Genomic DNA, 57,671 nt, shown 5'->3' with positions numbered 1-57,671 from the left:
GATACCATCACCCTGATCTTCCGGAAGAGAAACTTTGTCATAGAAATCCTCGTTCATGTATTTTGGTCCGAAGTCACGTAAGGAGTTGGACCATGCGGAAGTATCCAGAGAAGATCCATCGCTTGGAACATCTACATTGTAGGTTCCGTCGCCATTGTCTGTGATCTGGCTTCCGATCGTACCATAGAAGGTCTGTAACGATGCAAGATCGGTGTAAAATTCATCCGCCCATTTCAGCAGGGTGTCAGGATCTTTACAGTCTTTGGAGATCATGAGCTCACGGTCGGAGATATCAAGGTAATTGGTTGCTGCTTCTACATAGTGGTTTCCATCGTAGCCTTCTACTGCCTCAAGGGTCTTAAACTGATTTACGTTCGGGCCAGCCTCAGCATCTGCAGTCCATCCAAAGATAAGACCTACCTGAGAACCTCCATCTGCCTGCTGTTTTGCTGTCTTCATGGAGCCATCCTGTGTGAAGTACTCAGGGTCAACAACACCCTCTTCCCATAACTGACGCATCCATTTTACTGCTTCTTTGTAATTTTCTTCCATCGGCATGAAGACCGGTTTTCCTTCGCCATTCAGTCCCATGTAGTTTCCGTCACGGCTTACCATGGTTCCGAACGGGGAAAGAATGTGGCGCAGATCACCGCTTAACACTCCGCTGCCTGCTGAATTTGTGATACCGATTTCGTTGGTCGGATCCCCATCACCATCAGCATCTTCTGTTGCAAATTTAACCAGAACCTCTTCCAGCTCTTTATAGGTCTTCGGTGTTTCCAGTCCTAAGTTATCCAGCCATTCCTGGTTGATGCACATAACATCGCCGCAAACCTTCGGACGAAGCGGAAGCTTCTTCGGTAAGCTGTAGATTCTGCCGTCACGGCTGGTGCAGACTGCTTTCAGTTCCGGATCAGCCTCAAAGGCTGCTTTCAGGTTCGGCATATCTTTTTCGATCAGATCTGTCAGATCCAGGAATGCCGATTTGTTCTGTGCCATATCTGCCTGTGTTAAGCAGATGGATCCAAGGAATGCATCCGGGAGGTCTCCGGAAGCCAGCAGCAGAGATTTCTGCTCGGACCAGTCACTGTTGTAATAAATCTGCCAGTCGATGTTGATATTCATCTTGTCCTCGATTTCCTTCATAACTCCTTCATGCAGGAAATCGGTCGGCCAGGTATCGGTCCATCTTACCGTTGCAATTTTGTAGGTTGGGCGGTCACTGGTATCTGCTGTATCACCTGCAGAAGATTCTGTCTTGGCAGAACTTGTGGCAGTGCTTCCACTCTTACTTTCCGATCCTCCATTACTTCCGCATCCTGCAAGCAGTCCGGCTGCCATTGCGGCCGAAAGAGCAACGCTCCAGGCCATTTTCGTTTTCTTTCTCATCATCATCATCTCTCCTTTATGATTTTTTTATTTGCAATACTTCTCTCCTGTCCGCAGGATCAGCCTTTCAGTGATCCGAGCATAACACCCTGATTGAAGTATTTCTGCACTAACGGGTACATACACATGATCGGCGCGGAGGAAACCACGATGATCGCGTATTTGATAAGGTCGGCCATCTGCTTTGCCTCAACGGCTGCAGCGCCGGTACTCATGGCACTCATGGTCTGATTGCCGACCAGAATGCTTCGAAGGACAATCTGCAGCGGCTGCAGACTTTCGCTTCGGATATAAATCAATGCATTAAAGTAGGAGTTCCACTGTCCTACTGCTGCCCACAGGGCAATAACAGCGATAACGGCTTTGGAAAGCGGAAGCACAATCTTGAAGAAGAATCCAAGGTATCCACATCCATCCAGCTGCGCCGCCTCCCAGAGATCCTCCGGGATACTGTTGTTGAAGAACGTTCGTCCTACGATGATGTAATACGTTACAACGGAGAACGGAACAACCATAACCCAGAAGGTATCCAGCAGATGAAATCTCTGTACTGCCAGGTAGGTCGGGATCAGACCACCGGTGAAGAACATCGGGATCAGATAAAATGCCGTGAAGAATTTTCTTCCATATAAATGCTTTCTGGAAAGCGCGTAGGAAGCCGGAATATTGACAACAATTGTCACAAGTGTTCCCATAATTACGTAAGCAATCGTGTTACGGTAGCCGGTCCACAGCTTTGCGTAGCTCGCCAGCTGTTTGTAGCCTTTGAAGTTAAGTCCTTTTGGAAGGAACATAATCTGTCCGTTGGATACGGCTGCCGGATCACTGAACGATGCAATGATGATGAAGTACATCGGATACAGGGTGATGATGATCAGAAGCACGCCGATCGTATACAGGATGATATCGAAAACCCAGTCTTCTCTGGATTTCTTTACTTTATTTGTTGATACTGCTTTTGCTTTACTCATATCTTTGCTCTCCATTCCTATGTAGGCTCAAAATTCTGTCAGATCAGCGAGGTATCACTCATTTTACTGGAAATGAAGTTGACTGCCAGAAGAAGAACCAGGTTGATAATGTTGTTGAACAGGCCAATTGCAGCGGAAAGGCTGTACTGGCTGCTCACAAGACCCATCTTATACACATAGGTGGAAATGATCTCACTTGAAGTACTGTTCAGTGTATTCTGCAGCAGGTAAACCTTCTCAAATCCAATGCTCATAACGCTTCCCATTCTCATGATAAACATGATGGTTGCCGTCGGCAGCAGAGCCGGAACGTCGATGTGGATCATTTTGTGCCATTTGTTGGCACCGTCCATTGTTGCCGCTTCATACAGGGTCGGGTCTACAGAGGAAAGTGTTGCGATATAGAGGATACTGTCCCATCCTACATGCTGCCATGCCTCAGACCATACATAAATGTGTGGGAATGCTTTTGCACTTCCCATCAGGTTCGGGAGCTTGAATCCAAGCAGTCCGACCAGCTTTGCGATAATACCTGTACTCGGGGAGAGGAACAGGATCAGCATTCCGGCCATAACAACGGTAGAGATGAAGTGCGGCAGGTAGGTTGATACCTGGAAGAACTTTTTAAATTTCTGTGCCTTCATCTGGTTAACCAGCAGTCCCATGATAACCGGAAGCGGGAATGTTACCGCGATGGTGTAAAGACTGATGATGATTGTATTTTTGATGGTCAGACCAAACTGATAGGAGTTAAAGTACTGTTTGAAGTATTTCAGTCCAGCCCAGCTGCTTCCCATAATTCCATCCGCAGGTGTAAAGTTTTTAAATGCAATCACAATTCCGTACATCGGATAGTACGTAAACAGTGCAAAAATGATAATGGAGGGAAGCATCAGCAAATATAATGGCCTGCTTCTTCTCACTCCCTCTACAAATCCTATGGAGCTTTTCTTTTTGGTTTTACTATGGTTGGCGCTCACATATCATCCCTTCTTTCCTTTAGATTTTTTGTAACGGTTCAGATCTCCATCGCGATTTTTCTTTCATTTCGCATGGCTCTGAAACAGTTACCATTTTTCTTTTTCATGCTCTCGTTTCAACCGATGAACATATTATACAAAAATCAGGGGTGTATTTCTATCATTTTCCGGCAGTCTGTATGTTAAAAAAGAGATGTTTTTTTCACATCTCTTTTTTAAGTAAAACGTTTTTTTGTTATTGACATCGTTTTTTTGTTATTTTTGCCTGCTCCGGTACTCATTTGGCGTACATCCGACCAGCTCCCGGAATGTTTTGCTGAAATAAGAAAAATTTCCATAGCCGACTTCCATCGCAATTTTGCTAATTGGAAGCGATGAACTGCGCAAATACTCCTTTGCCCGCTCAATACGCCGCTCAGCAATATAATTCGGAAGCGACATTCCCGTTGTTTTCATAAAAATTTTGGAAACGTAGTCCTCTGAGAGAAACACTTTTCCTGCAAGCACGGATCTTGAAAGATCCTCGTTCAGATTCTGTTCGATATAGTCCTTTAGCTGCTCCACCACATTGTCACTGCGGGATTCGTTCTTTTTCTGACCTTCCAGCACATCAAACAGATAATCGATAAACGCATGGGCACCTACCACAGAGAGAACCGCCTCTCTCCGTTTCGTTTCATACTCTTCACTGTCAAAAACCTGTCCGAAAACGATATTGCTCTCTTTTAAATAAACATATATATTCTGTATCATTTCTTCAAAAAAACGGCTCGTGAAATCTTTTCGCAGACCGCCGCTTTTCTCACGCTTTTTCAGATATTCCTGCATTTTTTCCCGCACAGCCGCAAGGGAATCGGATCGCTCCATCTCAGCCAGATACGTTTTCCACGGCACTTCCTGGTAATCACGCTCTACGAAGGACCAGCGTGTCTCATACAGAATCCCTGTTTCATCCGGCACTGCATACTGTTCCATCTCTTCAAGCTGATCGCGGCTCTTTGAAATCTCATCCAGTACCGCCGGCTTTCCCATGTACATGCAGAATCTTGCCGGAAACGCACCCGCCAGACAAGTGCGCAGTCCTGCCAGTTCCTCCTGCGTTCCCATCGCACTTCCGTGATTTCGCAACACAACTGCCCATTCCAGATCGCTGACATGTACCACGGTTTCCAGTTTCATTTCTGTTGTTTCCACATATTCCGTCAGAACATTTGTAATCACAAAATTATATAAACTGATCTCTTTTTTATAATGTTCCTTATCCGGAATTTCCAATACCCGCAGCAGAATCAGACGGAAGGTCTCATCCGGAGTACAATATCCTCTCTTTTTTGCCCTTTCAATCCAATACTCCTCCTGCAGACACTGAACCAGAAGATCCTCCCAGAGCTGCTTTTCCTTCTCCCCTGTGCGCTCCTGTTTCTTCTGCTTCTGCTGTTTTTCCTGCACAATCCCGACAATTCTGCGCAGCGCTGTTTCCAGATCCGCATTGGAAATCGGTTTTAACAGATATTCCCTTGATGACAGCTTCAGCGCCATCTGCGCATACGCGAAATTTGCATAGCTGCTCAGGAAGGTACATTCGATATCCAGCTTTTTGTACCGGATCCATTCCAAAAGCTCCAGCCCGTTTCCCTGCGGCATATCAATATCACACAGCAACATTTCAATCGGATACTCTTCCAGCAGCTTCTGCGCCTGGCGGATGTTGTTTGCCGTAAATACCATATCAATTCCAATTCCGCTCCAGTTGACCGTTTCTTCCAGTTTTTCCACCAGAAGCTTATCATCATCTACAATCAGAATACTAATTCCCATAGGTAAGCCCCCAATATATTTTTCTTCTTTTTTTCTGGAAAAAGCCAGCTGACAGACTCTTATTTTTCTGTCAGCTGGCCTGTTTAAAAAACATTATAACCTGTTTATTCTTTTCCGTCAAAGCAATAGGTACACATTTTGCATTTCGGCAGTCCGATCGACTCTACGAGATCGTCCAGACGGTGATACCGGAGGCTTGTGAAGTTCTGGCGGCGGCAGATTTCCTGGCACATGGATTCGTAGCGGTCGCTCTTCGGATCTGCGTACTCTTCCAGCGTCTTCTCTGCATTTTCCCCTTCTTTTTCCAGAATGATCCGTCTCGTGATCAGATCGAGTTCGGATTTGGAACGGGAGAAGTTCAGGAATTTACAACCATACAGAAGCGGCGGGCATGCCGGACGGACATGGACTTCTTTGGCACCGCTCTGATACAGGAACTCAGTCGTCTCGCGGAGCTGGGTACCGCGCACGATGGAATCGTCGATCAGAAGCAGCTTCTTCTGATCAATCAGCGCCTGCACCGGAATCAGCTTCATGCGGGCGATCAGATTTCTCTGCTCCTGATTCGTCGGCATAAAGGAACGCGGCCAGGTCGGGGTGTATTTGATGAACGGTCTTGCAAACGGAACCTTGGACTCATTCGCGTAACCGATCGCATGGGCAATACCGGAATCCGGCACACCTGCAATGAGATCCGGGTGGACATCGCTTCCCGCATCGCGCTTCGCCAGCATCGCTCCGCAGTGGTAACGCATCTCCTCGACGTTGATGCCCTCATACGACGCCGTCGGGTATCCATAGTAAACCCAGAGGAACGAACAGATCTTCATTTCTTCCTGCGGCGGCACAAGCATCTCGACGCTCTCCGGCGTAATAAAGTCGATCTCTCCTGGTCCCAATTCGTGGTAATCGGTGTAGCCCAGGTTCAGATACGCAAAGTTTTCAAACGATGCACAGTAGGCTCCCTCTTTTTTACCGATCACGAGCGGGGTGCGCCCCTTTTTATCACGCGCAGCGTAGATGCCGTCTTTCGTCAGAAGCAGCAGCGTCATGGAGCCGTCCACGACATCCTGCAGATGACGGATGCCCTCTGGAATCGTCTTCTCACTGCAGATCAGGGATGCGGCAAGCTCAGTCGCGTTGATCTGGCCGGTGCTCATCTCCTGGAAATGGGTGCGGCCGTTGCCGTAAACCTCTTTTAAGAGCTGATCCATGTTGTTGATCTTTCCAACAGTTGTGATCGCAAAGCTTCCAAGGTGCGACTGGATCAGAAGCGGCTGCGGCTCGTAGTCGGAGATACAGCCGATGCCGAGATTTCCTTCCATTTCTGCCACGTCGCGCTCGAATTTCGTACGGAACGGGGAATTTTCAATGTTGTGGATGGCGCGCGAAAAGCCATTTGCTCCATAAGTCGCCATACCGCCTCTTCTTGTGCCGAGATGCGAGTGATAGTCTACTCCGTAAAACAGTTCCAGTGTACAGTCTTTTCTTGATGCAACTCCAAAAAAGCCTCCCATTTCTTGTTTACCTCTCTTTATGTATTTTTTTCTCCCTTTGGTGCCATAAAAATGAATCTCCCGGCTGACCGGGACTCTTTGTTTAGTGTAACACGTTTTTCTCCGTACTGTAAAGTATAACTAATAAATTTGATATAAAAAATAATCTACATTAATAAATAAATTTACAGCTTTTTTCACAAAGATTCCCGGATATGCTCAATAAACTTCGTCGCCGCAAGGCTGAACGGCTGCTCCCGCTTCCACGCGAAGACGCTGTTGCTGACGATCGGCGGGGTAAGCGGTCTTCCGACGATTTTCTCTTCTTTCCACAGCTCCGATGCCCCCTGCACCGTAATCTGATAAGCCAGTCCCTTCATCACCATTTTGGCCCCGTTTGTCGGCAGGTTGCTGGTGAACAGAATATTCAGTGACTGATAGTACGCACCGAACCAGTTGGCAATCTCATTCTGCACATTGCGTCTGCGCGGCAGGATCAACGGCAGATTCTTCAAATCCTCCGGGCACACCGCTTCTTTCTGCGTAAGCGGGTCGTCCGCCCGCATCAGAACCTGCTGCAGTTCGCCTTCTTTCAGCCGCACAAACTCATATTTTCCAATGTCGACCGGCTCGAGCAGCAGTGCGATGTCAATGAGTCCGCGGTCCATCTGTTCTTTCACAACATCCGCTGTCCCGGTCAGCAGATCGAACGTCACATTGGGATATTTTTCATGAAACGATTCGATCAGATCCGCCAGCACATTTACGGCTTTCGTCTCACCGCATCCGATCGACACGCGCCCGTCAATCAGCGCTTCCTGCTCCGTCAGCTCCTTCTCTGTTTTATCGATCAGCCCGATGATTTCCTCCGCGCGGCGGCGCAGCAGAATCCCCTCATCCGTCAGGCGGATACGCCGTGTCCCGCGCTCGAATAACGTAACGCCAAGCTTCTCCTCGAGCTGGGATAGCTGGCGGCTCAGCGTCGGCTGTGTGATATGCAGTACCTCCGCGGCACGGCTGATGCTCTCCTCCCGCGCAACCGCAAGAAAATAGCGCAATACTCTGGTTTCCATGTTTTTTCCTCTTTCGTTTTTCTTCTATAACTATACTATATCTCTTTTTCCTTGATCTGAAAAGAAAGTATTGATTCTTTTTGTCGATTATGATACGGTAAAGCTGTTTATGGACGTTAGTTTTGCGTTAAACGTAGCAAACGCTCCATTCTTATGTTATCTTTTTTAAGAGGAGGTTTTTACCATGGTTTCACTTTTGCTGCCCGTTATTTATCTGGCGTTCATTAGCCTTGGACTGCCGGATTCCCTGCTCGGCTCGGCGTGGCCGGTCATGTATCAGGAGCTTGGAACTTCCGTTTCTTCCGCCGGTATCATCTCCATGATCATCGCCGCCGGAACGATCGTGTCGAGCCTCAACAGCGACCGTCTGAATACCCGCTTCGGCACCGGAAAAATCACCGCAGTGAGCGTTCTCACAACGGCAGTTGCACTGTTTGGTTTTTCCATCAGCCACTCTTTTATCGCGCTCTGTCTGTGGGGCATTCCGTACGGACTCGGCGCCGGAAGTGTTGATGCTGCACTGAATAACTATGTTGCACTGCACTACAAAGCCCGCCACATGAGCTGGCTGCACTGCATGTGGGGTGTCGGCTGCAGCACCGGCCCGGTTGTAATGGGATATGCCATCAATCATTCCACCTGGAACAACGGTTATCGTACCATCGCACTGTTTCAGATTGTGCTGACACTCGTTCTTTTTCTCAGTCTTCCACTCTGGCAGAAACCGTCTGCGGATGCTTCCGCCGATGAGACATCTGTTCCGGAACAGAGAAGTTTTTCCCGCCTGATCCGTGTTCCCGGCGTCAAAGAGGTTCTGATCTGCTTTTTCTGCTACTGCGCCGTAGAATCCACCGCCGGCATGTGGGCCGCAAGCTACTGTACCCTGTTCCGCGGCATCGACGCAAAACGCGCGGCAAGCTGGGCGAGTCTGTTCTACGTCGGTATCACCATCGGACGATTCTTCTGCGGCTTTATCACCATGAAGTTAAATGATCAGAAAATGATCCGTCTCGGACAGGCTGTGATCGCAGTTGGTGCCATTCTGATGCTTCTGCCGCTCGGCGACGCAATTCTGTTTATCGGCCTCATCCTGATCGGACTTGGCTGTGCGCCGATTTATCCTTCCATCATTCACGAGACACCGGCAAACTTCGGTGCTGACTTAAGTCAGGGAATCATCGGCATCCAGATGGCCTTCGCCTATGTCGGAACCTGCCTGATGCCGCCGATCTTCGGTGTGCTTGGACAGCATATTTCCTTTGGACTGTATCCGGTCTTCCTGCTGGCCATTCTGATTCTCATGGTTGTAATGGCGGAGCGGATGCACCGTGTGACGGCGGAAAAGAGAAATTCCTATAAAGCCAATTATTAATTTGGAACTTTTACGGTCAAAAAATACCGTTGATCCTTTTTGTGTTTGGATCAACGGTATTTTTTTGCGGATAAACACCGGTGCGCCGCTTGCGTGGGTGATGCCCATGCAGCCAAGACCGATGGCAGATACTTCGTCCGTTCCGTGTATCCACATAATTTCACACCTTCCACTTTTCCGCAACGCAAAAACCGGAATGCATACACATTCCGGTTTCAGTAGAGCGCGAGACGGGATTCGAACCCGCGACCCCAACCTTGGCAAGGTTGTACTCCACCCCTGAGCCACTCGCGCATTTTTAAGTTTTTATCTTGTTAAGTGCTCGCTGCACCTTACAAATGATAATATACACGAACTTCCCCCATTTGTCAACACCTATTTTCAACTTTTTTCAAAAAAATTTCAAAAACATCTACAATTCCCACATTTTCCCATTTTTACCCTCCCCGCCCCAACAAACTTTTCTTTTTATCCCAGTCACGCTGCCCTCCCAGGCAGCTGTGCGTCCCTCCCCACCGTCAGACCGCGAGCGGCTTCGTACCTGCGGGGCGGGGGCATAGAAAAAGAGGGCGGAACTGTGAGCACAGAATGGGTGCGGAAAAATGGGATGACCTCTGGTGCACAACACCAGAGGTCAAAACGCACTGAGTCGGGAAATCATCAGATTTCCTGACGAATTGCGTTGGTGCCCATTTTCCCGTGCCCATTCTGTGCCACAGTTCCGCCCTCTTTTTCTCGCCCCCGCCCTGCAGGTACGAAGCCGTTCGAGGTCGTCCGTCTCTACGCCTTCAGAATCGCACTCAACACATACTGATTATTCGAAAAATTCTTCTGCGAAATATCTCCCAACCGGATAAGGTCGACATCCAGCCACAGCTCCTCCGCCGCCACCATCATATTCGCAAACATAATCCCAAAATTCACCTCATCCCACTTCCGAAGCTTCTCCACACTATGCTTCTTCGAGAAAATATGAATCCTGTTATCATACACCACGAATCTCCACGGCTGGCTGTTCATACTCGACGGTGACAGCCGTGCCGCCTCCAGCATCTGCGTCATCCACTGACGCGGCACCTCTTTAAACACACAAAGATCATCCAGCGGCAGTCTCTTCGCCTCACTCTGCCGTCTCGTATGCGCCCCATGGCTCTTTCCGAAAGCGACGATCCCCACCAGCCGCTTTCCGTCCTTTTCCATCTCCGTTTTTCTCACCCGGCTGCTCCCGATAAAGCAGGTCCCCAGCCCGATACTGCAAAGATACAGCACCATCTGCTCCATAATATAACCCACATTCATCAGATACCGCTCCGACTCCTCCGAATAAAAAGCCATATAATACGGCGCCTTCACACTGAACATACTGAGCATTCTCTCCTGCCCTTTTCTGTTGTCCAGAATCGCCATATCCACACCGATGCCCGAAAACAGTGCCGGCATCTCCTTATAATGCTCCCAAATCTTATCCAAAGTCTGCGGCGGAAGCGTATCAAAACAATAATTCCTTACTGATTTTCTAACAAAAATAGCCTCATATAAATTCATACTCTCACCCTTACTTCATCTGCTATCCGTCTGTTTTTTTTTCAAGCCGGCCGCGGCCCGCTCCCCATTTTTACAGGAGCAAAGCCGCATTCCGAAAAATTTACGTTTAATCTTCCGCATTCGACAGAAATACGGAAATTCTCCCTCTTAATCGCAAATATTTTTCAATTTCCAGCTCATCCATTTTTACTCTGTAATAATATTGTAACATATCCAAAAACTTTTTCAAGGGAAAAACGCGCCAAATTTTGTATATTTTTCACACATATTTCCCATCAAATTTATGCAACTTTAAAACCTGTGCTTACGCTTCCGCGGTCAGCTTCTCCAGCTCCTCCACATAAGAAGCAAACACATCCAGCGCCTCTTCCACCGGCTCCGGCTTCGTCATATCGACGCCGCAGATCTTCAAAAGGTCGATCGGATCCATCGAGCAGCCGCCGCTTAAGAACTGTTTGTACTTCTCCACGATACCCGGCTCCCCTGCCAGGATCTTGCTGCTGATCGCAATCGCCGCCGAAAATCCCGTTGCATACTGATATACATAGAACGGTGTATAAAAATGCGGGATTCTCGCCCACTCCAGCGCAATCTGCGGATCCGAAATCATATCCGGTCCGAAATACTCCTTGTTGATCGACAGATACAGCTCCGAAATACCGTCCGCCGTCAGCGTGCCTTCCTCTGCCATCTTCTCATGAATCCGCTTCTCAAACTCCGCAAACATCGTCTGACGGAACACCGTTCCCTTAAACTGATCCAGGAAATAATTCAGCAGGAAAATCTTCTCCTCTTTTTCTTTCGCATGCTCCAGCAGATAGCGGATCAGCAGCGCCTCGTTGCAGGTTGATGCCACCTCAGCGACAAAGAGGCGGTACTCCGCATACGTAAACGGCTGTGTATGGTTCGAATACCAGGAATGCAGCGAATGGCCCATCTCATGCGCCAGTGTGAAAACGGAGTCGATATTTCCGTTAAAGCTCATCAGCACATACGGATGGGAATCATAAGAACCCCAGGAGTAAGCGCCGCTCTTTTTTCCTTCGTTCTCATAGACATCCACCCAGCGCTCCGAAAAGCCTTTTTCCAGCAGTGCCACATAATCATCCCCGAGCACGGCAAGCGCTTTCTTCACGATCTCGGTCGCCTGCTCATACGTATACTTCTGCTCGTACTCTTTCGTCAGAGAAACGTACACATCATACATATGAAGTTCATCCACGCCGAGCAGCTTCTTGCGCAGTGCCACGTAGCGGTACATCGCCGGCATTTTTGCATGAATCGCCTCGAGCAGTTTATCATAAACCGAAACCGGGATATTTCCGCCGTCCAGCGATGCGGCAAGTGCAGATGGATATTTCCGTACATCCGCAAAGAATGCGGCCTGTTTCAGATTGGCGCCGAATGTTGCGGCAAGCATGTTTTTGTGTTTTTCATACTCGGCATAATATTTCTCAAACGCTTCTTTTCTGACTCGGCGGTCCTTCGACTGTAAAAAACCGATGAAGGTGCCGTGGCTTAACGGAACCTGATTTCCCTCTTCATCTGTGACCGGCTGGAATCTGAGGTCTGCGTTCGAAAATGCAGAGAAAATCTGATCCGGACTGGATGCCATCTCTCCGGCTTTTGCAAGAACAGCCTCCATCTCCGGCGAGAGAATGTGCTCTTTCTTGCGGAAGTTTTCTTTTAATACGCGGTCGTACAGACGGAGCGGCTCATACGCTTCTTCAAACTTCGCTACAGTCTCTTCGTCGAGTTCGAGAATCTCCGGCTCCACAAAAGAGGATGCATCTGCAAGAACGGCCATCATGCTGTCCATCTTTCCGGCATAGCCCTGATACTTCTGATTGCCCATATCCTGGTGATATTTCTGGCTTGCATAGACATACAGGCTGGAAAAGACGCGGCTGATGTCATCCAGACCGGAAAGAACGTCATACAGCGCTTCTGCACTCTCTTTCATTGTTCCCTGTTTTGCGCGGAACGCTTCTATTTTCTTCGCAAGCTCCTGCTCTGTTTTCTCAAATTCTTCATCACTGCCAAACAAACTCGAAAGATCCCAGCAGTACGCCGGATCCATCTCTTCTCTTTTTTTCAGTTTAATTTCTGCCATAATTCTCCCTTCATCACCCTACAAGGCGAAACAATTTCTGCGGTTTTTCTTCTAATCTTAATGTGCCGCACTTACGCTTAGTTTACCACAATTTGATCTTTAAATCTAAAATTTTTTCTTAAAATTGTTGACAAATCCATAAACCGATTGTATGATTGTACTATCAAATTAATACAGTAGTACAAAAGGAGTGAATGCCATATGCCATGGAATCTTGATTCCTCGCGGCCGATCTATCTGCAGATCATCGAGCGGGTACAGATGGACATTATCACCGGGCGCTATCAGCCGGGCGATAAGCTTCCGTCCGTCCGCGATCTCGCACAGGAGGCCGCTGTCAACCCGAACACAATGCAGAAAGCACTTTCCGAACTGGAACGCAGCGGACTGATTTATTCCCAGCGGACCAGCGGACGCTTTATTACCGAAGACAAGGAGTTGATTCATCAAATGAAAAAAGAACTTGCCGCCGCAGAAGTCTCTGCTTTTGTTGCCCATATGAAACAGCTCGGCATAAGCCCGGAGGAAATCCGGCAGCTGCTTGCCGAAACGATTGAGGAGGAAGAAAATCATGAGTGAACTTGTAACGTGTAAAAACCTGACGAAGCGCTTTGGAAACCACACTGCGCTCGATCATCTCAACATTTCCCTGGATTCCGGGAAAATCATCGGACTGCTGGGGCCCAACGGAAGTGGAAAGACAACGCTCTTAAAGCTGCTGAACGGACTGCTGACCCCAAGCGAAGGTGAAGTCCTCATCGACGGGAATCAGCCAGGCGTCGAAACGAAAAAAATCGTCTCCTATCTGCCGGACAAAATGTATCTCGGCAGCTGGATGCGCGTCTCGGATCTTTTAACGTATTACAGCGATTTCTTTGAAGACTTTGACATGTCCCGTGCCAACGCCATGCTGGAATCCTTAAAAATCAGCCCGAAAGACCGCTTAAAAACGATGTCAAAAGGAACGAAAGAGAAAGTCCAGCTCATCCTCACGATGAGCCGCCGCGCAAAGCTCTACTGCCTCGACGAGCCGATTGCAGGCGTCGATCCGGCAGCGCGCGATTACATCTTATCTACGATTTTAAATAACTACGAACCGGACGCATCCATCCTCATCTCAACGCATCTGATTTCCGATGTTGAAAACATTCTCGATGAGGTTATCTTTATCCAGGAAGGCCAGTTAAAACTGCACGCCTCCGTTGAGGATATCCGGATGCAGGAGGGTGAATCGATTGATTCTTATTTCAGGGAGGTATTCAAATGTTAAAAAAATGTCTGAAACATGAGTGGAAAGCATGCTGGAAAAACATGGCACTGCTGAACGGTGCTGCCATTTTCATGGGAGCTCTCGGAGGCTTCGGCTTCCTCTTTTCCCACCTTTATGAGCTGCCGGATCTGCTGATCGTCCTCTATCTGCTTGCGTACGTTTTGATTGTGATCGCCGCATCCGTCATGACGCAGGTGCTGATGATCCAGCGCTACTATAAAAATCTCTTTACCGACGAAGGGTATCTGACCAACGTCCTTCCGGTATCGGCAACGGATCATATTCTCTCAAAAATGCTGGTTTTCGGCGCATGGAGCATCTTAAACGCACTTTCCGTTCTCGCTTCCTTCGCTTTTTTGCTTCTGCCGTCCGCAATCCGGTATTTTACCGCAAACACCCTGCTTTTTTCCAACAATGCCATGACCTTTTCCGATTTTCTGTCCTATCTCTGGGCACAGATTACCTGTGTTGCCGATGCTGCTTTTTCCCTGATCGGCATCACGAACCACATCGGTATGGCACTGTTTTCCATCGTCGGCTTCTTCGCTTCACTGTTCTTCGGCATCCTTCTGTTCTATGCCGCTATCAGCATCGGAAGCCTGGTATCCAGCCATAAAGTTCTGACAGCTGTCCTTTCTTACATCGGCATGACCACCGTAATCCAGATCTTCGGCGGAATCAGTATCGTCCAGGTTTTCCAGGACTCCACACCGGCCGCTGTGGTTACCACATCCTCAGTTTCCACGCTTGTCATCACCGTGGTGCTCTGTGTCGTTCTGTTCCTGATCTGCCGCTATATCTTAAGCAGACGGCTGAATCTTTCATAAAAATTGCATGAAAAAGCGCCGCCGCGGACGAACCGAATCGTCTGCGGCGGCGTTTTGTATGCATGTTCTGCACTTATGCCAGATGCCAGATATCCTCGTTGTACTGTGCAATGGTACGGTCGGAGGAGAAGAAGCCTGCTTTTGCGATGTTGATCAGGCACTTCTTGTTCCATGCATCTTTGTTCTCGTAGTCTTTGTATACTCTTTCTTTTGTCTTGATGTACTCTTTCAGGTCGAGCAGCGTCATGAACCAGTCTTTGTTCAAGATCTCTTTGTAGAGTCTCTCCAGGCAGACCTTGTCGCCGATAGCGAGCAGTTCGTCGCTTACGATGAAGTCAACGAGTTTTGCAATCTGCGGATCAGCATCGTAGATGTCTTTGGAGCAGTAAGCAGCGTCTGCGTACAGGTCGATGACATCCTGCGGTCTCTTTCCGAAGATGTAGATATTCTCTTTTCCAACGAGGTCGCCGATCTCAACGTTTGCACCGTCCTCAGTTCCGAGGGTCAGAGCGCCGTTCAGCATGAATTTCATGTTTCCGGTTCCGGAAGCCTCTTTGGAAGCCAGGGAGATCTGCTCGGAGATGTCTGCTGCCGGGATCACCTTTGCAGCTTTCGATACGTTGTAGTTCTCGAGCATGATGACTTTGAAGTACGGGCTTACCTCCGGATCATTCTCAATCAGCTCCTGCAGGCACAGGATCAGATGGATAATGTCTTTTGCGATGATATAAGCCGGTGCAGCCTTTGCGCCGAATACCATGGTGATCGGAGTTTTCGGCTTGTTGCCGCTCTTGATGTCCATGTATTTGTATACAGCGTACAGAGCGTTCATCTGCTGACGTTTGTACTCATGGAGACGTTTTACCTGTACATCGATGATGGAGTTCTCATCCAGTGCGATGTTCTGGGTCTCATACAGGAACTGTTTGAGGTCCATTTTGCGGTTGTGTTTGATCTCCTCGAGTTTTGCAAGGACTTTCTTGTTGTCTTTGAATTTCAGCAGTTTTTCAAGCTCGTCGGCATCTTTCTTGAATCCCGGTCCGATCAGGCTCTCGATGTACTGTGCCAGTTCACGGTTGCAGTGCAGCAGCCAGCGGCGGAAGGTGATACCGTTTGTCTTGTTGTTGAATTTCTCCGGATAAATATCGTAGAATGGTTTCAGCTCGGAGTTTTTCAGGATCTCGGTGTGCAGAGCAGCAACGCCGTTGACGGAGAATCCGTAATGGATATCCATATGTGCCATGTGGACACGCTGATCTTTGTCGATGATCGCTACTTTCTCGTCTTTGTATTTCTTCTTTGCCTGTGCATCCAGCTCGTGGATGATCGGCAGCAGGTGCGGAACTACTTCCTCAAGGTAATCGATCGGCCATTTCTCCAGTGCCTCGGCAAGGATGGTATGGTTGGTGTAAGCGCAGGTCTTGCTGACAACATCGATGGCTTCCTGCATCGTGAAGCCTCTCTCCTGCAGAAGACGGATCAGCTCCGGAATCACCATGGACGGGTGGGTATCGTTGATCTGGATGACAACGTGGTCATACAGCTTGTGCAGATCGTAGCCCTTCTGCTCGCACTCCATCAGAATGAACTGTGCGCCGTTGCTTACCATGAAATACTGCTGATAGATACGAAGCAGCTGTCCGGCACGGTCGCTGTCATCCGGGTACAGGAACAGAGTCAGGTTTTTCTGAATCTGATGTTTGTCAAAGTTGATGCTGTCGGACGGAACGATGCTCTCATCTACGGTATCCACATCGAACAGGTGCAGACGGTTGCAGCCGCTGTCGTAGCCCGGAACGTCGATATCGTACAGAGTGGAATGCATCGTGAAGTTTTTATACGGAACCGCAAAGGATACCGGCTGTCTTACGAGCCAGCTCTCATTGGTGATCCATGGGTTTTTGACTTCTTTCTGTTTGTGGTCTACCAGAAGCTGGCGGAACAGACCGAAGTGATAATTAAGGCCGATACCGTCTCCCGGAAGTCCCAGTGTTGCGATGGAATCAAGGAAGCATGCTGCCAGACGGCCAAGTCCGCCGTTTCCAAGGGACGGCTCCATCTCCATCTCCTCGATCTCGGTCAGCTCTCTTCCATGAGCGGCAAGTGCTTTTTCTACTTCCTCGTACATGCCAAGGTTGATCAGGTTATTGGACAGCAGTTTTCCAATCAGAAACTCTGCTGAAATATAATACAGCTTCTTACTTCCAGTGTTTCTTTTGCGACCTGCCATCTCCTGTTTGGTGATCACCATCAGGGCTTCAAAGATTTCACTCTTTGTGCAGTTGTCCAGATCTCTTCCAAAACGCTCTTTTAAGATTGCCTGAATTCTTTCTTCCATTGTTTTCTTCTCCTTACTGCTGCGGCATTATTTTCCGCAGTATGGTTTGGTTGATTCTCGCACGACAAGTTCACCGCCGTACACTTTGCTGCAGGGTTCTTCTTTCCCCGAAATTAAGGAAAACAGCATCTTCGCCGTCTCTGCGGCAAGCTGCTCCACCGGCTGGCGGATCGTTGTGATGCTTGGTATATAATACTCTCCTGCATCGATTCCGTCAAATCCGGCAACGGAAACATCGTCCGGCACGGCAAGCCCGGCCTCTTTTAAGGCACGGCAGGCACCGATCGCCAGCGTATCCGCGGTGGCATACAGCGCGGAAAATTCCGTCTTCTTTTCCAGAATTTCTTTCGTTATCTTGTATCCCGTGGCGAAGGAGTACGTGTCATCCTTCGTCATGTGAAATACCAGATCAGGGTCATAAGGTATCCCGTGATCCAGTAACGCCTGACGGTACGCATCCAGCCGGAGCCGTCCGATACTGATGTCGTCCTCACAGGCGGTGATAATAGCAATGCGCCGGTGGCCGAGGCTGCAGAGATAATCTACCATCTTATAGCTTTCCCTGTAGTCGTCAACCGATACGCTCGCGCACGGTTTTCCTCCGTCCGAAACTGCCCCGATCGTACTGATCACGTACGGAACCGGGATCTGCGCCATTTTCTCGTGCGGGTGTGTGAAGTTTCCGCCGAGGAAAATGATGCCGCGCAGCCGCTTCTCTTTGACGATTTCAATCGCGGAGTCCACCTCATTTGCCTTTTCCTCTACTCGCTCAATGATGCAGGCGTATTTCTTTTTGCTCACAACCTCTTCGATCACACTGATCATATTGTTGAAGAACATGTTGTCCATACCTTTGACCAGAATAGCGATCGCTTTTGCATTCGACCGTTTCAGGTTTCTGGCACTGTTGTTCGGTACGTAATTCGATTCGGCAATCACCTTTAAGATCATCTCTTTCGTCTCCGGATTGATGTCCGGGTGATTGTTCATCGCTCTCGATACCGTGCTCACACCTACCTTACATTTGCGGGCAATATCTTTAATCGTTACCTGTTCCATGTTCCAGGCCACTCCTTTAGCTTCTTTCTGTGCTTCCGGCCTGTTCTCTCAATAGGTACCGCTTTATTTTGCGATACGCGCTGTAATTTTCGTCAGCCGGTTAATTCTCTTCGCCAGCTCCGGTGTAAACTGTCCCGGAAGCAGACGCCATTTCCAGTTATTTCCAAGCGTAGACGGATAATTGATTCTCGCCTCCGTGCCAAGGCCTAAAAACTCCTGCATCGGAGTGACAGCCAGATCTGCCACACTCTCCATGGACATGCGGATGAAATCCCACGGCAGCTCCTCATCGGTGCTCTTTGCATTTCCCATATACTCTTTGGAGAATTCGCGGTCTTCCTCGCTCATCACATAATACCATCCAAGAATCGTATCGTTGTCGTGCGTTCCGGTGTAGACAACACAGTTTCTCTCGTAGTTGTGCGGCAGGTAATCACTCTCCTCACGGGAATCAAACGCAAACTGCAGAACCTTCATACCCGGATAACCGGACTCTTTTACCATCTCGATAACACTCTCGGTCAGATATCCCAGATCCTCTGCGATGACATCCACATCACCGAGTTTTTCTTTAACGGTGTTGAACAGATCCATGCCAGGTCCTTTTTCCCAGTGGCCGCGCTCCGCAGTCTGATCACCAAACGGAATGGAATAATATTCATCAAATCCGCGGAAATGGTCGATGCGGACAGTATCGTACAGTTTGAACACGTGGGCCAGACGTAACAGCCACCATGCATAACCTGTGCTCTTATGGTAGTCCCATCTGTATAACGGGTTGCCCCAGAGCTGTCCGGTTGCAGAGAATGCATCCGGCGGGCATCCGGCAACTGCTTTTGGCTGGTTGTCCTCATCAAACTGGAACAGAACCGGATTTGCCCAGGTGTCGGCGCTGTCAAATGCCACATAAATCGGAATATCACCGATGATACGGATACCCTTTTCATTTGCGTAAGCTTTCAGTGCTTTCCACTGTTTCAGGAACATAAACTGCTGGAATTTGTAAAATGCAATCTCCCCGGCAAGCTCTTCCCGTTTCTGATTCAGCGCAGCTTCCTCTCTGTCTTTTAATTCTGCCGGCCACTCACTCCAGCTGATTCCGCCGAGTGCATCCTTAATTGCCATATACAGAGCATAATCCTCCAGCCAGTAACCATTTTCCGATACAAATGCATCATATACGTCATCTGCCGCAAATCTTTCAAATGCTTTTCTGAGTACTTTGAAACGGGACAGATAAATCTTTTCGTAATCAATATACTCTGCATTGTCGCCGAAATCGCACGCATCACACTCTTCTTCTGTCAGAAGTCCCTCTTTTACCAGGGTCTCCAGATCAATAAAATATGGATTTCCTGCAAAAGTAGAGAACGACTGGTACGGCGAATCTCCATATCCCGTCGGTCCAAGCGGAAGAATCTGCCAGTAGCTCTGGCCGGCCTCCTCCAGGCGATCCACAAATTCATACGCTTCTTTCGAAAAACATCCGATACCATATCGGGACGGCAGCGAAGCTACCGGAAGTAAAATACCACTTTCTCTCATTTTTAAACCCTTTCTCCTTGTCGTTTTTTCTATCCATCCGACCCCACAAATACATCATTTCTGTTCACGGATACGCAGCAAATTGTAACTTATGCAACCCCTATCGCCAGCTCATTTTGTTTCGTAAAAACAGGGCTGTCGGTATCTCGTCTGTATTTCCGGAAACGGTGTCGGTAACGTTTCCGGAACTCGTTATATTTACAATACCATACTCTGCATCAAAAAACAACCCCCAACCCCCTTATCATATTTACCAAATATTGAATACTCTGTTTATTCAAAACAACGAATTTGCATTTTTGTAACGATGCAAAGCCATACGTAAAAAGACAGTATGCGGGGACGAAACCGCTCTGGGCACTTAAAAATCATGAATTTTTCAAGCCTCCCATATAGGTTCTGTCCCCGCATGCTGTCTTTTGCGGTATCTGTTTTTCACTTAAAACTCCAGAATAATCTTTGTTCCGGTTCCAAGTGTACTCTCAATTTTAATCTTCGCATCATGAAGAATCGCTCCATGCTTCACAATGGAAAGTCCAAGTCCAGTACCACCCGTCTCGCGGGAGTGGCTCTTATCAACGCGATAGAAGCGCTCGAAGATCCGCTCCTGGTCTTCTTTTGCGATTCCGATTCCAGTATCCGCCACTGCCACAATCGCCCGTCCGTTTCTTCCGCGCGAAACCGTAACCTCAACCTCACCGTCTTTTTTATTATACTTAATCGCATTATCACAAAGATTATAAATCATCTCATAAAGCACCTGCCGTGCTCCTTTGATGCGGCAGCTCTCTCCGCGCACCGTCATCTTCACCTTCTGCTCCTTCGCCCGCATCGAAAGATGCCCTTCGACATCCCGGCAGATCTGCATCAGATCCACATCCTCCATCGGGATCGACTGGTCGTTCTCGTCCAGTCTGGACAGCTTGATAATATCCTCGACAAGAGAGCTTAGCCGGCTCGCCTCGCTGTGGATTCTGCCCGCAAATTTGGGAATATCCTCCGGTTTTACCATGTTGTTTTCAATGATCTCCGCATATCCGGAAATCGACATCAGCGGTGTTTTCAGCTCATGTGAAACATTGGCAGAAAACTCTCGGCGCATCACCTCGGCTTTCTGTTTTTCCGTCACATCCAGCACCAGGATGACCGCACCGGACACAACATTATCCACACGCACCGGATTTGCAAGAAGCTGATAAACTCTTCCGTTTAATTCCAGCATCCGTTCCTCGGAACTGCCCTCCAGCGCATGATCCAGTGCCTCCTTCAGCTGCTCATTGCGGCTGACTGTCACGATATTGTGGTTGATGCATTCCTCTGCCGTCACATCAAACAGATTCTGTGCCGAACGGTTGATGGAGAGTACGACCGACTGGTTTGTCACAATCAGACCATCTTTCATATATTCCGTGATGGCAAGATATTCCTCCTGATTATGGCGGAGTTCCTCCATCTGCTGCTGAATCTGCTTCTGCTGCTGATGAATCCTTCCAAGCAGCGGACTCAATTCCTCATATGCTTTGTTGTCCAGCGGATGGTTCAGGTCAATCTCATTGATCGGCTTTACGAGTACCTTTGTCATATGACTGACCATCATCAGCTCTACGATAAGAACTGCCGCAATCAACACAGCCACCAGCCATATATTCCGCAGCATCACGCCGAATACACTGTCCGTTGTCAGGGAAACACGGACAATTTTTCCATTGTCCAGGCGCAGTGCTGTATAATATGTTTTGCTCCGCAGAGTCTCGGAATAACGGGAAATATTGCTTTCCCCGGTTTTTTCCGCCTCAATCACCTCCGGCCGCTGCGAATGGTTTCCCATCATGTTCGCATCCTCGACCGAATCAAACTGAACGGTTCCGTCCGTATCAATCAGGGTAACCCGGCTTGCCGTAATCTTTCCGGCCGGTTTATCCAGACTGTCATCCCCCATCTTGTCCAGAAAATACCTGTAATACTCACATTCATTTCTCACCGAAACACGAAGCTGCTCCGCCGTATTGTTGTACATTGCCCAGCTCATAGTGAAAAAGGTCAAGATAATCGCAGCAATAATCAGCGCTCCCGCATGTTGAAAGACTTTTTTACGCATCTTACCTTCTCAGCCTCCTATCCGGTATCCCACGCCGCGGACCGTCTCGATCAGTTCGCCGCATTCGCCCAGCTTCTGGCGGAGTGTACGCACATGAACGTCTACCGTACGGGTTTCTCCGTCAAAATCATAGCCCCAGACATGGCCGAGCAGACGGTCTCTCGTAAGGACAATTCCTTTATTTTCCATCAAAAATTTCAGCAGTTCAAACTCTTTTAAGGTCAGGGTAACCTTCTCCCCTTTGGCCAGAACCTGGTGCTGTTTTACCTGGATCTGCAGATCTCCGGTCTCCAGCACATCATTTTCCTTCTCTTCTTTTCCGGCGCGGCGCAGCACGGCACGCACCCTTGCGATAAATTCCATCATGCCGAACGGTTTGGTAATATAGTCATCCGCTCCGCAGTCCAGACCCATGACCTTATCATATTCAGCGCCCTTTGCCGTTACCATAATGACCGGAATTTCCTTGGTTACTTCCGATGCTTTGAGGCGTGAAAGAATTTCAAGCCCATCCTCTCCCGGAAGCATGATATCCAGAAGGATCAGATCCGGGAGCTGTTCTGCAATAGCTGCATTCAGCTCTTTTCCGCTTTCCAGGCCTCTTGCGGTAAAACCGCTCGATTCCAGTGTGTATACGATCAGTTCCCGTATATTTCTTTCATCTTCCACGCAGTAAATCATCTGTTATTCCCCTTTATGGTGACCGTTAATGGAGTACACAACCCATTCCGCAATGTTTGTTGCATGGTCGCCAATTCTTTCATAATATTTTGCAATCATCAGATAGTCCAGAGACTGGACATCTGTGGTAATTCCCTTTCGCATGCCCTGCAGAATTTCATCCTTGACTTCATCGAAAAGATCATCCACGATATCATCGGAGTCAATGACCTCCCGTGCAAGATTCAGATCCTGTTTGACGTATGCGTCGATGCATTTTGTTACCATGGAAGCCGTTGCTTTTGCCATATCCTTCAGGCGGATACTTGCATCCGGCACATCAAGACTCGTTACTTTTACGATATCCGCAATATCCGCTGCCTGGTCTCCGATCCGCTCCATATCGGTAATCATTTTTAATGCAGCCGATACCTGGCGCAGATCGCGCGCTACCGGCTGCTGCTGTAAAATGATGCGGAAGCAGAGATCCTCAATCTCCCGTTCTTTCGCATCGACAACCTGGTCTTTTCTGATAATCTCTTCTGCTGCTCTCTGGTTTCCCTCCAGCAGCACCTCATATGTCCGTCCGATCGCCTGCTCACAGAGTGCGCCAAGCTCAATCAGCTCCGTATGCAGAATCTCCATCTGCTGCTCAAATTTTTCCCGCATATCAGCCAAACCTCCCTGTAATGTAATCCTCTGTCCGTTTGTCCTTCGGCATGGAGAAGATCTGTTCGGTCTCTCCGTATTCTACCACCTCTCCTAACAGGAAAAATGCGGTTTTATCGGAAATTCTGGCTGCCTGCTGCATATTGTGGGTTACCATGACAATAGTATAATCTTTTTTCAGTTCTACCGCAAGATCCTCTATTTTCGAGGTGGAAATCGGGTCCAGCGCCGAGGTCGGCTCGTCCATCAGAAGGACTTCCGGCTGTACGGCAAGCGCACGCGCGATGCAGAGACGCTGCTGCTGGCCGCCGGACATGCCAAGTGCACTCTTCTTTAAACGATCCTTTACCTCATCCCAGATCGCTGCCTGGCGGAGGGACTGCTCCACGATATCATCCAGCTTCGCTTTGGAGCGGACACCGTGTGTTCTCGGGCCGTAGGCAATGTTGTCGTAAATGCTCATTGGGAACGGGTTCGGTTTCTGGAATACCATGCCGACTCTCTTTCGAAGACCGTTCACGTCCATTTTTCCGCCGTAGATATTTTCGCCGTCCAGCAGCAGCTCGCCGGTAATGCGGCAGCCCGGGACAAGGTCGTTCATGCGGTTGATGGATTTTAACAGCGTCGATTTACCGCAGCCGGACGGGCCGATAAATGCTGTCACTTCGTTGGCGTCGATGTTCAGATTGATGTTTTTTAACGCGTGGAAATCTCCGTAGTAGAGATCCATATTGGAAACGTCGATTTTGCTCATGTTCTCTTCTCTCTTTCTCTTACTTCTTCGCAATCTTCTTCGCGATCAGACCGGAACAGCCATTGATCAGAAGGACAATCAGCATCAAGATGACACCGGTTGCGTACATCTGGTTCATGTAAAGGCCTTCACTCGACAGCGCATACATATGAACTGCCAGCGTTCTTCCGGAATCCATCAGGCCTGCCACTTTGGCGATGGTTCCTGCGGTAAACAATAATGCTGCGGTTTCTCCGACAACACGGCCCGTTGCCAGAATGACACCGGAAAGGATGCCAGGTACAGCGGATGGAAGAACGATTTTAAAAATGGTACGCAGCTTTCCGGCTCCCAGTCCGAAGCTTGCCTCGCGGTAGGAATCCGGAACCGATTTTAACGCTTCTTCTGCAGTACGCATAATCAGCGGAAGAATCATGATGGCAAGTGTACAGGCACCGGATGCCATCGAGTATCCCATTTTCAGGGTTTTTGTGAAAAACAGCATACCGAACAGACCGTATACGATCGACGGAATACCGGAAAGGGTCTCTGCGGTAATCCGGATCAGTCCGACCAGCTTTCCGTTTTTGTTGGCATACTCAACCAGATAGATGGCGGAAAAGATGCCGAGCGGTGCTGCAATCAGAAGAGAAAGCAGAGTCATGGTCACGGTGTTGATGATCGCCGGAAGCATGGTGACATTCTCGGTGGTGTAAGTCCATGCGAACTGGTCGAGGGTCAGGTTTTTCACGCCGCGGATCAGAATAAATCCAACGAGAAATACCAGAATGGCCAGTGCCAGAATGGCTGCGCCCCAGGTAATGCCGGTCAGCACGGAGGAAAAAATACTTTTGTGATACGTTACGATTGTTTTTTCTTTTTGTTTTGTATTAACTTTTACAGCTTCCATTGTATTTACTGCTCCATTTCCTTTAATCGCCATAGTGTACCCTCCGGTTCAGCATAGATACTGATAAATTGATCAGCAGGATAAAGACAAACAGCACAACGCCCGTTGCGATCAGTGCTTCCCGGTGAAGGCCGGAGGCATATCCCATTTCCAGTACGATGTTTGCGGTCATGGTACGGAGGCCTTCTGTGATTCCTTTCGGCATACGCGGCTGGTTTCCGGCAATCATGATGACCGCCATTGTTTCTCCAATCGCACGGCCGATGCCGAGTACGATTCCGGCGAGAATTCCCGATTTGGCAGCCGGAACGACGGCGAAAAATACGCTCTGGGAATGTGTTGCACCAAGGCCGAGGCTCGCTTCGTAGTAAGACTCCGGAACACTGGAAATCGCAGATTCCGTGACACCGACTACGGTTGGAAGAATCATGACGGCAAGCAGGATAGATGCGGTCAGCATCGTGTTTCCGTTTTTGCCGGTGAGCTGTGCCATCATCGGAACGATGACAACGAGTCCGAAGAAGCCGTATACGATGGACGGGATACCTGCCATCAGGTTAATACCCGATTTGCAGATGCCGTAGAATTTTTTCGGACAGTAGCGGGAAAGAAAAATCGAAGTGAGAATTGCGACCGGAACTCCCATCAGGATCGCAAGACCGGTGACGCAGATACTTCCGACGATCATCGGCAGGATGCCGAAAATGTTGTTGCCCGGTTTCCACACGGTACCGGTCAGGAACTTTAACGGTCCGATTTTAAAAATGGCAGGAACACCATTCATAAACAGGAAAATACAGATCAGGGCAACGGCCATCACGGAGCAGCACGCTGCGATCAGAAATACAATTTTCATGACTGTTTCTCTTAGTTTCATAAAATAAATCCTTTCGTCGTTTCACGGAACGTGTTTGAAAAAGTCTTTCGTTCTTTTTCGTTGTTTTCCTTTACGAACTGCTTTTTCAAGCACGTTCCAAAAGGCAGATACTTTTTTCTGGAATATATTTTCCGGATATGGAAGTAAGAGCGATTTTCTTCCTTTCGCCCTTACTTCTCATTTTGTTGTTTTTCTGTGTTTCTTATTTCACATCAGCCCAGTCGGTGGTGTCGCCAACGTAGATGCTCTTCACCTGATCGCTGGTCAGACCATCGGTCGGGTTCTCTTTGTTTACGATGACTGCAATACCGTCGGTTGCGATTACGGTTGCGGTAAGTCCAAGGGATTTCTCCTCATCTTTTAAGTCACGGGATGCCATACCGATGTCACAGAGACCATCGCTTGCGGAAGTGATACCTGTGGTGGAATCGCTCTGCTGTACTTCGATGTTAGCATTTGAATTTACTTTTGTATAAGCCTCTTTTAATTTTTCCATCAGTGGTGTTACAGAGGAAGATCCTGCTACCACAACTTTTTCGCCGCCGCAGCTTCCCTCGTAAGCTTTCGTATCTTTGATTGCAATATATCCGTCATCTGAAACAACCTGCTGTCCGTCGGTACTTAAGATGTAGTCCATGAAATCCTGCGCATCTGCGGAAAGACCGTCTTTTGTTACAATGTTGAACGGACGGCTTACTTTATAGGAACCGTTTTCTACGTTCTCTGCACTCGCCTCTGCTCCGTCGATTTTCAGGGCTTTGACTTCATCATTTAAAGATCCAAGAGAGATATAACCGATTGCGTACTGATTACCTGCTACCGTACTCATCATAACGGAAGTATTGTTGGTGATCTGTGCATCAACGGTGGTGTTGTCCACTTTCTCACCTGCATCATTTTTCTCTTCTACACCGAACAGCTCGATGAATGCACCTCTGGTACCGGAACCATCCTCACGGGAGATCACGCTGATCTGTCCGGAGAAATCTCCTGCTGCTGCAGTGCTGTCACCATCTGTGCTGCCAGCTGCCTCTGTTGCGGAAGCCCCTTTTGTAGTGTCTGCTGCGGAAGAACTGCTGCTGTCGCTGCTTCCACATCCTGCAAGCATTCCTGCAGCCATCATTGCGGTTAAGGTGATTGCGATTACTTTTCTCTTCATAATATTTTTTCTCCTCTTTTCACACGGGATTTTATGATTTTTTTGGGGTCAAACGGATATTCGCAATCCGCTTCGCTACTTGCTCATAACCGAATAACTGCTTATTGCTTTTCGCAATGGAAGCAGGGGACTTACTTGATTCGGTTAAATCGTGATCCCGGTGTTTTTTACATTTCGTTTTTACAGGTATCATCATACCAACGGCGTGTAAAATGCAAAATCTCGGAGAAGTTAAGTTTATGTAAAATAAAAATTTTTCCATTTTACATTTGAAATCTGGGGAGATAAGGGAACGGGTGTCAATTACCTTTTCATACATCGGGCTATGCAGACGGTTTTAAACCAGGAGTTTCGTCTCATAAGCGTCAAAAAGCGCCGGGATATGGATTTTTCTTCCACATCCCGGCGCACTTCTTCCGCCGTTTCCAGAACATAACACAAAAAGCTAAAGAAACCTATTTTGCATTATTTTCGGGAATTGCTATAATAGCAAATCCCCAAAACAGTAATGAAAAATCCTGTTATTCCGTCACCGGCACGTCAAGCTTTTCGGACGCTTCTTTTAACAGGTCAATAATTGGCAGATGCTGCGGGCATACACCCTCACACTGACCGCACTGCACGCAGTCTTCTGCTTTTCCTGATGTTTCCAGCAGTTTTTTATAATAATTTTTCGCGCGGTCTTCTTCTCCATACAGGCGGATGGTATTCAATGCCTTGAATACATCCGGGATCGCGATTCCCATCGGACATCCGTCACAGCAGTAACGACAGGCGGTACATGGAACTGCCGGACTCTTTTTCAGCGCTTCCTGTGCTTTGGCGATCACTGCTTTTTCTTCCTCATTTAACGGTACAAAATTTCGGAAGGTTTTGATATTATCCTCCATCTGTTCCTCGTTTGACATACCCGAGAGCACGGTTGCAACTCCCGGCAGGGAAGCCGCAAAGCGGAGTGCCCAGGACGCAATCGATGCATCCGGATGAACGCGTTTCATCTCTGCTTCAATCTCTTTGCCTGCCGATGCAAGGGAACCGCCCTTTACCGGCTCCATAACAAGGAACGGCATATTGTATTTCTGAAGCACCTCATACAGACGGCCGGACTGGATCAGCGGGTTGTCCCAGTCAGCATAGTTCATCTGGATCTGGACAATTTCGACCTCAGGATGCTCGGAAAGAATCTTGTCAAGCAGCTCCGGTGTTCCGTGGAAGGAAAAGCCGAAGTGTTTGATCAATCCCTCTTCTTTTTTCTTCTTGGCCCAGTTGAAACAGTCGTATTTCACGTAGCCGTCATAGTTTGCGCCGTCCTCGACACTGTGCAGCAGGTAATAATCAAAGTAGCCGGCTCCGGTGCGCGCGAGCTGATCATTGAAGATACGGTCACGGCCTTCGATGCCCTCGTCCATCATCCACTGCGGGAGTTTGGTTGTCAGAGTAAAGCTTTCTCTCGGGTGACGCTCTACCAGCGCTTTTTTCACGATGCTCTCCGATTTTCCGCCGCAGTACATATAGGCGGTGTCAAAATAGTTCATTCCGGAGGCAAGGTACGCATCGACCATTTTACAGATCTGCTCCAGATCCAGTTCTCCGTCCTTCTCCGGAAGGCGCATCATGCCAAATCCTAATTTCGGCATTTTTGTTACATCTACACTCATGGTAAAATCCCCTTTCTTTTCCGCGGAAAACCTTCGTTTCCTCAGTATTGTTGAGAAAATTGTAGCATTAAAGTGTACTTGAAAGTCAATAGTTTTTTGAATTTTTTTCAAAATTTTTCTTTGACTTTTTCCGTTTCCGGTGGTATTCTGATAAAAATTATGATTACGAAAGGAGTGGCACTATGATCTGGAAAAACCAGTTTCTTCACCTCACAAATGGCGATGTTTCAGCTGTTTATGGGGATAGTGCGCTCTTTTTTAAGTAAACTTCACTTTTTGAATTCTTAACATTCTATAGAAAACGCACGTATCTCCCAATCAGAATTTTACTATATTTTGATAAGGAGATTTTTTATGTCTGAGAAAAATATCAGAAAACAAATACGAACTTTATATCTTATGACCACGGTCGGCTATTTTCAGATTGCGGCGGCTTCGTGGGTTGCACTGCTCGCGCTCCGAGGATTTTCGCTGCTGCAGATCGGGATGCTCGAAAGTATTTTCCATATTGTGAGCCTCTGCTTTGAACTCCCCTCCGGCGTTGTCGCCGATGTTTTCGGGCGACGGAAAACGCTGATTGCAAGCCAGATGACCTCCCTGATTTCCGGTACGCTGATGATTTTTTCCACCGGTTTTGCTACAACGGCGCTTGCGCTTGGTTGCAGTGCGCTCAGCTATAACCTTGCATCCGGCACACGGGAGGCGCTTGCATATGACAGTCTGAAACAGAGCGGGAACGAAGGGTTTTATGCCCGTTTTTCTTCTACTGAAATGATGCTGTACCGTATCACCAATTCCACCGCAACGCTCTGTGCAGGCCTTGCCCTGTGCCTGGGATACCGGCGCGCGTATGCAATTGATCTCTTCTTCGGGCTGATTGCGCTTGGCATTTCGTTCCGCCTTTCGGAAGTAAAAACGGACGAAACACCAGTTCATTATCCTGTTGGACAGGAAATCGTTTCGGTCGTACAGGAAAGCTGGCAGTTTCTTGTCCGTGAGAAAAAAGCAAGAAATATTATGCTGGTGAATGCACTCATTGGTGCCATTTCCACACTGGTTCTCTTCTTTTTACAGGCGAAGCTACCTCTCACCGGCATGAACAGCGCACTGCTTGGACCCGCCCTCTTCGTGATGGGACTCGGCGCGGCACTGGGATCGCGGATGACGGCATACTTTCACAAATACCGCTACCGCGCGATTCTGCTGTTTGGCACGATCGGTGTACTTTTCGCCTTTATTATGAGCTTTACCGGCCTACCGCTCCTTATGGTCTTCGGCGGATTTGTCGGATCCTTTTCCGATGATTTTCTCGAAGTCCGGACCGATATTCTGCTCAATGACATGATCCCGTCCAGGCAGCGGGCGACGCTGATGTCGGTGAACTCGTTTGTCTTTTCCATGATTATGATCGTCCTTTCCACCGTGTTTGGATGGATCATGTGATCGTCAAAAATTTACTTTCATGGAAAAACGCTCATCAGTTTTTTGCTGATGAGCGTTTTTTTCAAAAAATGATCAAACACCGCCGCTCCCTGCCGGAACGCCGTCCGGAGTCTGCGGGGGTGTGCTTTCTTCCTCCACATTCTCCACCACTTTTTCTCTCTTTAACCACTTCCAAATATCGCCATATACGCGGTACTTCTCCTTCTCATTCAGTATCTCATGCCGCATTCCCGGATACAGCTTTCCCCTGACATTGCGGTACCCGATCAGCCGCATATGGTCGATGGATTTTTTAAAGCGCCGCACATTCACATAGCAAGGATCATCCCCGCCGGACAAAAACAGCACCGGCAGCTTCCGGTTCGTACAATGCCACCCATGGAAGCCATACGTCTCCTTCAGCAGGTCATTCAGCGCAAAAAAAGCATCATCCGAAAACGTAAAACCACAGAGTGGGTTTTCTTCATACTCCCGCACCACCTCCGGGTCCGAACAGCACCAGGCGAACCGGCTCTTCTCATCCGCAAACCGCGCCGCAAACGATCCAAACGACATCGCCTCCAGAAGATTGCTCCGATGCTCATCCCCGAGCACCGCCGCCTCCGCGTGTCCTACAGCCGCACCCAGCGGCCGCAGATAATTTTTGCTCGGCGAACCGCACACAATCAGCGCATCCAGCTCCTGGTCGTGTTCCTTCGCGTATGCGCGCACAACCAGGGATCCCATACTGTGTCCCATCAGAACAAACGGAAGATCCGGGTACTCCTTCTTTGCCCACTTCGTGACAAGAAACAGATCCTCCACAAGCCCTGCGCCGCCCGCGCCGTACATAAATCCGAGGTCCTGCTCCGACTTCACACTCTTTCCGTGCCCGCGGTGATCATGAATCACACACACCACACCGTGTTCCGCCATAAACTCCATAAACGGCAGATACCGCTCCTTGTACTCGCTCATTCCATGGCTGAGCTGCAGAAGCGCCGTCCGCTGTACGCCCTCCTCCGGCTCCACCACAAGCCCGTCAAGCACCAGTCCATCCACCTTCGACTGAATCGTAAAACCTCTTTGCATTGCACCTTCCCCTTTCCTCCAGAACGATGCCGAACTGCCCGAAATTCTAAACCTCCGTGTCCTCCGAAATTTCCGGCGGAACCGCAAACGACGATGTAATCCGATCGTAGCACTCCTCGCACAGATCAAACTCATGCTTTTCCAGGTCCTTCCCGGAAAAGTACCCCCACGTCGTGTCGACTGAGCAGATCCCCTCCAGCAGCATTCCATTCTGTATTTTCATGCTTTTTCCGCAGCAGTTGCACACCGCCGCTTCCAGCTCATTCGTGTTTTTGTTGTATTTCCGCATTTTTCTTCCTCCCGTGTATCAAAAAACGTTTCTTTCTTCGTTCCTGACACAAAACAGAAATCAGATTTTCCTGTGTCCTGTCGATTGTAACACACCTTTCCCGCCATTCCTACTGGGAATGAAAGGAAAGTCCCGTGCGTTAAATGCGTATACAATAACAATTTCTCTCTACCGCTTCGGAACCGATTCATCCGTCCGGCTCATCAGCACCGCATCCTCCTTCGGAAGATCGTAGTACCCCTTCCTGAGGCCGTCCTGCACAAAGCCAAGACTCTCATACAGATTCCGCGCCGGCGTATTGCCAAGGCGCACATCCAGATGAATCACGCGCACCTTTCTTTCCTGCATCCGATGGAACAGTTCCTCCATCAGCGCGCGTCCGATGCCGCGCCGTCTCGCCTTTTCTGCCACGCAGACATTCGTAATCTCGCTCTCATCAAACGAAATCAGAATTCCGAGATATCCTAAAATTTCGCCGTCCTCCTCCGCAACGAGAAACAGCGCGTCGTCCCGGATCAGAAATGTAAAAAATCCCGTCTCTGTCCACGGAATCGAAAAGTTGGCCTCCTCAATCGGCATCACCTGCTCCAGATCATCGATCTGCATTTCACGGATTGTGATCATTCGCTTTTTTCTCCGTTCTCCTGTTTTTTCACCACATCGGCATGCTTCACAGATTCCCGCTCCGCTCTTTCACGCTCCGCCTGCGATTTTCTCAGGTATTCCGGCTCGTGCTCTTCTGCCGTCTGAATCTTACCTTCTTTGTAATAGACCTCAGCCAGTGCTCCGACGGCTGCCGCTCTCTGGCGGTTGACGTGTGCCGGTGCAAAGGAAAACGGAATCGTCAGCAGTGCCTCTAATTTTTCCCGGTAAACCGCAACGCCGTCCCCGAGGAAAATCACTTCGTGGTCGAGGCAGTTCAGACCCTCAGCCAGTGCATCAATGCTGAGTGCATCCTGCTCCCAGATTGTGTCGAGATGATGATCCGTATAGCAGTAAAGTCCCGCATACACCTGATTTCTTCTCGCATCCATGATCGGGCAGACAAATTTGTCGGTATCCCAGATATTGTACGCGATTGCCGCTGTTGTCGGAATGGAAATCAGCGGCTTGTCGAGCGCCAGTCCAAGTCCCTTCGCCGTTGCGGAACCGATGCGAAGGCCGGTAAAAGAACCCGGACCGCCGGAAACTGCGATGGCGTCGATGGTGGAAAGATCCAGCTCTGTCATGTTACAGATCTCATCCAGCATCGGCAGAAGCGTCTGGGAATGTGTTTTTTTATAATTTACGGTGTACTCCGCAAGCAATGTCTCATTTTCAACGACAGCCACCGAAGCCACCAGGCCGGAGCTGTCCAGTGCAAGTATTTTCATATTTTTTTATTTCCTTTCCGATATTTCCTTCCTGTGCCAACTTATTTTGACAATCTGCCGGAAACAGGAATCTTTGCGATCCCCTTTGTTTTCCACCACATTCAGGATTTTTTCTTTTATTCCACCGTAATTTTCCGGTAATCAAACCCTTTCTCGAGGTCTTTTTCTATCGTAATCGAAATCGCACCCTCCGGGATCAGCTCTTCAATCAGTTCTGCCCATTCGATCAGGCAGACACCCTCACCGAAAAAGTAATCATCGTATCCGATTTCTTCCATTTCTTCTATATCACCGATCCGGTAAACATCAAAATGATAAAATGGCAGGCGCCCTTCGGTATATTCCTGAATAATGGTAAATGTAGGACTGTTGACTGCCTCTGTGATGCCAAGTCCTTTTGCAAAGCCCTGCGTCAGAACGGTTTTTCCAACACCAAGGTCTCCGTTTAATGTATAAATCTGGCCCGGCTTCGCCGCTTTTCCCAGCTTTTCGCCAAGGGCAAGCGTCTCCGACGCAGAATTTGTTTCTATGATCATATGCTTTCTTCTCCTCTTTTTCTGCCTATCATTTTAACACAAACAAAAAAGTAATACAACCGCAGAACGAAACCGCTTTTCCTTGTGCTTTTCCTTGCTTTTTCTATCTGTTTTCGCTATACTATGTATCAGAATTTCGCGGCCAAAAAACATCCCACTCCTGTTTTCGGCCCGGAACATGCGGTAAAACACGCTCTGCGCATTTTATCCGCGTAAATCAAAAAGGAAAGAGATCAAAACCGTTATGCTGACTGTAATGAAATTTGGCGGAAGCTCCGTCGCAGATCTTGCGCACATCCGCAATGTAGCACAGCGCTGCATCGAAAAACAGCAGGCCGGAAGCCAGGTCGTTGTCGTTCTCTCCGCGATGGGAAAAACGACGGACGGACTGATCGCAACCGCAAAACAGATTACGGAAAAACCGTCCCGCCGCGAGATGGATATGCTCCTCTCCACCGGTGAACAGGTTTCCGTCTCTCTGATGGCCATGACCATGATCCAGATGGGTGTCAGTGCTGTTTCTTTAAATGCCTGGCAGGTACCGATGCACACGACTTCCAATTACCAGAACGCGCGCTTCAAACGGATCGACACCGAGCGCATCCGCAAAGAGCTGGATGACAACAAAATTGTCGTTGTCACCGGCTTCCAGGGCATCAACAAATACGATGATGTCACAACGCTCGGACGTGGAGGCTCCGATACGACGGCAGTTGCCCTCGCAGCAGAGCTGCACGCGGATGTCTGTGAAATCTACACCGATGTAGACGGTGTCTACACCGCAGATCCGCGGATTGTGCCGCACGCGCGCAAGATGGAAGAGGTAACTTACGATGAAATGCTGGAGATGGCTTCGCTCGGCGCAAAAGTCCTTCACAGCAGATGCGTGGAAATCGCAAAAAAATACGGCGTGGAACTTCTGGTCTGCTCCAGTCTGAACCGGAATTCCGGAACGATGGTAAGGGAGAAAACCAAAATGGAAAAAATGTTAATCAGCGGCGTGGCTGCCGACAAAAACGTGGCAAAAATCCGTGTTGCAGGCCTTGGCAACGATCCGGAGAGCACATTCCGCCTCTTAAATTTACTGGATCGGAACAATCTGAACATTGATGTCATGATTCAGTCACTCGGAAAGGACGGCACAAAGTCCGTTTCCTTTACCGTTGCAAAGCCGGATATGCTGCGCACGATCGATGTGCTGAACGACAACAAGGATTTGCTCGGCATCAAAAAGCTGGATTATGACGAGAACGTGGCAAAGGTTTCCGTCATCGGAGCCGGTGTCCGCTCCCATTCAGGCGTGGCTGCCAAAATGTTCGGCGCACTCGCCAATGCAGGAATCAATACCGAGATGGTTACCACTTCGGAAATCCGCATCACTGCACTGATCGACGAAGCATACGCAGATCAGGCGATGCGTGCGATTCACGAGACATTCCTTGAGTAATCATCTGCCTGGATCGTCTCATAAAAAATATTTTCAAAATCAGGAGGAACACAATGATGTCCAACCCAATCGTTACAATTACTATGGAAAACGGCGATGTGATGAAAGCAGAGCTTTACCCGGAAATCGCCCCGAACACCGTAAACAACTTCATCAGTCTGGTAAAAAAAGGCTTCTATGACGGCCTTATCTTCCACCGTGTCATCCCGGGATTCATGATCCAGGGCGGAGATCCGGCAGGCACAGGCGCCGGCGGCCCGGACTATTGCATCAAGGGTGAGTTCTCCCAGAACGGATTTGAGAACAACCTCGCTCACACCCCAGGCGTTCTCTCCATGGCACGTACCATGTTCCCGGACAGCGCAGGAAGCCAGTTCTTCATCATGCACAAAGCCGCTCCGCATCTGGACGGCGCATACGCTGCTTTCGGAAAAGTAACAGAAGGCCTGGAAGTCGTAGATAAAATCGCATCCGTCAACACAGACTACAGCGACAAACCGCTGCAGCCGCAGAGAATGGCTACCGTTACCGTTGAGACCTTCGGTGTCGAGTATCCGGAACCGGAGAAATGCTGAGAATGAACGATGAACTGATGTTAGTTGAACCGTCGGAGGAATACTTCGCCGAGCTCGCCGCCTACCGGAACGATTTTCTGGAAAACAGCGATTCCATGGACGGCTGCGGACCGCTCCGCCGGTTTGATGATATGAAGGCGTATCTTGAAGATACCATGCGTTATACCAGAGAGGAGACTCTGCCGGAGGGCATGGTTCTCGCAACACAGTTTCTGTGCATCCGCAAATCAGACAACTGCCTTGTCGGCATGATTCAGGTGCGCCACTACCTGAACGATTTTCTGCGCACCTACGGTGGCCACATCGGCTACTCCGTCCGCCCGTCAGAACGCAGAAAAGGCTATGCCTCCTGGATGCTGAAAAATGTGCAGCCGTACTGCAAAAGCCTCGGTCTTTCCGAAATTCTGGTCTGCTGCCTGGATACCAACGAGGGAAGCCGCAGAACGATTCTGAAAAACGGCGGCCGGTTCGACGGCACCGCTTATCATGCAGACGAAAACGAAACACTGGAGCGTTACTGGATCACCCTGTAATGTTTTAACTCTTCTGCCCCGGAGCATGTTTGAAAAACCCTTTCGCATGTTCCGGGGCATTTTTTGTAATTGTTTGATTTTTCATAAATTTTTCTTGACATCCGTGTCATTTCACTTTATAATTTGAAACTGCAAGCGAACAATTCTGTTCTTATGCAAAATATATGCCCCTGGTAAAAAACCGACGGACAGGCAGGGGTAGTTGCCGAGCGTGGTTAAGAGCCACATTATTGATTGCGTTAAAAGCGCAAATTTTATGAGTTGATTACTTTATAATCGATGCTCTACGACGAGCACATCATCTTATGAAACGGTCAATAAGAGTACGTGACTATATATTTCTGCATAGGAAAACAGGGGGAAGCCTGGATTTTTGCCCATCCCCTGAAGTTTGCACAATACGATCATGTATAAATTTCGATTTTTAGACAGATGATGCACGTCATCTGTCTTTTTTTCGTGCTTATAGCCAAAGATGAACCCAACACCATTTTCTGAAAAAGGAGAACCAAACAATGTCAAAAGTTATGATCATCGGATGCGGCGGTGTTGCATCCGTAGCCATCCACAAATGCTGCCAGAACAGTGAAGTATTTTCTGAAATTATGATTGCAAGCCGCACACTTTCCAAGTGCGATGCTTTAAAAGAAAAGCTGGCTCCGACCACAAAAACGATTATCACAACAGCAAAGGTGGATGCTGACTGCACAGAAGAATTAATCGCCTTAATCAAACAGTATCAGCCGGATGCCGTATTGAATCTGGCTCTTCCTTATCAGGATCTCACCATTATGGATGCCTGCCTCGCATGTAAGGTTCCTTACATCGATACCGCAAATTACGAAGCAGAAAATACAGATGATCCGGCATGGCGCGCAATCTACGAAAAGAGATGTGAAGAGCTTGGCTTTTCTGCCTACTTCGATTATTCCTGGCAGTGGGCTTATATGGACCGTTTCAAAGAAGCCGGCATCACCGGTCTTCTCGGAACCGGCTTTGATCCGGGTGTCACCAGCGTTTTTGCAGCCTATGCGCAGAAACATTACTTCGACGAAATCCATACCATTGATATTCTGGACTGCAACGGCGGCGATCATGGATATCCGTTTGCAACCAACTTCAATCCGGAAATCAACCTCCGCGAGGTATCCGCTCCCGGCTCTTACTGGGAAAACGGCCACTGGGTAGAAATTCCGCCAATGTCGATCAAACGGGAATATAACTTCGATGAGGTAGGCGAGAAGGATATGTACCTTCTTCACCATGAAGAAATTGAGGCTCTTGCCAAAAACATCCCGGGCGTAAAAAGAATCCGCTTCTTCATGACCTTCGGCCAGAGCTATCTGACCCATATGAAATGTCTGGAAAATGTAGGACTTCTCTCTACCACTCCGATTACCTTCAACGGACAGCAGATCGTACCGATCCAGTTTTTAAAAGAGCTTCTCCCGGATCCTTCCACCCTTGGTCCGCGCACCGTGGGTAAAACCAACATCGGCTGTATTTTTACCGGTATCAAGGACGGAAAAGAAAGAAGCATTTACATTTACAACGTCTGTGACCACCAGGAATGCTACCGGGAAGTAGAGTCTCAGGCAATCTCCTACACCACCGGCGTTCCGGCCATGATCGGAACCATGATGGTCGTGAACGGCCTCTGGAACAAACCGGGTGTCTACACCACAGATGAATTCGATCCGGATCCGTACATGGAAGCACTCAACAAGTGGGGGCTTCCGTGGAAGGTCGTAGAAAATCCTGTTTTAGTAGATTAAGCCTATGTATAAGATAAACGAACTGCCAACTCCCTGTTTTGTCATTGATGAAGGCAAACTGGAAGAAAACTTAAAGCTCCTGCACCAGGTAGAAGAACGCACCGGTGCAAAAATTCTGCTGGCTCAGAAATGCTTTTCCTGCTTTTCGGAATATCCGCTGATTGGAAGATACATCAGCGGAACGACTGCCAGCGGACTCTATGAAGCGCGGCTTGGCAAAGAAGAAATGGGGCTGGAGAATCATGTGTATTCTCCGGCCTACCGCCCGCAGGATATGGAAGAACTCGCACAGATCTGCGATCACATTATTTTCAATTCAGAAAAGCAGCTCCGAACGTACCTCCCCGTACTTAAGGCTTCCGGAACCGCAAAAGCCGGACTTCGCATCAACCCGGAATGCTCCACACAGGAAGGCCATGCGATTTATGATCCCTGTGCGCCCGGCTCCCGCATGGGCATCCGCGCCTGCGACTTTACAGACGAACTGGCCGATCTTGTGGACGGTCTTCATTTTCATACCCTCTGTGAACAGAATTCGGATGATCTGGAAACCACGCTGCGCGCCGTGGAAGAAAAATTCGGCAAGTGGCTTTTTAAAATGAACTGGCTCAACATGGGGGGCGGTCATCATATCACCCGTGAGGATTACGATATCGAACGCCTGATTTCCTGTATCAACCATATGAAAGAAACGTATGGTCTTCAGATTTACCTGGAGCCCGGGGAAGCGGTTGCCTTAAACGCAGGCTACAATGTCACGGAAGTTCTCGATATTGTCGAAAATAACGGAAAAATTTTAATTCTTGACACTTCCGCTGCCTGCCATATGCCGGATGTGCTTGAAATGCCGTACCGCCCTCCGCTCAAAGACAGCGGACTGCCCGGGGAAAAGCCTTATACCTACCGTCTTTCCTGCAATACCTGCCTGGCAGGCGACGTAATCGGCGAATATTCCTTCGATTCCCAAATCCGGATCGGTGACAGACTGTATTTTGAAGATATGGCGATCTATTCGATGGTAAAAACCAATACCTTTAACGGAATCCCACTCCCTTCCATCGCGGTGATGGACAAAGCTGGAAACTGCCGAATGATAAAGGAGTTTGGATATGAAGATTTCAAAAACCGATTGTCTTAGAACCCCAAAAGCCGATGGCTTTTACATGCCGGGCGAATTCGAGCCCCACGAAGGCACGCTGATGATCTGGCCGTGGCGTCCCGGTTCCTGGAATTACGGGGCAAAAGCGGCAAGAGCGGCATTTGCAGAAATTGCAGAAACAATTGCCGCTTATGAGCAGGTTTATCTCTTCGTCCGGCCACAGGATAAAGCATCGGCACAGGAACTGCTTTCCTCCGACCGGATTCATCTGATCGAAGCCCCGACAGAGGATGCCTGGGCGAGAGATACCGGCGCTACGTTTGTGGTCAACGATCAGGGTGGACGAAGAGGCATTCAATGGGAATTCAACGCCTGGGGCGGCCAGTATGACGGTCTGTATTCCCACTTTGAGCATGACCGGGAGGTTCCGGAACGAATCTGCAGTTTTCTCGGTGACTCCTTCTATAATGCCCGCCCCTTTGTTCTGGAAGGCGGTTCCATCCATGTTGACGGGGAAGGAACTCTGCTTACGACCGAGGAATGTCTGCTGAGTCCGGGGCGCAATCCTTCTCTTTCCAAAGCAGAAATCGAGGAAAAGCTGCGTCAGTATCTTTCGGTTGAAAAAATCATCTGGCTTCCTTTGGGCATTTACAACGATGAAACCAACGGCCATATCGATAATATGTGCTGCTTTGTAAAGCCCGGAGAAGTTCTTCTTGCCTGGACAGATGACGAAAACGATCCGCAGTATGCCAGAAGCAGGGCTGCTTTTGATCTTCTCTCCCATACGGTTGACGCAAAGGGCCGAAGCTTTGTGATTCACAAGCTGCCCATTCCGAAGCATCCCATCTGTATTACAGACGATGATCTTCTCGGCTATGATTTTGAGGATGGCGAAGATCAGCGGGAAGTCGGGGAACGTCTTGCCGCAAGCTATATCAATTTTTATCTTGCCAATCACTGTGTCCTTCTTCCCCGGTTCGGCGATGAAAACGATGCCGTGGCTGCAGAAATTCTCGGAAAATGCTTCCCGGATCGACAGATCCTTCCGATCGATGCACGCGTCATTCTGACCGGCGGAGGCAACATTCACTGCATTACACAGCAGATTCCGGCAAAGAAACGAGGAAACGGATTATGAGAAATATAAAAATTGCCGCACTGCAGTTTTCGTGCTGCAGCCAGGTACAGGAAAATATAGATAAAGCAGAGACTATGGTCCGTGAAGCTGCTGTAAACGGAGCCAATCTTATCCTTCTTCCTGAATTGTTTGAAAGACCGTATTTTTGTCAGGAAAAGCGATACGACTATTATGATTATGCCCTGCCTTTGGCAGAAAATCCCGCCGTCCGGCGTTTTCAGACTGTTGCCAAAGAACTTGGGGTCGTGATTCCGGTCAGCTTTTATGAGCGGGATATTCAGCGCCTGTTCAACTCGATCGCCATGATTGATGCAGACGGATCGATTCTTGGCGTTTACCGCAAGACTCATATCCCGGACGACCATTTTTATCAGGAAAAATTCTATTTCACTCCCGGGGATACGGGATTCAAGGTCTTTGAAACACGTTTTGGAACCGTCGGCGTCGGCATCTGCTGGGACCAGTGGTTTCCGGAAACAGCACGATGTATGGCTGTTCAGGGAGCTGAGATCCTGCTCTATCCTACCGCGATCGGAAGTGAGCCGATCCTGAATGTAGACAGCAGCGGGCACTGGCGGCGCGTCATGCAGGGACATGCTGCCGCAAATCTTGTTCCGGTTGCTGCTGCAAACCGGATTGGTACTGAAACCGTAACGCCCTGTGAAGAAAATGGCGGCCAGTCCTCTTCCCTTACTTTCTACGGCTCTTCTTTTATTGCCGATGCAACCGGTGAACTCGTGGCATCGGCCGGAAGAGATACCGAGGAAATCCTGTATGCCTCCTTCGATCTGGATGCCCTGCGCGAAGAACGTTTTTCCTGGGGGCTTTTCCGCGACCGGCGGCCGGAAACCTACCGTATCATGACGAAACAGTAAAGACCTGTCACTTCCTAGAGCGTGTCTGAAAAAGGCTTTTCGTGAGCTGCGAGTCCCAGTTTGTGGGAGATTTTATCCGAATGAGGGCGGCGTAGCGGGCTACGGCAACCGAATGAGGGTAAAATATACCGCAAAGTGGGGCTTGCAGATTGCGGAAATGCTTTTTCAGACACGCTCTACAGCGGTGCGCTGCATCACATTTCTAACTACAAAGGAGAACCGCTATGCAATATGGAGTTTTATGTCTGCTGCCGCCTGCGGCAATGCTGATTTTTGCATTAAAAACGAAAAAATCTTTCGAAGCTCTGATTTTCGGAACCCTGGTTGCCTATCTCATCATGTACAAAGCGGCTTTTATCGGACCCTGGTGTGATCTGCTGCTTTCGGAGATCAGCAACGCAGACAACCAGTATATTCTTCTTCTCTGCGGACTGTTCGGAGGCTTCATCTTCCTGCTCCGCGAGGCAAAAGGAACACTTGGTTTTTCCAACCTGTTAAGCCGTTTCTGTAAAAATGAACGGATCACCATGATGATGTCGGTATTTCTCGGAATCATTATTTTTGTCGATGATTATCTCAACATCATGACCGTTGGAACCTGTATGAAGGATGTCTGTGATAAACGAAAAGTCCCACGCCAGGCCCTTGCCTATATCATTGACTCAACCGGTGCACCTGTCTGTGCACTGATTCCCTTTTCCACCTGGGTAGTTTTTTATTCCGGTGTTTTTATTCAGGAACCGGACATTCTCAATATGGGCTTTTCCACCGGTATGAGTGTTTACTTAAAAGTGCTTCCTTATATGTTTTATCCGATGACTGCACTTCTGGTTGTCATTCTGTTTGCCTGCAAACTGATGCCAAAGCTCGGAAAAATGAAAGATGCCTATACCGATCTGGAAAAGAAAGAGCAGACACCGGAGCATCCCAAAATGCACAATGCCCCTTCCGTTGACATTGCCATGGCCGGAATGAGCGTTGATTACCCGCCCGAAAATACCAATCCCGGAAATATACTGGATTTTCTGATCCCCATCGGTATTCTGATCGGTGTGACAGTAGCTACACAGGATATGATGCAGGCGATTATTCTTGCTCTTGCTTCCTGTATGATTCTTTATCTTCCGCGGAAAAAAATGACCTTTACGCGGTACGTGGAACTGTTCTTTGCCGGCTTTGCAGATATTCTTCCGGTTCTCGCCATTCTTCTTGCATCCTTTATGATCAAGACTGCCTGCGGCGAAATGGGACTCTCGGAATACGTCATCAACCTGTGTGTTCCGTATATGAATGCCAAAACACTGGCAGCTATTATTTTTGTTGTCATTGCAGTTCTGACCTTTGTCACCAGCTCTTTCTGGGGAATTGAGGCCGTAGCCGTTTCCATCGTTGTTCCGCTTGCCATCGCCCTTGATGCTAATGTACTTCTGGCGCTTGGCGCTGTCGTATCCGGCGGTGTTTTCGGAAGCCATGCATGCTTCTATTCCGACGCAACGGTTCTTTCCTCCGCGACCTGCGAGATTGACAATATGTCACATGCCGTGTCGCAGTTTCCTTACGTCCTGATCAGTGCTGCTCTCGCCGTAGCGGGATTTTTAATCTGCGGAATTTTTGCTCTTTAAAAATACAGTCTGCGTCAACCGGATAAGGACAAAACACACCGTAAAGTGTGGCTTGCAGATTACGGAAATGATTTTTCAAACACGCACTAAAAAAATCCTTCGACGATCGGATTTTCCCGGATTCGTCGAAGGATTTTTTTGTTTTTTTATTCTTTTACACTCAGCCGCACCAGCGCACGCTGCAGCTTGGCTTCGGCAATACGGTATTCTTTGTCTGTCAGACCGCCGTTTGCCAGCGCCTGCTCGGCCCTGTGTTTGGCAGCCTCGGCGCGCTCTGCATCAATATCCTCTTCCCACTCCCAGGTTGTTGCCAGGACACGGCAGACCCCGTTCATCATGGAAAGCATTCCGCCGATGCAGGCGGCATTTCTTCTCGTTCCGTCCTCCAGCACAATATGCGCCTCGCCCATACCGAGTGCAGTGCAGTAATTGCAGTGGCCCGGCAGAATTGCCAGGTCGCCGCTGATGGTTCTGCAGACAACGCGCGCTACGTCGCCTTCATAGAGAAGTCCGTCCGGCGTGCCGACACGTAAGGGAAATGTACTCATACGTCATTCCTCCTTTACTGATTCAGTGCTTTTGCTTTTTCAAATACCTCGTCGATGGTACCTGCAAACAGGAAGCAGCTCTCCGGAAGATCGTCGCACTCGCCATCGAGGATCATGCGGAATCCGCGCAGGGTTTCTTTTAACGGCACGTATTTTCCTTCCATACCGGTAAACTGCTCTGCTACCGAGAAGCTCTGGGACAGGAAACGCTGCACCTTACGGGCACGGCTGACCGTCAGCTTATCCTCTTCGGACAACTCGTCCATACCCATGATGGCGATGATATCCTGCAGCTCTTTGTATCTCTGCAGCACCTGCTGTACGGCACGCGCTACCTCATAGTGCTCATGACCCACGATTTCCGGTATCAGAATACGGCTGGTAGAATCAAGCGGATCAACGGCCGGATAAATACCCTGGCTGGAAATTTCACGGGAAAGTACCGTCGTGGCATCCAGATGGGTAAATGTCGTTGCCGGAGCCGGGTCAGTCAGGTCATCGGCCGGCACATAAACGGCCTGTACCGATGTGATGGAACCCTTTCTCGTGGAAGTGATACGCTCCTGCAGTGCGCCCATCTCGGTTGCCAGCGTCGGCTGGTATCCTACTGCGGACGGCATACGGCCAAGCAGAGCCGAAACCTCGGAACCTGCCTGCGTAAATCGGAAAATATTATCGATGAACAGCAGCACATCCTGATTTTTCACATCACGGAAGTATTCTGCCATGGTAAGGCCGGAAAGTCCGACACGCATACGCGCTCCCGGCGGCTCGTTCATCTGTCCGTAGACCAGTGCTGTCTTGTCAATAACACCGCTCTCTTTCATCTCATTGTAAAGGTCATTTCCTTCACGGGTACGCTCTCCGACACCGGTGAAAACGGAAAGTCCGCCGTGTGCCGTTGCCACGTTGTGGATCAGCTCCATGATAAGGACTGTTTTTCCAACACCGGCACCGCCGAACAGACCGATTTTTCCGCCCTTGGCATACGGGCAGATCAGGTCAACGACCTTGATTCCGGTTTCGAGGATTTCCGTTGCCGGAACCTGCTCCTCGTAGGACGGCGGATCGCGGTGGATCGGCCATTTTTCTGCTGTTTCCGGTGCCGGCTTATTGTCTACGGTCTCACCGAGCAGGTTGAACACGCGGCCTAAGCACTCCTCTCCGACCGGAACGGCGATCGGGCCGCCCGTGTCAACTGCTTTTGTTCCGCGGACGAGTCCGTCTGTGGATTTCATGGCAATACAGCGGACCATATTGTCGCCCGTCTGCTGCGCCACTTCCACAACCAGTTTCTCGCCGTGGTTGTCTATCTCGATGGCGTTCAGAAGTGCCGGCAGCTCTCCTTCCGGAAAACGGATGTCCAGAACAGGACCCGTTACCTGCACAACCTCGCCAATGTGTTTTTCACTCATTTAACGACTTCTCCTCACTTTTCTTGTTTCCACTCTTACACGCCTTCCGCACCGCCGACGATCTCCGTGATCTCCTGCGTAATGCTTGCCTGACGGGCACGGTTATAATACAGATTGAGCTGTTCAATCATCTCCTCTGCATTTCCCGTTGCCGCCTCCATTGCGGTACGGCGTGCCGCAAGCTCACTTGCCACACTCTCACAGATACCGCCGTAGATCAGGCCGCCTAAGTATTCCGGCACAATCGCTTCGAATACCTCGACACCGTTTGGCTCGTACAGGATCAGATTCCGGATTTTTTTCGCTTCCGGATCCTCTCCGTCCTCTTTTGCAATGTCAATCAGAGGCAGGATCGGCACGGAAACCGGCATCTGCGACAGCATCGACACGAATTTTGTGTAACAAAGCTCCACATGTCCGAAGGTCCCTTTCCGGAACTCACGGCACAGTACACGCGCGATCTCAAAGCTGTCTGCCACGGAAAGATTTGCGATCTCGGCAAAGCTGTCCGTCAGAATGTCCAGCTTCCGGGATTTTGCATACTCCACTGCCTTTTTGCCGACCGGAACCACGCAGATCTCTTTTCCTTTGGCATCGGCCTCAAAGCATCGGAACAGATTGGCATTGTATCCACCCGCAAGACCGCGGTCTCCGGCAACCAGCACGTAGCAGCATTTCTCGTTTTTTGCCTCTTTTGCATAAATGGAATAGAATTCCGTGTTTCCTTTTGCAATATCCTGCAAAGTGCGGTACAGCTCCTGAAAATACGGACGGCAGGTATCAGCCCGCTCCTTCGCTTTTCGCAGCTTGGAGGACGCTACAAGTTCCATCGCCTTGGTAATCTGCATCGTGCTTTCGACACTTTTGATCCGCAGCTTTACGGCTTTCATGTTTGCAGCCATAGGCTCCTCCTTCTTTCCTTATTTTGCAGGTCTTGTATTGATAAAGTTTTCGGTGTACGATTCGAGGGCATTTTTCAGCTTCTCCTCGGTATCCGCCTCGAGTTTTCCGGTCGCGGAAATCTCCTGCATCACGGCAGCACCCTCTGCATCGGTATCAAGCCAGGTATACAGTCCGTCCTCATAGGCGCGGACATCCTCTGCTGCAACCTTTGACAGAATTCCTTTCGTTACCGCATAAAGAACGGCCACCTGTTTTTCTACCGGAACCGGTGCATTCTGGTTCTGTTTTAATACTTCCACAATACGCACACCCTGCTCCAGACGCGCCTTGGTATCGGCATCCAGATCGGATCCGAACTGTGCAAAGCTTGCCAGCTCGCGGTACTGGGAATAGATCAGTTTCAGAGTTCCGGCTACTTTCTTCATCGCCTTAATCTGCGCATTTCCGCCGACACGGGATACGGATACGCCAGGGTTTACCGCCGGCATAACGCCCGAGTGGAACAGCTCTGTCTCAAGGAAAATCTGTCCGTCTGTGATGGAGATAACGTTCGTCGGAATATAGGCGGAAATATCGCCTGCCTGGGTCTCAATGATCGGCAGTGCCGTCATGGAACCGCCGCCGTGTTCATCGTCCAGCTTTGCGGCACGCTCCAGAAGTCTGGAATGGAGATAGAAGACATCTCCCGGATAAGCTTCACGTCCCGGCGGACGACGGATCAGCAGGGAGAGTGCACGGTATGCAACTGCGTGCTTACTTAAATCATCGTAAATGATCAGCACATCTTTTCCCTGATACATAAAGTACTCGCCCATGGCACAGCCGGAGTACGGTACAATATACTGCAGCGGGCTCGCTTCGGATGCCGTTGCTGCCACGACGATGGTGTACGCCATTGCGCCGTTTTTCTCAAGATTCTCTACCAGAGACGCTACTGTCGAACGTTTCTGTCCGATCGCAACGTAGATACAGATCACATCCTTGCCTTTCTGGTTCAGAATGGTATCTGTTGCGATCGTTGTCTTTCCGGTCTGACGGTCTCCGATAATCAGCTCTCGCTGACCTCTTCCGATCGGAACCATGGAATCGATCGCTTTAATGCCGGTCTGCAGCGGCTGGTTAACACCTTTTCTCTCACAGATGCCCGGTGCCGGGCTTTCAATCGGACGGTACTCTGCTGCCGTAATCGGGCCTGCGCCGTCAATTGGCTGGCCGAGCGCGTTGACAACGCGTCCGATCATACCTTCTCCGACCGGAACCGAAACGACCTTTCCCGTTCTTTTTACAAGCTGTCCCTCGCTGATGTTCTCGCCGGAGCCGAATAAAACGACAGATACGCTGTTTTCTTCGAGGTTCTGTGCCATTCCATAGCTTCCATCCTCGAACTCCAGCAGCTCGCCTGCCATGCAGTTCGAAAGACCGCTGGCTCTCGCGATTCCGTCTCCGACCATCAGAACGGTGCCTGTCTCATCCTGCCGGATCGCATTTTCATAATATTTGATCTGGCTGCGGATGACCTTGGATATTTCTTCTGGTTTCAGTTGCATGTTTTCCTCCTACACCACTGTATCGCTGATTCTTCTGGAAAGCTCGGACAAACGTCCCTTTACGGTTCCGTCAAACAGCTTTCCGTCGAGCTCCACACGGACACCCGCCAGAACGGACGGATCGGTTTTCAGTTCCATCACGACCGTTTTTCCGCTCATCGTTTCCAGTTTTTTCTTCAGAAGCTCTTCCTGTTCCTTCGACAGGGATGCTGCGCTCGTCACAACTGCCTCGGCAATGTTGTGCGCCGCAAAGTATCTGCGCTGAAACGCTTCCTGGCATCCGCCGAATTCACGGAGAAGATTTTTTTCACACAGCAGTTTGATAAAATTGACCAAATACGGTTCCGCCTGGCTGCCAAATGCCGCGTCGATCAGCCCGATCCGCTCTTTTCGCGGAATCGAAGGCTCCGATAAAAGGCGCGGATACTCCGGGTTTTCCCGGAACAGAGCGCGGATCTCTTTCATCTCGGAAAGAATTTTCTCTTCGAGATGTTCCTCTTGGGCCAGCTCATACAGGCTCCCACCGTATACTCTGGCAGTTTCTGTCATGATGCTTCACCTACATTCGATATAAATTCATCTATCAGCTTCTCATGGTCTTTTTCATTAATCTCGCGCTCAATGACTTTTCCGGCAATATCCATGGCAATGCCGCCGATCTCGCCTTTGACTTCATTGACCGCTTTCTTTTTCTCCTGGGCAATCTCTTTTTCTGCCTTGTTTTTCAGGGCAGCCGCCTGTTCGGAAGCCTCTTTTACGATTTTCTCGCTCTGCAGCGTTGCTGTCTTTCTGGCGCTTTCGAGAATCTCGTTGGCTTTTGCCTTGGCATCCTGCATATTCTGCTCATATTCCTCTTTGATAGCGTTGGCTTCCTTTTTTGCCGCCTCTGCGTCTGTAATCTCCGCGTCGGCTGCCGCACGCCGTTTTTCCAGCATCTCATTGATCGGTTTGAAAAGGAACCGTTTGATCAGATACATCTGGATGAAAAGGTTGCAGATCTGTGCGATAAAAGTCCAGGGGACAATTCCTACCAGTTCCTGAACCTGCATAGTTTCTTTCCTCCTAGCAATAATTTACTCCTTGCAGCTATTTCAGGAAGTTCATGAACATTCCCGGTGCAACGAAGATCAGAAGCAGGCCGGTTACGAAACCGTAAATACCGGTTGTCTCTGCGATCGCACAGCCAAGAAGCATCGTACTTGTTACATCGCCTTTGCACTCCGGCTGACGTCCGATTGCCTCAAGTGCCTTTGCTACGGCGTTACCTTCACCGATACCAGGTCCGATACCTGCGATCAGGGAGCATCCTGCGCCGATTGCGCATCCTGCGAGAGCGATACCTTTTGCTAAAATCTGAAAATCCATCTTGTTTTCCTCCTGTATTTTCTTTTTGTAAACTTCATTTTTTTAATCTCTTTAGCCTTCCTCTGCTGCATTCGCAATGTACATGACAGTCAGCATACAGAAAATAAAGGCCTGCATCACGCCGGAAAACCAGTCAAAGTAGACCGATGTGACAGCCGGAATACCGACATCCAGAATCGGGATCTGTGAAAGGGTTCTTCCGAGCACGCCGGGAAGCAGTCCCAGCAGCTTTCCGCTTGCCAGTGCCAACGATCCGTAGATCAGGGCATTGATGACAACGCCGGAAAGGATGTTTCCAAAGTGACGGCACGCCATACTAACCGGCGTTGCAAGCTCCGACAAAACGTTAAACGGTGTCATAACCGCAATCGGAGTCGTAAAACCTTTCAGATATCCGCCAAAACCGTTGGTTTTGATCTTCTGTGTCGTGATCATGATGAAAACCACAACAGCCCAGGCCGCCTCGGTGGAAAGATCTGCTGTCGGACTTCGAAGTCCGATCAGGCTGATCAGGTTTGAGACAACGCTGGTCGCGAAAAGTGCCGACACAAAAGGAATCAGATACCGGAATTTTTCTCCCATGTTGCCGATGACAAATTTGTTTGCGGTTTCCACAATCATTTCTGCCACCGCCTGGCGTTTGGAGATGTTCCGTATCTTCAAATCTCTTGTGAGCCAGATGCAAAGTCCGGTAATGAGTGCCATTACAATCCAGCTTACCACCAGCGTTTCGCTGATCTGAATTTTCCCGAACAGCGGAAAATCGATCGGGATCGTAAAAAAGACTTTTGCACCGGAGATATCAACCTCCATTCTCTTTTCTCACCTCCTCTTTATAAAATAAAATAAAAAACAGGAACCTTTTGTCAAAGCAGATCTTCGCAATCCGCTTTGCTGCTTGCTCATAACCGAACAACTGCTTCGCAGCTTCGGTTAAAAAACGCCGTCCCGTCTTTGCGGCTTTCGCCACAAATCAGGTTCAGCGCTTTATGCTGTTTTTTATGCCCATCAGCTTGATGGCCGTTCCCGGAATTAAAAGCGGCAGGATTCCTGCGGCAAACTGGAAACATGGAAGCACAATCGCCAGAACTGCCCAGAGCATCTGCATCAGATTTCTCTGCGAATAGCTTGCCTGCATCCGCCGTTTTGCTCCCGCCTCGTCTGTCTCGGACACTGCTTTTTGTACTGCCATGCCCATCAGGAAAAAGTTCAGCACCGCAACGGCACCGCCTCCGATTCCCCCGAGGATCACCCGATAGTCAAATGGGATTTTTTCCGGCCAGATCAGGTGCAGGATCAGAAACCCGACCCACATCACAACCACGCCGACGACGGTATAGATGGCAACATTTTTTGTCTCCTGCTTTACGGCCGGCTGGACCTTGTCTCCGAAATTACTCATATCGCCTCGTTTCCTTTCTAAGGGATTTTCCCCTAAAATCAGTCTGAAATCTTTTCTCTGCCACTTGATTTCTGTCAACTGTGAAAGCTTTTTCAGACACGCTCTAAATATGTCGGTTGAAAGACACCCGTTTTTTCTTCTTTTTTCCGTCCGGCTCCGTCTCGATGCGTTTCTGATGCCGCAGAACACTCTGCCCGAATTTCCAGGCTGTCATGGCGCCGCCTCCGATGCCGAAGAAAAAGCCGATCAGATAAATCCATGTTCCAACCGAAAAGCGGTCGCAAAGCCACCAGCAGAGTGCCAGACAAAGAAAAAGAGGCGTCACAAGGGACAATCCGAATTGTGTTAACATTGTGAGATTGGTAATCATCCCCGTCCACTTCTTCATATCCTGTCCCTTTCTGCCGTCTCTTTTTGTCAGACCTTCGGATCTGTGTCTTGTTTCATTTTCCCCAAAACACACTTCCATTTTTGTAACCGCTTAGTCAGATTGTACCATAAATCCGTTTATAAAACAAACGATTTTGTGTCTCTTTCAAATTATTTGTTTTTATTTATATTCTTTTCATAACAATCGGAACAATTTTCTTATTTTGTCCCATTGCGGAATCGCAGCGTTCACCTCGCTTCTTATTTTTTGAAAAAAACTGTAGTTTTATTCTACACATACTGCCGGTTTTTCTTTCCAACAGGAAAGCCGATAGCTTACTTCATAGTGTCCCGGCATCAGCAGGTATCTGCCGTTTTCTTCCAATCCTAGTACTTCTGCAATCGCCTCTTTTTCACTTTCGGCCACCATTGGAAGCACGGCTTCTGCGGTGCAGTCGAACGGTACATCCATGGTAATGGTAACGTGCTCTTTGTCGGAAAGCTCCCAGCGAATGCCGTACATTCCCGATGCAGAATCATATTTTGCCTCTGCATACCTCAGATCCCAGTTCAGCGTCGGTGCAAACTGTACGGTTTTGACACCCGGATGGGACTCCATCGTGTTGATGCCGGCGACATGGCGGAACATCCATTCCTGAATGGAGCCGTACGCGTAATGATTCATACTGTTCATACTGATGCCGGAAATCGTGCCGTCTGCAAGAAGGGAATTCCATCGCTCCCAGACAGTAGTTGCACCAAGCTTAACCTCATAAAGCCATCCCGGAAATTCCTCGTTCAGCAGCAGTTCGTATGCGAGATCGTTCATACCGTTGTCCGTCAGCACGTTGTTCAGCAGCGGTGTTCCGACAAATCCTGTTTTCAGTTTGTGACCACTCTGCTCAAACAGCTTTAACAGCTGCTGTTTTGTCAGTTCTTCATTCTTCGACAGGTGATATTTCAGTGTCAGCAGCAGAGCCGTCTGTGTCTTGATGCAGCAGCGGCCTGTCGCACTGTAATATTCTTCCTGTACCACAGCAAACTGTTCGTCAGACAGCTTCTGGTATTTTTTCTGCTCCTCGCGGTATCCCAGCACACCGGCTGCCTTTGCCACGATTCCCGCACTGATCGCATAGTACAGATTGGCAATAAACTCCTCGTCCGTCGCTCCCATCACCTGTTCTGCTCCCTGTACCGGATTGTCCAGCGCAAGCCAGTCGCCGAAGTGGAAAACATACCGCCAGCCGTGGTTATCCCCATCCACTTTCGTGATGTAATCCACCCACGATTTCATGCTCACAAACTGATCTTCCAGAATACTCTTGTCCCCGTAAAACAGATACAGATTCCACGGAATGATGCACGCGGCATCACCCCAGACGCAGGCCGCCTCTTCCACACCGGAAGACGGCACAACATACGGTACTCTTCCATCCAGCACACTCTGCTCTTTTGCCATATCATACAGATATTTTGCATAGAATGCATACGTATCTTCGAGATACATTGCCGTCGGCGAAAATACCTGCGCATCGCCGGTCCAGCCCATGCGCTCATCACGCTGCGGGCAGTCAGTCGGGACATCCACAAAATTGCACTTTAAGCCCCAGCGTACATTACTGATGAGCTGATTGACCAAATCACTTCCTGTTTTCATCCAGCCTGTCGCTGTGATGTTGCTGTAATAAGACAGACCCGTGAAATCCTCTTTTTTCAGATCCGGAATGCCTTCGATCTTCACGTAACGGTAGCCGTAGAACGTAAAATGCGGCACAAGATCCATTTCGGTTCCATCGGAAATATAGATGTATTCGGATTTTGCACTCCGCAGATTGTCATTGTAGAAATTGCCGCGCTGCAAAATCTCACCTGTCTGAACATGAACTTTGGTTCCTGCCGGTACGTTGACATGCAGCTTGAAAATTCCCGTAAACTCCTGTCCCATATCGAAGACCAGCTCGCCGGCCGGAGTATGAAGCAGTTCTTTTGGTTCAAACGTCTCATGAATCGTCACCGGAAGGCTCATCCGTTCCGTCAGTTCTCCTTTTGGTGCTTCACAGAGAACCGCCCTCTCCAATGGCAGTTCCGGCAGCGTGTCGTCCCGGTGCTCACCGTCGTAAAGGTTCGAGAATGCAATTTTACTGCGCCGCACCTGCCACGATTCGTCCGTGCCGATCACATCCTCCGTTCCGTCCGCATACGTCAGATGCAGCTCCGCAATCAGCTTCCACTCATTGCCGTAAAATCCCTTGTCCTCAAACGCACTGAATCCAAACCGCGCCTTATACCAGCCGTTTCCAAGCAGCACTCGAAGCGTTCCCTTTTTGGAAACCTCCTCTGTCACATCATACGTCTGGTACTGTACCCATTCATTGTAATCATTGCTGTACGGCGTCAGATACTCATCCCCGACACGCTTCTCATCCACATACACCTCATACAGTCCAAGTCCGCAGACATACAGCCGGGCCTTCGCTACCTCTTTTGCCGGAACAATTTCTTTTTCAAAATACGGATGACGGCTCTCCTTACTGTCACAGGAAATCCATTTTCCTGTCCATGCTTCGTTCCGTTTTCCGGTCTCAAAAAACTGTACCTCACTCACCGCCGTCTCCCCGGCATCACTGCCCGCTTCCACGTTCCAGTAATACCGCGTTCTCGGCTCCAGATCCAGCTTCACCGGATAGAAAAGACTGCTCGCCTTATCATCCTCTCCGGAATCAAACAGCAGATGCTCCATCGCTGCATCCGATGCTACACGGATTCTTGCATAGCTCTGTTTTTTTCCTTCCGCGTCTTTCACCTTCCAGGAAAAGACCGTTCTCTCCATCCGGAACCCCATCGGATTTTCCAGATGATTTACCTGTGCGTGATAAATTTTCATTTGCAATATCCTCCTCTATTTTATTTTTGAAAAATCCCCCATTTTTCTCCATTCTATCATGATCACTTTCGAGAAAAAAGGTTCTGTTTTGCAGGAAAAAACATCTTTATTTGCACCCCTGTATCATACCTCTTTTCCCCCATTCTTTATATCAAAAATGCCGGATTCTCTACCACAAATCCGACATTTTTATTCCCATCTCTATCTTATCTTCAATTCAGCAGCTCATCCTCCAGCGACCGCTTCGGCACATAATGCACATCGTTCTCATCCCGGTAATAATTCGTATTCCCCTCCTCCGGCACATCCACCAGATGAATCTCCTCCGCCGGTTTTCCAAACGCCACAATCAAAAGCGGCCGGATCTCCTCGGGCAGTCCAAGTACCTCCATTACCTCACCCGCCTGAAAATTCCCGATCATACAGCCGCCAAGCCCCTGCTCCACCGCTGCAAGCAGCATCGTCTGCGCCACAATCCCGACATCCTTCTGATACCGGTTCAGATTCTCATCAATCCCCTTATCCTGACAGATCACAACAAACCCCGTCGGCCGTTTCCCCGGATGCGGCAAAACCATCTCCGGCAGCGCCCGCGCCCACTTTGTCAGCCCCTGCACCTTCTCCACTTCTTCCGGCTCCCACGCCAGAAAATACTTCAACGGCTGCTTATTCACACTAGAAGGACAAAGCCGCGCACAATCCACAAACCCTTCCAACGTCTCCCGCGAAATCCTCACCGACTCATCAAAACCACGATAACTCCTGTTTTTTAATACCAGATCCTTTAACATTTCTCATAACCTCCTGCATCAAATTTGCTTTCTGTCCCCACTCTACCACACCTCTCCCCCTCTATCAATCACCTTTTTCATTTTCCCTCTTGACATGCTTTGATATTCAAAGTATTATATATCTAGTTTTCAAAACCAGATAATACGGTATTTTACATCATTTATTTTATCAATACCAGATCCGGTCTGCCGCTGTGCCGGGAATGTTCCTCCAGGACGGCGCATTTGCAGGAGGCCTGCAAACTCTTAGGTTCTGGGATTTTGCGTTGCTTGGAAAAACGGCACTGTCTGAGCGCAGCGAGTTCGCCGTTTTTTCAAGCGCCCTTAGCAAAATCACAGAGCCTTAGAGTTTCCTGGCCTCCGAAACCGCGCCGCCCTGGAGGAACATTCCCGGCGCGGCGGCAGACATTCGGATTGTCCACTCATCAAAAAGGAGAATTTACTCATGTTACCAGAATTAAAAATAGGAAATTTAGTTGCCAAATACCCCATCATCCAAGGCGGAATGGGCGTCGGCATCAGCCTCTCATCCCTCGCCGGTGCCGTTGCCAAAGCCGGCGGAATCGGCGTCATCTCCGCCGCCCAGCCCGGCTGGCGCGATCCGGAATTCGCGCGTGATCCCTTAAGTGCCAATCTCCGCGCACTCGCCTTCCACATCCGCCGCGCCAAAGAAATTTCAAACGGCGGCATCATCGGCGTCAATATCATGTGCGCCCTGACCCACTACGAGGAATACGTCCGCTGCTGCATCGAAAACGGAGCCGATCTCATCATCTCCGGGGCCGGTCTCCCGACCGATCTGCCAAAATACACAAAAGGAAGCTCCATCAAGCTCGCCCCTATCGTTTCCCCGCCCCGGACTGCCAAAGTTCTTCTGAAGCTTTGGGACAATCACTATCACCGCGTTCCTGATCTCGTTGTCATCGAAGGTCCTGCAGCCGGAGGCCATCTCGGCTACTCCGCCGAAACCGTAGAAGAGACAGCCGCGCGCGGCTACGATGACGAAATCGGGGAAATTCTGCAGATCGTACATGGCTACGAAGAAAAATACGCCTGTACCATCCCCGTCGTCTTTGCCGGAGGCGTCTACACCCACGAGGATATCCTCCACTATCTGTCGCTTGGCTGCGCAGGTGTCCAGATGGCTACCCGTTTCGTTGTCACGGAAGAATGCGACGCCGATCCGCGCTACAAGCAGGCATACCTGAATGCAAAAAAAGAAGATATCACGATCATGCACAGTCCGGTCGGCATGCCGGGCCGCGCAATCCGCAATCCGTTTCTGAGGGAACGCGAACAGGAACGGGAAAAAATCTCACACTGCTACCAGTGCCTCAAAAAATGCGACAAAGCCTCCATTCCCTACTGTATTACCACAGCCCTGGCCCGCGCTGCCGATGGCGATACCGACAACGCTCTTCTTTTCTGCGGGGAAAACGCATGGCGTCTCGATCACATGACCACTGTGCCGGAGCTGATGGCGGAACTGGCCGGGGAATCCCTGCCGGACAGCAAAAAATAAAAAATTTAGTAGTGACTTTCCTTCCCAATAATGTTACAATCTTCTTTATGATGTCAGCATAAAAAGTCTTCAAGAACTGACCATCAACCCAAAATTTTCGTAACACACAAAAACACAAAAGGAAGGAACTCTATGAGCAAACACAACAAATCCCGCAGCTCGTTTTCCGGCAAAATCGGTTACGTGCTGGCTGCAGCAGGCGCTTCCGTCGGACTTGGAAACATCTGGCGTTTTCCCTACCTCGCAGCAAAATACGGCGGAGGAATTTTCCTCCTCATTTATATCCTGCTGGCGCTCACCTTCGGCTACTCCATGATCGTTGCCGAGTCCGCCATCGGACGCATGACACGAAAAAGCCCGGTCGGCGCTTTCCAGTCGTTCGGCAAATCGAAATGGCTTTCCGCCGGAGGCTGGATCAACGCCATTATCCCGATTCTGATCGTTCCATACTACTCTGTCATCGGAGGATGGGTCATCAAATATCTGATCGAATACGTGAAGGGAAACAGCACCCTGCTCGCAGAGGACGGCTATTTTTCCGGCTTCATCTCAAACGGAGTTTCCACAGAGCTCTGTTTTGCCGTTTTCTGCCTCATTACGGTCGCTATCATCTACGCCGGTGTGCGAAACGGCATTGAACGCGTTTCCAAAGTGATGATGCCGATTCTGATCGTCCTTTCCGTTATCATTGCCGTTTATTCCGTGACAAGACCGGGCGCACTGGCAGGCGTGAAGTATTTCCTTGTTCCGAACATCAAAAACTTTTCATGGATGTCCGTTGTTGCCGCCATGGGACAGATGTTCTACTCCCTCTCAATTGCGATGGGTATTCTGATCACCTTTGGCTCCTACATGAAAAAAGACACCTCGATTGAGGATTCCACACGCAACGTTGAAATTTTCGACACCGCCATTGCGATCATGGCAGGCCTGATGATCATTCCTGCTGTCTTTGCCTTCTCCGGCGGAGATCCGGATACCCTGCAGGCAGGACCTTCCCTGATGTTTATCACCATTCCGAAAGTCTTCGCCAATATGGGCTTCGGCACTGTGATCGGTATTCTGTTTTTCCTTCTGGTGCTGTTTGCCGCACTGACCAGCTCCATTGCACTGACAGAAAGCGCCGTTTCCACCTTTGAGGATGAGCTCGGCTGGGGCCGTAAAAAATCGACCGTTCTGATCGGTGTTATCATGATTGCGCTCGGAACGCTCTCCTGCCTTGGCTACGGACCGCTTTCCTCCGTCACCATTCTTGGCATGCAGTTCCTGGATTTCTTCGACTTCCTGACGAACTCCGTGATGATGCCAGTTGCTGCCATTGCCACCTGTCTTCTCGTTTCGAGAGTCATCGGTGTGGCGAAAATCGAGGAAGAAATCATCCACGGCGAAAGCCGCTTCCGCAGAAAGAAAATCTTTCTTGTCATGATCCAGTATCTCTGCCCGGTGTTTGCACTGATCATTCTGTTCAGCTCCGTGGCAAATGCATTCGGCTGGATCACCATGTAATGAAGCTGTAAACGATGAAAAAAAGATTGTTTTCGAAACACGATCACGATTTCGAAAACAATCTTTTTTTATCCAAATCTGTCACACCATCATCAGGAATCCGTCAGCAGCAGAATATCTTCCTCCTTCAGATACAGCTCCTTTGGAATCCCCATTTCCGGGCTCCAGTCTGTTTTTGCGATCTTCCACTGCAGCCAGCTGCATTTTGCATTCTTCCGGAACGAAATGTTCCATTCAAACGGATCTTCCCAGATTTCGGATTCGTTGACCGGAAATACATTTTCCTCACCCGGCCTTTCTACTGTGGCCAGAAAATGTGCCCGGATGCCGACTGCGCAGATATCGTCTGCAATTTCCCGCTCCTTTACGTGCAGCGTCACGCCCCAGTCCACGGCCCGCAGCGTGTGCGCATCCACCCGCCCGGCCGCCGAAATGTTCTTGCAGCCCGACAAAATTGCCGCTGTGCGCGTCTTCGGATTCTGGAAAAATTCCTTCAGCGGTTCCATGACTTCCATCTTTCCCCGGTTCATACAGCTGACCGTATCGCAGAGACGGTACACCTCATCGCGGTTGTGCGATACGAAGATGACCGGTTTTCCGGCCTCCTTCAGATGTTTGTGCATCTCCTGCTCCAGCTGCCATTTCAGATAGGTATCAAGCGCTGAAAACGGCTCGTCGAGCAGAATCAGCTCCGGCTCTGCAGCGAGCATCCGTGCCATCGCAACGCGCTGTTTCTGTCCGCCGGAAAGCTGTCCCGGGATCTTTTTCTCCAGCCCTTCCAGCTGAAACTGGCGGATCAACGATTCCGTGCGGCTCCGGTCCGGCCGTTTTCCCATGCCGGCCTCAATATTCTGCACAACATTCATATGCGGAAACAGGGCATAATCCTGGAACATATAGCCGACTTTCCGCTTCTGCGGCGGCAGATTGATTTTTTTCTCCGAATCAAACAGCACCTTGCCGTCAAGGACAATCCGCCCCTCATCCGGCTTTTCGATTCCGGCGATACACTTTAAGGTCATGCTTTTTCCACAGCCCGACGCGCCGAGAATCGCAAAAATTTCCTGCTCCGCCCGGAAC

At 49.3% G+C, this 57,671-nt stretch carries 53 protein-coding genes, 1 tRNA gene and 2 pseudogenes (2 of these 56 running past the window's edge); 17 read left to right on the top strand and 39 right to left on the bottom strand.

Annotated features, from left to right (window positions below; all coding sequences use genetic code 11):
* From ACY2VW_RS00595 to ACY2VW_RS00570, 6 genes are all read right to left on the bottom strand, one after another.
* On the bottom strand, window positions 1–1,392 hold the 5' portion of the coding sequence (locus tag ACY2VW_RS00595) for a type 2 periplasmic-binding domain-containing protein (RefSeq protein ID WP_461876639.1). 282 nt of this gene lie to the left of the window's left edge; the window shows 1,392 of its 1,674 coding nt (coding positions 1–1,392); the start codon lies at window positions 1,390–1,392; the stop codon falls past the left edge of the window.
* Between the two features lie 56 nt (window positions 1,393–1,448).
* Window positions 1,449–2,360: a carbohydrate ABC transporter permease gene (locus ACY2VW_RS00590; RefSeq protein ID WP_461873478.1), complete on the bottom strand. Its 912-nt coding sequence runs from the start codon at window positions 2,358–2,360 to the stop codon at window positions 1,449–1,451.
* Between the two features lie 38 nt (window positions 2,361–2,398).
* On the bottom strand, window positions 2,399–3,253 hold the full coding sequence (locus tag ACY2VW_RS00585; RefSeq protein ID WP_461873507.1) for an ABC transporter permease: 855 nt from the start codon (window positions 3,251–3,253) through the stop codon (window positions 2,399–2,401).
* A 342-nt stretch (window positions 3,254–3,595) separates the two neighbouring features.
* A complete protein-coding gene (locus ACY2VW_RS00580) occupies window positions 3,596–5,158 on the bottom strand; it encodes a response regulator transcription factor (protein WP_461876638.1) in 1,563 nt (520 codons plus the stop codon).
* Between the two features lie 104 nt (window positions 5,159–5,262).
* A complete protein-coding gene (locus ACY2VW_RS00575; RefSeq protein ID WP_461873476.1) occupies window positions 5,263–6,675 on the bottom strand; it encodes an amidophosphoribosyltransferase in 1,413 nt (470 codons plus the stop codon).
* A gap of 176 nt (window positions 6,676–6,851) precedes the next feature.
* Window positions 6,852–7,727 carry a LysR family transcriptional regulator gene (locus tag ACY2VW_RS00570; RefSeq protein ID WP_461876637.1) on the bottom strand — a complete coding sequence of 292 codons (876 nt, stop codon included), beginning with the start codon at window positions 7,725–7,727 and terminating at the stop codon, window positions 6,852–6,854.
* Between the two features lie 184 nt (window positions 7,728–7,911).
* Here ACY2VW_RS00570 and ACY2VW_RS00565 point away from each other — a divergent pair, with 184 nt between their 5' ends.
* The gene (locus ACY2VW_RS00565) at window positions 7,912–9,099 is read left to right on the top strand and encodes an MFS transporter (RefSeq protein WP_461873474.1); all 1,188 of its coding nucleotides are present in this window, start codon (window positions 7,912–7,914) and stop codon (window positions 9,097–9,099) included.
* Between the two features lie 222 nt (window positions 9,100–9,321).
* Here ACY2VW_RS00565 and ACY2VW_RS00560 read toward each other — a convergent pair.
* The 3 genes from ACY2VW_RS00560 to pepF all read right to left on the bottom strand — a co-directional run bounded on the left by ACY2VW_RS00560 (window position 9,322) and on the right by pepF (window position 12,757).
* A tRNA-Gly gene (locus ACY2VW_RS00560) sits at window positions 9,322–9,393 on the bottom strand.
* Between the two features lie 486 nt (window positions 9,394–9,879).
* Window positions 9,880–10,644, bottom strand: a complete 765-nt coding sequence (locus tag ACY2VW_RS00555; protein WP_461876636.1) for a nitroreductase family protein — start codon at window positions 10,642–10,644, stop codon at window positions 9,880–9,882.
* A 304-nt stretch (window positions 10,645–10,948) separates the two neighbouring features.
* Window positions 10,949–12,757, bottom strand: a complete 1,809-nt coding sequence (pepF, locus tag ACY2VW_RS00550; protein WP_461876635.1) for an oligoendopeptidase F — start codon at window positions 12,755–12,757, stop codon at window positions 10,949–10,951.
* 201 nt (window positions 12,758–12,958) lie between these two features.
* On the opposite strand from pepF, the gene ACY2VW_RS00545 reads away from it, so the two are divergent.
* Genes ACY2VW_RS00545 through ACY2VW_RS00535 form a run of 3 tightly spaced genes read left to right on the top strand, consistent with a single transcriptional unit; the run spans window position 12,959 to window position 14,854 of the window.
* Window positions 12,959–13,336: a GntR family transcriptional regulator gene (locus ACY2VW_RS00545; RefSeq protein WP_461876634.1), complete on the top strand. Its 378-nt coding sequence runs from the start codon at window positions 12,959–12,961 to the stop codon at window positions 13,334–13,336.
* Complete coding sequence (locus ACY2VW_RS00540; RefSeq protein WP_461876633.1) at window positions 13,329–14,027, top strand: ATP-binding cassette domain-containing protein; 699 nt, start codon at window positions 13,329–13,331, stop codon at window positions 14,025–14,027. The genes ACY2VW_RS00545 and ACY2VW_RS00540 overlap by 8 nt, the downstream gene beginning before the upstream one ends.
* Window positions 14,021–14,854, top strand: a complete 834-nt coding sequence (locus tag ACY2VW_RS00535; protein ID WP_461876632.1) for a hypothetical protein — start codon at window positions 14,021–14,023, stop codon at window positions 14,852–14,854. Before ACY2VW_RS00540 ends, ACY2VW_RS00535 begins: the two co-directional genes overlap by 7 nt.
* Window positions 14,855–14,927: 73 nt before the next feature.
* Here the strand turns inward: ACY2VW_RS00535 and ACY2VW_RS00530 are convergent, their stop codons facing one another.
* The 11 genes from ACY2VW_RS00530 to ACY2VW_RS00480 form a co-directional block, all read right to left on the bottom strand.
* Window positions 14,928–17,192, bottom strand: a complete 2,265-nt coding sequence (locus tag ACY2VW_RS00530; RefSeq protein WP_461876631.1) for a glycogen/starch/alpha-glucan phosphorylase — start codon at window positions 17,190–17,192, stop codon at window positions 14,928–14,930.
* A 27-nt stretch (window positions 17,193–17,219) separates the two neighbouring features.
* Window positions 17,220–18,251, bottom strand: coding sequence for a LacI family DNA-binding transcriptional regulator (locus tag ACY2VW_RS00525; protein WP_461873465.1), 1,032 nt, complete (start codon window positions 18,249–18,251; stop codon window positions 17,220–17,222).
* A gap of 63 nt (window positions 18,252–18,314) precedes the next feature.
* Window positions 18,315–19,796, bottom strand: a complete 1,482-nt coding sequence (gene malQ, locus ACY2VW_RS00520; protein WP_461876630.1) for a 4-alpha-glucanotransferase — start codon at window positions 19,794–19,796, stop codon at window positions 18,315–18,317.
* 439 nt (window positions 19,797–20,235) lie between these two features.
* A complete protein-coding gene (locus ACY2VW_RS00515; protein ID WP_461876629.1) occupies window positions 20,236–21,894 on the bottom strand; it encodes a sensor histidine kinase in 1,659 nt (552 codons plus the stop codon).
* A 9-nt stretch (window positions 21,895–21,903) separates the two neighbouring features.
* The gene (locus ACY2VW_RS00510) at window positions 21,904–22,575 is read right to left on the bottom strand and encodes a winged helix-turn-helix domain-containing protein (RefSeq protein WP_022462258.1); all 672 of its coding nucleotides are present in this window, start codon (window positions 22,573–22,575) and stop codon (window positions 21,904–21,906) included.
* A 3-nt stretch (window positions 22,576–22,578) separates the two neighbouring features.
* Window positions 22,579–23,223, bottom strand: a complete 645-nt coding sequence (gene phoU, locus ACY2VW_RS00505) for a phosphate signaling complex protein PhoU (RefSeq protein ID WP_461876628.1) — start codon at window positions 23,221–23,223, stop codon at window positions 22,579–22,581.
* 1 nt (window position 23,224) lies between these two features.
* A complete protein-coding gene (pstB, locus tag ACY2VW_RS00500; RefSeq protein ID WP_461876627.1) occupies window positions 23,225–23,977 on the bottom strand; it encodes a phosphate ABC transporter ATP-binding protein PstB in 753 nt (250 codons plus the stop codon).
* A gap of 19 nt (window positions 23,978–23,996) precedes the next feature.
* Window positions 23,997–24,899: a phosphate ABC transporter permease PstA gene (gene pstA / locus ACY2VW_RS00495; protein WP_461876626.1), complete on the bottom strand. Its 903-nt coding sequence runs from the start codon at window positions 24,897–24,899 to the stop codon at window positions 23,997–23,999.
* Window positions 24,889–25,743: a phosphate ABC transporter permease subunit PstC gene (gene pstC / locus ACY2VW_RS00490; RefSeq protein WP_461876625.1), complete on the bottom strand. Its 855-nt coding sequence runs from the start codon at window positions 25,741–25,743 to the stop codon at window positions 24,889–24,891. The genes pstA and pstC overlap by 11 nt, the downstream gene beginning before the upstream one ends.
* Window positions 25,744–25,945: 202 nt before the next feature.
* Window positions 25,946–26,902, bottom strand: a complete 957-nt coding sequence (locus tag ACY2VW_RS00485) for a substrate-binding domain-containing protein (RefSeq protein ID WP_461876624.1) — start codon at window positions 26,900–26,902, stop codon at window positions 25,946–25,948.
* Between the two features lie 521 nt (window positions 26,903–27,423).
* Entirely contained in the window at window positions 27,424–28,560 is a 1,137-nt protein-coding gene (locus ACY2VW_RS00480; RefSeq protein WP_461876623.1) for an aldo/keto reductase, read from the bottom strand.
* A gap of 354 nt (window positions 28,561–28,914) precedes the next feature.
* Between ACY2VW_RS00480 and ACY2VW_RS00475 the strand changes: the two genes are divergently transcribed.
* The gene (locus ACY2VW_RS00475) at window positions 28,915–30,003 is read left to right on the top strand and encodes an MFS transporter (RefSeq protein WP_461876622.1); all 1,089 of its coding nucleotides are present in this window, start codon (window positions 28,915–28,917) and stop codon (window positions 30,001–30,003) included.
* 72 nt (window positions 30,004–30,075) lie between these two features.
* Here ACY2VW_RS00475 and ACY2VW_RS00470 read toward each other — a convergent pair whose 3' ends face one another.
* The 5 genes from ACY2VW_RS00470 to tsaE form a co-directional block, all read right to left on the bottom strand.
* On the bottom strand, window positions 30,076–31,074 hold the full coding sequence (locus ACY2VW_RS00470) for an alpha/beta fold hydrolase (protein ID WP_461876621.1): 999 nt from the start codon (window positions 31,072–31,074) through the stop codon (window positions 30,076–30,078).
* A gap of 46 nt (window positions 31,075–31,120) precedes the next feature.
* The gene (locus ACY2VW_RS00465) at window positions 31,121–31,363 is read right to left on the bottom strand and encodes a hypothetical protein (protein WP_461876620.1); all 243 of its coding nucleotides are present in this window, start codon (window positions 31,361–31,363) and stop codon (window positions 31,121–31,123) included.
* A gap of 168 nt (window positions 31,364–31,531) precedes the next feature.
* The gene (gene rimI, locus ACY2VW_RS00460) at window positions 31,532–31,987 is read right to left on the bottom strand and encodes a ribosomal protein S18-alanine N-acetyltransferase (RefSeq protein WP_461873451.1); all 456 of its coding nucleotides are present in this window, start codon (window positions 31,985–31,987) and stop codon (window positions 31,532–31,534) included.
* A complete protein-coding gene (gene tsaB / locus ACY2VW_RS00455) occupies window positions 31,984–32,736 on the bottom strand; it encodes a tRNA (adenosine(37)-N6)-threonylcarbamoyltransferase complex dimerization subunit type 1 TsaB (RefSeq protein ID WP_461876619.1) in 753 nt (250 codons plus the stop codon). Before tsaB ends, rimI begins: the two co-directional genes overlap by 4 nt.
* A gap of 116 nt (window positions 32,737–32,852) precedes the next feature.
* On the bottom strand, window positions 32,853–33,272 hold the full coding sequence (gene tsaE, locus ACY2VW_RS00450; RefSeq protein ID WP_022462246.1) for a tRNA (adenosine(37)-N6)-threonylcarbamoyltransferase complex ATPase subunit type 1 TsaE: 420 nt from the start codon (window positions 33,270–33,272) through the stop codon (window positions 32,853–32,855).
* A gap of 244 nt (window positions 33,273–33,516) precedes the next feature.
* On the opposite strand from tsaE, the gene ACY2VW_RS00445 reads away from it, so the two are divergent.
* The 7 genes from ACY2VW_RS00445 to aguB all read left to right on the top strand — a co-directional run bounded on the left by ACY2VW_RS00445 (window position 33,517) and on the right by aguB (window position 40,717).
* Entirely contained in the window at window positions 33,517–34,719 is a 1,203-nt protein-coding gene (locus ACY2VW_RS00445; protein ID WP_461876618.1) for an aspartate kinase, read from the top strand.
* A 56-nt stretch (window positions 34,720–34,775) separates the two neighbouring features.
* Complete coding sequence (locus ACY2VW_RS00440) at window positions 34,776–35,294, top strand: peptidylprolyl isomerase (protein WP_055227969.1); 519 nt, start codon at window positions 34,776–34,778, stop codon at window positions 35,292–35,294.
* Between the two features lie 2 nt (window positions 35,295–35,296).
* Window positions 35,297–35,827: a GNAT family N-acetyltransferase gene (locus ACY2VW_RS00435; RefSeq protein ID WP_461876617.1), complete on the top strand. Its 531-nt coding sequence runs from the start codon at window positions 35,297–35,299 to the stop codon at window positions 35,825–35,827.
* A gap of 515 nt (window positions 35,828–36,342) precedes the next feature.
* Window positions 36,343–37,602, top strand: a complete 1,260-nt coding sequence (locus tag ACY2VW_RS00430; RefSeq protein ID WP_022462242.1) for a saccharopine dehydrogenase family protein — start codon at window positions 36,343–36,345, stop codon at window positions 37,600–37,602.
* 4 nt (window positions 37,603–37,606) lie between these two features.
* Window positions 37,607–38,740 (top strand): carboxynorspermidine decarboxylase, encoded by a 1,134-nt coding sequence (gene nspC / locus ACY2VW_RS00425; RefSeq protein WP_461876616.1) that lies wholly within the window; start codon window positions 37,607–37,609, stop codon window positions 38,738–38,740.
* Window positions 38,712–39,842 (top strand): agmatine deiminase, encoded by a 1,131-nt coding sequence (gene aguA, locus ACY2VW_RS00420; protein ID WP_461876615.1) that lies wholly within the window; start codon window positions 38,712–38,714, stop codon window positions 39,840–39,842. The genes nspC and aguA overlap by 29 nt, the downstream gene beginning before the upstream one ends.
* A complete protein-coding gene (gene aguB / locus ACY2VW_RS00415; protein WP_461876614.1) occupies window positions 39,839–40,717 on the top strand; it encodes an N-carbamoylputrescine amidase in 879 nt (292 codons plus the stop codon). The genes aguA and aguB overlap by 4 nt, the downstream gene beginning before the upstream one ends.
* A gap of 7 nt (window positions 40,718–40,724) precedes the next feature.
* Here the strand turns inward: aguB and ACY2VW_RS00410 are convergent, their stop codons facing one another.
* Window positions 40,725–40,844, bottom strand: a complete 120-nt coding sequence (locus ACY2VW_RS00410; RefSeq protein ID WP_461876669.1) for a DUF6783 domain-containing protein — start codon at window positions 40,842–40,844, stop codon at window positions 40,725–40,727.
* On the opposite strand from ACY2VW_RS00410, the pseudogene ACY2VW_RS00405 reads away from it, so the two are divergent.
* The 3 genes and pseudogenes from ACY2VW_RS00405 to ACY2VW_RS00395 all read left to right on the top strand — a co-directional run.
* A pseudogene (locus tag ACY2VW_RS00405) lies at window positions 40,803–41,090 on the top strand (DUF6783 domain-containing protein); the annotation flags it as partial. The gene ACY2VW_RS00410 and the pseudogene ACY2VW_RS00405 sit on opposite strands and share 42 nt — an antisense overlap.
* Window positions 40,981–42,339: a Na+/H+ antiporter NhaC family protein gene (locus ACY2VW_RS00400; protein ID WP_461876668.1), complete on the top strand. Its 1,359-nt coding sequence runs from the start codon at window positions 40,981–40,983 to the stop codon at window positions 42,337–42,339. The pseudogene ACY2VW_RS00405 and the gene ACY2VW_RS00400, both read left to right, overlap by 110 nt.
* A pseudogene (locus ACY2VW_RS00395) lies at window positions 42,329–42,427 on the top strand (DUF6783 domain-containing protein); the annotation flags it as partial. The gene ACY2VW_RS00400 and the pseudogene ACY2VW_RS00395, both read left to right, overlap by 11 nt.
* Window positions 42,428–42,485: 58 nt before the next feature.
* Here ACY2VW_RS00395 and atpC read toward each other — a convergent pair.
* The 12 genes from atpC to ACY2VW_RS00335 all read right to left on the bottom strand — a co-directional run bounded on the left by atpC (window position 42,486) and on the right by ACY2VW_RS00335 (window position 53,563).
* On the bottom strand, window positions 42,486–42,887 hold the full coding sequence (gene atpC, locus ACY2VW_RS00390) for an ATP synthase F1 subunit epsilon (protein ID WP_022462237.1): 402 nt from the start codon (window positions 42,885–42,887) through the stop codon (window positions 42,486–42,488).
* A gap of 14 nt (window positions 42,888–42,901) precedes the next feature.
* Window positions 42,902–44,302 (bottom strand): F0F1 ATP synthase subunit beta, encoded by a 1,401-nt coding sequence (gene atpD, locus ACY2VW_RS00385; RefSeq protein WP_461876613.1) that lies wholly within the window; start codon window positions 44,300–44,302, stop codon window positions 42,902–42,904.
* Between the two features lie 35 nt (window positions 44,303–44,337).
* Entirely contained in the window at window positions 44,338–45,204 is an 867-nt protein-coding gene (gene atpG / locus ACY2VW_RS00380) for an ATP synthase F1 subunit gamma (protein ID WP_461876612.1), read from the bottom strand.
* 18 nt (window positions 45,205–45,222) lie between these two features.
* A complete protein-coding gene (gene atpA / locus ACY2VW_RS00375; protein ID WP_461876611.1) occupies window positions 45,223–46,752 on the bottom strand; it encodes a F0F1 ATP synthase subunit alpha in 1,530 nt (509 codons plus the stop codon).
* Window positions 46,753–46,761: 9 nt separating this feature from the next.
* Window positions 46,762–47,301, bottom strand: coding sequence for an ATP synthase F1 subunit delta (gene atpH, locus ACY2VW_RS00370; RefSeq protein WP_461876610.1), 540 nt, complete (start codon window positions 47,299–47,301; stop codon window positions 46,762–46,764).
* Window positions 47,298–47,801, bottom strand: coding sequence for a F0F1 ATP synthase subunit B (gene atpF, locus ACY2VW_RS00365; RefSeq protein ID WP_461873439.1), 504 nt, complete (start codon window positions 47,799–47,801; stop codon window positions 47,298–47,300). The genes atpH and atpF overlap by 4 nt, the downstream gene beginning before the upstream one ends.
* 37 nt (window positions 47,802–47,838) lie before the next feature.
* The gene (gene atpE / locus ACY2VW_RS00360) at window positions 47,839–48,117 is read right to left on the bottom strand and encodes an ATP synthase F0 subunit C (RefSeq protein ID WP_022462449.1); all 279 of its coding nucleotides are present in this window, start codon (window positions 48,115–48,117) and stop codon (window positions 47,839–47,841) included.
* Between the two features lie 51 nt (window positions 48,118–48,168).
* Window positions 48,169–48,930, bottom strand: a complete 762-nt coding sequence (locus ACY2VW_RS00355; RefSeq protein WP_461873438.1) for a F0F1 ATP synthase subunit A — start codon at window positions 48,928–48,930, stop codon at window positions 48,169–48,171.
* Between the two features lie 166 nt (window positions 48,931–49,096).
* Entirely contained in the window at window positions 49,097–49,519 is a 423-nt protein-coding gene (locus tag ACY2VW_RS00350) for a hypothetical protein (protein WP_173815731.1), read from the bottom strand.
* Window positions 49,520–49,622: 103 nt separating this feature from the next.
* Window positions 49,623–49,907, bottom strand: coding sequence for an AtpZ/AtpI family protein (locus ACY2VW_RS00345; protein WP_461876609.1), 285 nt, complete (start codon window positions 49,905–49,907; stop codon window positions 49,623–49,625).
* 267 nt (window positions 49,908–50,174) lie between these two features.
* Complete coding sequence (locus tag ACY2VW_RS00340; RefSeq protein WP_461876608.1) at window positions 50,175–52,772, bottom strand: alpha-L-rhamnosidase; 2,598 nt, start codon at window positions 52,770–52,772, stop codon at window positions 50,175–50,177.
* A gap of 212 nt (window positions 52,773–52,984) precedes the next feature.
* A complete protein-coding gene (locus tag ACY2VW_RS00335; protein WP_461876607.1) occupies window positions 52,985–53,563 on the bottom strand; it encodes a nitroreductase family protein in 579 nt (192 codons plus the stop codon).
* Between the two features lie 445 nt (window positions 53,564–54,008).
* On the opposite strand from ACY2VW_RS00335, the gene ACY2VW_RS00330 reads away from it, so the two are divergent.
* Complete coding sequence (locus ACY2VW_RS00330; protein WP_461876606.1) at window positions 54,009–55,085, top strand: NAD(P)H-dependent flavin oxidoreductase; 1,077 nt, start codon at window positions 54,009–54,011, stop codon at window positions 55,083–55,085.
* A 132-nt stretch (window positions 55,086–55,217) separates the two neighbouring features.
* Entirely contained in the window at window positions 55,218–56,591 is a 1,374-nt protein-coding gene (locus tag ACY2VW_RS00325) for a sodium-dependent transporter (RefSeq protein ID WP_461873433.1), read from the top strand.
* 92 nt (window positions 56,592–56,683) lie between these two features.
* Here ACY2VW_RS00325 and ACY2VW_RS00320 read toward each other — a convergent pair whose 3' ends face one another.
* A protein-coding gene (locus tag ACY2VW_RS00320) for a sulfate/molybdate ABC transporter ATP-binding protein (RefSeq protein ID WP_461876605.1) crosses the window boundary here: on the bottom strand, window positions 56,684–57,671 show its 3' portion. 56 nt of this gene lie beyond the right edge of the window; the window shows 988 of its 1,044 coding nt (coding positions 57–1,044); its start codon lies beyond the right edge, outside the window; its stop codon occupies window positions 56,684–56,686.

Source organism: Fusicatenibacter sp. (genome assembly GCF_977045365.1).
The sequence above is the reverse complement of the archived record's forward strand: the minus strand, read 5'-3'. Positions and strand labels throughout refer to the sequence as shown.

Excerpts from the sequence above, each read along its gene's own strand:
- ACY2VW_RS00575 (WP_461873476.1), bottom strand. The coding sequence starts at position 6,675 with ATGGGAGGCTTTTTTGGAGTTGCATCAAGAAAAGACTGTACACTGGAA.
- ACY2VW_RS00340 (WP_461876608.1), bottom strand. The coding sequence starts at position 52,772 with ATGAAAATTTATCACGCACAGGTAAATCATCTGGAAAATCCGATGGGG.
- atpG (WP_461876612.1), bottom strand. The coding sequence starts at position 45,204 with ATGGCTGCAAACATGAAAGCCGTAAAGCTGCGGATCAAAAGTGTCGAA.
- aguA (WP_461876615.1), top strand. The coding sequence starts at position 38,712 with ATGAAGATTTCAAAAACCGATTGTCTTAGAACCCCAAAAGCCGATGGC.
- aguB (WP_461876614.1), top strand. The coding sequence starts at position 39,839 with ATGAGAAATATAAAAATTGCCGCACTGCAGTTTTCGTGCTGCAGCCAG.
- ACY2VW_RS00540 (WP_461876633.1), top strand. The coding sequence starts at position 13,329 with ATGAGTGAACTTGTAACGTGTAAAAACCTGACGAAGCGCTTTGGAAAC.
- ACY2VW_RS00585 (WP_461873507.1), bottom strand. The coding sequence starts at position 3,253 with ATGCTTCCCTCCATTATCATTTTTGCACTGTTTACGTACTATCCGATG.
- atpC (WP_022462237.1), bottom strand. The coding sequence starts at position 42,887 with ATGAGTACATTTCCCTTACGTGTCGGCACGCCGGACGGACTTCTCTAT.
- tsaB (WP_461876619.1), bottom strand. The coding sequence starts at position 32,736 with ATGAAAATACTTGCACTGGACAGCTCCGGCCTGGTGGCTTCGGTGGCT.
- ACY2VW_RS00525 (WP_461873465.1), bottom strand. The coding sequence starts at position 18,251 with ATGGAACAGGTAACGATTAAAGATATTGCCCGCAAATGTAAGGTAGGT.
- pstB (WP_461876627.1), bottom strand. The coding sequence starts at position 23,977 with ATGAGCAAAATCGACGTTTCCAATATGGATCTCTACTACGGAGATTTC.
- ACY2VW_RS00590 (WP_461873478.1), bottom strand. The coding sequence starts at position 2,360 with ATGAGTAAAGCAAAAGCAGTATCAACAAATAAAGTAAAGAAATCCAGA.
- ACY2VW_RS00475 (WP_461876622.1), top strand. The coding sequence starts at position 28,915 with ATGTCTGAGAAAAATATCAGAAAACAAATACGAACTTTATATCTTATG.
- ACY2VW_RS00440 (WP_055227969.1), top strand. The coding sequence starts at position 34,776 with ATGTCCAACCCAATCGTTACAATTACTATGGAAAACGGCGATGTGATG.
- atpA (WP_461876611.1), bottom strand. The coding sequence starts at position 46,752 with ATGCAACTGAAACCAGAAGAAATATCCAAGGTCATCCGCAGCCAGATC.
- pstA (WP_461876626.1), bottom strand. The coding sequence starts at position 24,899 with ATGGCGATTAAAGGAAATGGAGCAGTAAATACAATGGAAGCTGTAAAA.
- ACY2VW_RS00355 (WP_461873438.1), bottom strand. The coding sequence starts at position 48,930 with ATGGAGGTTGATATCTCCGGTGCAAAAGTCTTTTTTACGATCCCGATC.
- ACY2VW_RS00570 (WP_461876637.1), bottom strand. The coding sequence starts at position 7,727 with ATGGAAACCAGAGTATTGCGCTATTTTCTTGCGGTTGCGCGGGAGGAG.
- ACY2VW_RS00580 (WP_461876638.1), bottom strand. The coding sequence starts at position 5,158 with ATGGGAATTAGTATTCTGATTGTAGATGATGATAAGCTTCTGGTGGAA.
- ACY2VW_RS00480 (WP_461876623.1), bottom strand. The coding sequence starts at position 28,560 with ATGAGTGTAGATGTAACAAAAATGCCGAAATTAGGATTTGGCATGATG.
- ACY2VW_RS00335 (WP_461876607.1), bottom strand. The coding sequence starts at position 53,563 with ATGTTAAAGGATCTGGTATTAAAAAACAGGAGTTATCGTGGTTTTGAT.
- ACY2VW_RS00555 (WP_461876636.1), bottom strand. The coding sequence starts at position 10,644 with ATGAATTTATATGAGGCTATTTTTGTTAGAAAATCAGTAAGGAATTAT.
- ACY2VW_RS00485 (WP_461876624.1), bottom strand. The coding sequence starts at position 26,902 with ATGAAGAGAAAAGTAATCGCAATCACCTTAACCGCAATGATGGCTGCA.
- ACY2VW_RS00350 (WP_173815731.1), bottom strand. The coding sequence starts at position 49,519 with ATGAGTAATTTCGGAGACAAGGTCCAGCCGGCCGTAAAGCAGGAGACA.
- ACY2VW_RS00470 (WP_461876621.1), bottom strand. The coding sequence starts at position 31,074 with ATGCAAAGAGGTTTTACGATTCAGTCGAAGGTGGATGGACTGGTGCTT.
- ACY2VW_RS00510 (WP_022462258.1), bottom strand. The coding sequence starts at position 22,575 with ATGATTTACTGCGTGGAAGATGAAAGAAATATACGGGAACTGATCGTA.
- ACY2VW_RS00330 (WP_461876606.1), top strand. The coding sequence starts at position 54,009 with ATGTTACCAGAATTAAAAATAGGAAATTTAGTTGCCAAATACCCCATC.
- ACY2VW_RS00545 (WP_461876634.1), top strand. The coding sequence starts at position 12,959 with ATGCCATGGAATCTTGATTCCTCGCGGCCGATCTATCTGCAGATCATC.
- ACY2VW_RS00530 (WP_461876631.1), bottom strand. The coding sequence starts at position 17,192 with ATGGAAGAAAGAATTCAGGCAATCTTAAAAGAGCGTTTTGGAAGAGAT.
- rimI (WP_461873451.1), bottom strand. The coding sequence starts at position 31,987 with ATGATCACAATCCGTGAAATGCAGATCGATGATCTGGAGCAGGTGATG.
- atpH (WP_461876610.1), bottom strand. The coding sequence starts at position 47,301 with ATGACAGAAACTGCCAGAGTATACGGTGGGAGCCTGTATGAGCTGGCC.
- ACY2VW_RS00430 (WP_022462242.1), top strand. The coding sequence starts at position 36,343 with ATGTCAAAAGTTATGATCATCGGATGCGGCGGTGTTGCATCCGTAGCC.
- atpF (WP_461873439.1), bottom strand. The coding sequence starts at position 47,801 with ATGCAGGTTCAGGAACTGGTAGGAATTGTCCCCTGGACTTTTATCGCA.
- ACY2VW_RS00400 (WP_461876668.1), top strand. The coding sequence starts at position 40,981 with ATGCTGATTTTTGCATTAAAAACGAAAAAATCTTTCGAAGCTCTGATT.
- malQ (WP_461876630.1), bottom strand. The coding sequence starts at position 19,796 with ATGAGAGAAAGTGGTATTTTACTTCCGGTAGCTTCGCTGCCGTCCCGA.
- ACY2VW_RS00345 (WP_461876609.1), bottom strand. The coding sequence starts at position 49,907 with ATGAAGAAGTGGACGGGGATGATTACCAATCTCACAATGTTAACACAA.
- nspC (WP_461876616.1), top strand. The coding sequence starts at position 37,607 with ATGTATAAGATAAACGAACTGCCAACTCCCTGTTTTGTCATTGATGAA.
- ACY2VW_RS00445 (WP_461876618.1), top strand. The coding sequence starts at position 33,517 with ATGCTGACTGTAATGAAATTTGGCGGAAGCTCCGTCGCAGATCTTGCG.
- pepF (WP_461876635.1), bottom strand. The coding sequence starts at position 12,757 with ATGGCAGAAATTAAACTGAAAAAAAGAGAAGAGATGGATCCGGCGTAC.
- tsaE (WP_022462246.1), bottom strand. The coding sequence starts at position 33,272 with ATGATCATAGAAACAAATTCTGCGTCGGAGACGCTTGCCCTTGGCGAA.
- atpE (WP_022462449.1), bottom strand. The coding sequence starts at position 48,117 with ATGGATTTTCAGATTTTAGCAAAAGGTATCGCTCTCGCAGGATGCGCA.
- ACY2VW_RS00435 (WP_461876617.1), top strand. The coding sequence starts at position 35,297 with ATGAACGATGAACTGATGTTAGTTGAACCGTCGGAGGAATACTTCGCC.
- phoU (WP_461876628.1), bottom strand. The coding sequence starts at position 23,223 with ATGCGGGAAAAATTTGAGCAGCAGATGGAGATTCTGCATACGGAGCTG.
- ACY2VW_RS00515 (WP_461876629.1), bottom strand. The coding sequence starts at position 21,894 with ATGCGTAAAAAAGTCTTTCAACATGCGGGAGCGCTGATTATTGCTGCG.
- ACY2VW_RS00325 (WP_461873433.1), top strand. The coding sequence starts at position 55,218 with ATGAGCAAACACAACAAATCCCGCAGCTCGTTTTCCGGCAAAATCGGT.
- atpD (WP_461876613.1), bottom strand. The coding sequence starts at position 44,302 with ATGAGTGAAAAACACATTGGCGAGGTTGTGCAGGTAACGGGTCCTGTT.
- ACY2VW_RS00565 (WP_461873474.1), top strand. The coding sequence starts at position 7,912 with ATGGTTTCACTTTTGCTGCCCGTTATTTATCTGGCGTTCATTAGCCTT.
- ACY2VW_RS00535 (WP_461876632.1), top strand. The coding sequence starts at position 14,021 with ATGTTAAAAAAATGTCTGAAACATGAGTGGAAAGCATGCTGGAAAAAC.
- pstC (WP_461876625.1), bottom strand. The coding sequence starts at position 25,743 with ATGAAACTAAGAGAAACAGTCATGAAAATTGTATTTCTGATCGCAGCG.
- ACY2VW_RS00465 (WP_461876620.1), bottom strand. The coding sequence starts at position 31,363 with ATGCGGAAATACAACAAAAACACGAATGAGCTGGAAGCGGCGGTGTGC.